General features: G+C 70.9%; 52 protein-coding genes and 1 pseudogene (1 of these 53 only partly in view). 29 read left to right on the forward strand and 24 right to left on the reverse strand.

Annotated elements, in window-relative coordinates; translation table 11 throughout:
- Window positions 1-612: 612 nt before the first annotated feature.
- Complete coding sequence (locus ACIOD2_RS21545; RefSeq protein WP_247061315.1) at window positions 613-834, forward strand: hypothetical protein; 222 nt, start codon at window positions 613-615, stop codon at window positions 832-834.
- 7 nt (window positions 835-841) lie between these two features.
- Here ACIOD2_RS21545 and ACIOD2_RS21550 read toward each other — a convergent pair whose 3' ends face one another.
- The 3 genes from ACIOD2_RS21550 to ACIOD2_RS21560 form a co-directional block, all read right to left on the reverse strand.
- Complete coding sequence (locus ACIOD2_RS21550; protein WP_400540547.1) at window positions 842-2095, reverse strand: diguanylate cyclase; 1254 nt, start codon at window positions 2093-2095, stop codon at window positions 842-844.
- 79 nt (window positions 2096-2174) lie between these two features.
- Window positions 2175-3401 carry an MFS transporter gene (locus ACIOD2_RS21555; RefSeq protein ID WP_400540550.1) on the reverse strand — a complete coding sequence of 409 codons (1227 nt, stop codon included), beginning with the start codon at window positions 3399-3401 and terminating at the stop codon, window positions 2175-2177.
- A gap of 162 nt (window positions 3402-3563) precedes the next feature.
- Complete coding sequence (locus tag ACIOD2_RS21560) at window positions 3564-4346, reverse strand: IclR family transcriptional regulator (RefSeq protein WP_400540553.1); 783 nt, start codon at window positions 4344-4346, stop codon at window positions 3564-3566.
- 84 nt (window positions 4347-4430) lie between these two features.
- On the opposite strand from ACIOD2_RS21560, the gene hutH reads away from it, so the two are divergent.
- The 6 genes from hutH (at window position 4431) to ACIOD2_RS21590 (ending at window position 12496) form a co-directional block, all read left to right on the forward strand.
- Window positions 4431-5957: a histidine ammonia-lyase gene (gene hutH, locus ACIOD2_RS21565; protein ID WP_400540556.1), complete on the forward strand. Its 1527-nt coding sequence runs from the start codon at window positions 4431-4433 to the stop codon at window positions 5955-5957.
- Window positions 5958-5959: 2 nt separating this feature from the next.
- Complete coding sequence (hutU, locus tag ACIOD2_RS21570) at window positions 5960-7612, forward strand: urocanate hydratase (RefSeq protein ID WP_400540559.1); 1653 nt, start codon at window positions 5960-5962, stop codon at window positions 7610-7612.
- On the forward strand, window positions 7609-8805 hold the full coding sequence (locus ACIOD2_RS21575; RefSeq protein WP_400540561.1) for an allantoate amidohydrolase: 1197 nt from the start codon (window positions 7609-7611) through the stop codon (window positions 8803-8805). The genes hutU and ACIOD2_RS21575 overlap by 4 nt, the downstream gene beginning before the upstream one ends.
- Window positions 8802-10091, forward strand: a complete 1290-nt coding sequence (locus tag ACIOD2_RS21580; protein WP_400540563.1) for a formimidoylglutamate deiminase — start codon at window positions 8802-8804, stop codon at window positions 10089-10091. Before ACIOD2_RS21575 ends, ACIOD2_RS21580 begins: the two co-directional genes overlap by 4 nt.
- Window positions 10079-11224, forward strand: coding sequence for an imidazolonepropionase (gene hutI / locus ACIOD2_RS21585; RefSeq protein WP_400540565.1), 1146 nt, complete (start codon window positions 10079-10081; stop codon window positions 11222-11224). Before ACIOD2_RS21580 ends, hutI begins: the two co-directional genes overlap by 13 nt.
- A gap of 108 nt (window positions 11225-11332) precedes the next feature.
- A complete protein-coding gene (locus tag ACIOD2_RS21590; protein ID WP_400540568.1) occupies window positions 11333-12496 on the forward strand; it encodes an FAD-dependent oxidoreductase in 1164 nt (387 codons plus the stop codon).
- Between the two features lie 64 nt (window positions 12497-12560).
- Here ACIOD2_RS21590 and ACIOD2_RS21595 read toward each other — a convergent pair whose 3' ends face one another.
- The 3 genes from ACIOD2_RS21595 to ACIOD2_RS21605 all read right to left on the reverse strand — a co-directional run bounded on the left by ACIOD2_RS21595 (window position 12561) and on the right by ACIOD2_RS21605 (window position 15936).
- Window positions 12561-14168, reverse strand: coding sequence for an exo-alpha-sialidase (locus ACIOD2_RS21595; protein WP_400540571.1), 1608 nt, complete (start codon window positions 14166-14168; stop codon window positions 12561-12563).
- On the reverse strand, window positions 14165-15607 hold the full coding sequence (locus ACIOD2_RS21600) for a nitrilase-related carbon-nitrogen hydrolase (protein ID WP_400540574.1): 1443 nt from the start codon (window positions 15605-15607) through the stop codon (window positions 14165-14167). Before ACIOD2_RS21600 ends, ACIOD2_RS21595 begins: the two co-directional genes overlap by 4 nt.
- Before the next feature lie 185 nt (window positions 15608-15792).
- Window positions 15793-15936, reverse strand: a complete 144-nt coding sequence (locus tag ACIOD2_RS21605; RefSeq protein WP_400543280.1) for a hypothetical protein — start codon at window positions 15934-15936, stop codon at window positions 15793-15795.
- Between ACIOD2_RS21605 and ACIOD2_RS21610 the strand changes: the two are divergent.
- Window positions 15872-16952: pseudogene (locus ACIOD2_RS21610) on the forward strand (anion permease). The gene ACIOD2_RS21605 and the pseudogene ACIOD2_RS21610 sit on opposite strands and share 65 nt — an antisense overlap.
- A gap of 8 nt (window positions 16953-16960) precedes the next feature.
- Window positions 16961-17182 (forward strand): hypothetical protein, encoded by a 222-nt coding sequence (locus tag ACIOD2_RS21615; protein ID WP_323332033.1) that lies wholly within the window; start codon window positions 16961-16963, stop codon window positions 17180-17182.
- Here ACIOD2_RS21615 and ACIOD2_RS21620 read toward each other — a convergent pair.
- Both ACIOD2_RS21620 and ACIOD2_RS21625 read right to left on the reverse strand, forming a co-directional pair.
- Window positions 17164-17922: a hypothetical protein gene (locus tag ACIOD2_RS21620; RefSeq protein WP_400540577.1), complete on the reverse strand. Its 759-nt coding sequence runs from the start codon at window positions 17920-17922 to the stop codon at window positions 17164-17166. The genes ACIOD2_RS21615 and ACIOD2_RS21620 overlap by 19 nt on opposite strands.
- A complete protein-coding gene (locus ACIOD2_RS21625; protein ID WP_400540580.1) occupies window positions 17919-18128 on the reverse strand; it encodes a hypothetical protein in 210 nt (69 codons plus the stop codon). Before ACIOD2_RS21625 ends, ACIOD2_RS21620 begins: the two co-directional genes overlap by 4 nt.
- A 41-nt stretch (window positions 18129-18169) precedes the next feature.
- On the opposite strand from ACIOD2_RS21625, the gene ACIOD2_RS21630 reads away from it, so the two are divergent.
- Genes ACIOD2_RS21630 through ACIOD2_RS21640 form a run of 3 tightly spaced genes read left to right on the forward strand, consistent with a single transcriptional unit; the run spans window position 18170 to window position 21175 of the window.
- Window positions 18170-18877: a dienelactone hydrolase family protein gene (locus ACIOD2_RS21630; protein ID WP_400540583.1), complete on the forward strand. Its 708-nt coding sequence runs from the start codon at window positions 18170-18172 to the stop codon at window positions 18875-18877.
- Window positions 18878-18923: 46 nt separating this feature from the next.
- Window positions 18924-20504 (forward strand): sensor histidine kinase, encoded by a 1581-nt coding sequence (locus tag ACIOD2_RS21635; RefSeq protein WP_400540586.1) that lies wholly within the window; start codon window positions 18924-18926, stop codon window positions 20502-20504.
- Window positions 20501-21175 carry a response regulator gene (locus ACIOD2_RS21640; protein ID WP_400540589.1) on the forward strand — a complete coding sequence of 225 codons (675 nt, stop codon included), beginning with the start codon at window positions 20501-20503 and terminating at the stop codon, window positions 21173-21175. Before ACIOD2_RS21635 ends, ACIOD2_RS21640 begins: the two co-directional genes overlap by 4 nt.
- Here ACIOD2_RS21640 and ACIOD2_RS21645 read toward each other — a convergent pair.
- On the reverse strand, window positions 21120-22250 hold the full coding sequence (locus tag ACIOD2_RS21645) for an FAD-dependent monooxygenase (RefSeq protein WP_400540592.1): 1131 nt from the start codon (window positions 22248-22250) through the stop codon (window positions 21120-21122). The two genes, ACIOD2_RS21640 and ACIOD2_RS21645, sit on opposite strands and share 56 nt — an antisense overlap.
- 52 nt (window positions 22251-22302) lie before the next feature.
- Between ACIOD2_RS21645 and ACIOD2_RS21650 the strand changes: the two genes are divergently transcribed.
- Window positions 22303-22857 (forward strand): TetR/AcrR family transcriptional regulator, encoded by a 555-nt coding sequence (locus ACIOD2_RS21650; RefSeq protein WP_400540595.1) that lies wholly within the window; start codon window positions 22303-22305, stop codon window positions 22855-22857.
- 48 nt (window positions 22858-22905) lie between these two features.
- On the opposite strand, the gene ACIOD2_RS21655 is transcribed toward ACIOD2_RS21650, so the two are convergent.
- The 4 genes from ACIOD2_RS21655 to ACIOD2_RS21670 form a co-directional block, all read right to left on the reverse strand.
- Window positions 22906-23661 (reverse strand): ABC transporter permease, encoded by a 756-nt coding sequence (locus ACIOD2_RS21655; protein WP_400540598.1) that lies wholly within the window; start codon window positions 23659-23661, stop codon window positions 22906-22908.
- Window positions 23658-24572 (reverse strand): ATP-binding cassette domain-containing protein, encoded by a 915-nt coding sequence (locus ACIOD2_RS21660; protein WP_400540601.1) that lies wholly within the window; start codon window positions 24570-24572, stop codon window positions 23658-23660. The genes ACIOD2_RS21655 and ACIOD2_RS21660 overlap by 4 nt, the downstream gene beginning before the upstream one ends.
- Window positions 24573-24640: 68 nt before the next feature.
- On the reverse strand, window positions 24641-27019 hold the full coding sequence (gene hrpB, locus ACIOD2_RS21665) for an ATP-dependent helicase HrpB (protein WP_400540604.1): 2379 nt from the start codon (window positions 27017-27019) through the stop codon (window positions 24641-24643).
- Window positions 27016-27846 carry a glutamate ABC transporter substrate-binding protein gene (locus ACIOD2_RS21670; RefSeq protein ID WP_400540607.1) on the reverse strand — a complete coding sequence of 277 codons (831 nt, stop codon included), beginning with the start codon at window positions 27844-27846 and terminating at the stop codon, window positions 27016-27018. The genes hrpB and ACIOD2_RS21670 overlap by 4 nt, the downstream gene beginning before the upstream one ends.
- Window positions 27847-27934: 88 nt before the next feature.
- On the opposite strand from ACIOD2_RS21670, the gene ACIOD2_RS21675 reads away from it, so the two are divergent.
- From ACIOD2_RS21675 to ACIOD2_RS21700, 6 genes are all read left to right on the forward strand, one after another.
- The gene (locus ACIOD2_RS21675) at window positions 27935-28441 is read left to right on the forward strand and encodes a MauE/DoxX family redox-associated membrane protein (protein ID WP_400543156.1); all 507 of its coding nucleotides are present in this window, start codon (window positions 27935-27937) and stop codon (window positions 28439-28441) included.
- Between the two features lie 72 nt (window positions 28442-28513).
- Window positions 28514-29257: a DsbA family protein gene (locus tag ACIOD2_RS21680; RefSeq protein WP_400540610.1), complete on the forward strand. Its 744-nt coding sequence runs from the start codon at window positions 28514-28516 to the stop codon at window positions 29255-29257.
- Between the two features lie 111 nt (window positions 29258-29368).
- Window positions 29369-29698 carry a hypothetical protein gene (locus ACIOD2_RS21685; RefSeq protein WP_400540613.1) on the forward strand — a complete coding sequence of 110 codons (330 nt, stop codon included), beginning with the start codon at window positions 29369-29371 and terminating at the stop codon, window positions 29696-29698.
- Entirely contained in the window at window positions 29695-30810 is a 1116-nt protein-coding gene (locus ACIOD2_RS21690; protein ID WP_400540616.1) for an NlpC/P60 family protein, read from the forward strand. Before ACIOD2_RS21685 ends, ACIOD2_RS21690 begins: the two co-directional genes overlap by 4 nt.
- 9 nt (window positions 30811-30819) lie before the next feature.
- A complete protein-coding gene (locus tag ACIOD2_RS21695) occupies window positions 30820-31194 on the forward strand; it encodes a YbaB/EbfC family DNA-binding protein (RefSeq protein ID WP_400540619.1) in 375 nt (124 codons plus the stop codon).
- Window positions 31195-31199: 5 nt separating this feature from the next.
- Window positions 31200-31691: a YbaB/EbfC family nucleoid-associated protein gene (locus ACIOD2_RS21700; RefSeq protein ID WP_400540622.1), complete on the forward strand. Its 492-nt coding sequence runs from the start codon at window positions 31200-31202 to the stop codon at window positions 31689-31691.
- A 1-nt stretch (window position 31692) separates the two neighbouring features.
- Here ACIOD2_RS21700 and ACIOD2_RS21705 read toward each other — a convergent pair whose 3' ends face one another.
- Both ACIOD2_RS21705 and ACIOD2_RS21710 read right to left on the reverse strand, forming a co-directional pair.
- Window positions 31693-32532, reverse strand: a complete 840-nt coding sequence (locus tag ACIOD2_RS21705) for an alpha/beta fold hydrolase (RefSeq protein ID WP_400540625.1) — start codon at window positions 32530-32532, stop codon at window positions 31693-31695.
- A 14-nt stretch (window positions 32533-32546) separates the two neighbouring features.
- Window positions 32547-33038, reverse strand: a complete 492-nt coding sequence (locus ACIOD2_RS21710; protein WP_400540628.1) for a DUF664 domain-containing protein — start codon at window positions 33036-33038, stop codon at window positions 32547-32549.
- A gap of 154 nt (window positions 33039-33192) precedes the next feature.
- On the opposite strand from ACIOD2_RS21710, the gene ACIOD2_RS21715 reads away from it, so the two are divergent.
- Window positions 33193-35019, forward strand: coding sequence for a glycoside hydrolase family 3 protein (locus ACIOD2_RS21715; RefSeq protein WP_400540631.1), 1827 nt, complete (start codon window positions 33193-33195; stop codon window positions 35017-35019).
- 26 nt (window positions 35020-35045) lie between these two features.
- Window positions 35046-36335 (forward strand): ThuA domain-containing protein, encoded by a 1290-nt coding sequence (locus tag ACIOD2_RS21720; RefSeq protein ID WP_400540634.1) that lies wholly within the window; start codon window positions 35046-35048, stop codon window positions 36333-36335.
- A gap of 64 nt (window positions 36336-36399) precedes the next feature.
- Here the strand turns inward: ACIOD2_RS21720 and ACIOD2_RS21725 are convergent, their stop codons facing one another.
- On the reverse strand, window positions 36400-36744 hold the full coding sequence (locus tag ACIOD2_RS21725; RefSeq protein ID WP_400540637.1) for a hypothetical protein: 345 nt from the start codon (window positions 36742-36744) through the stop codon (window positions 36400-36402).
- Window positions 36741-38006 (reverse strand): PepSY-associated TM helix domain-containing protein, encoded by a 1266-nt coding sequence (locus ACIOD2_RS21730; RefSeq protein WP_400540640.1) that lies wholly within the window; start codon window positions 38004-38006, stop codon window positions 36741-36743. The genes ACIOD2_RS21725 and ACIOD2_RS21730 overlap by 4 nt, the downstream gene beginning before the upstream one ends.
- 131 nt (window positions 38007-38137) lie before the next feature.
- On the opposite strand from ACIOD2_RS21730, the gene ACIOD2_RS21735 reads away from it, so the two are divergent.
- The 8 genes from ACIOD2_RS21735 to ACIOD2_RS21770 all read left to right on the forward strand — a co-directional run bounded on the left by ACIOD2_RS21735 (window position 38138) and on the right by ACIOD2_RS21770 (window position 45903).
- Window positions 38138-39445, forward strand: coding sequence for a family 1 glycosylhydrolase (locus tag ACIOD2_RS21735; RefSeq protein ID WP_400540643.1), 1308 nt, complete (start codon window positions 38138-38140; stop codon window positions 39443-39445).
- Between the two features lie 71 nt (window positions 39446-39516).
- Window positions 39517-40701 (forward strand): lipid-transfer protein, encoded by a 1185-nt coding sequence (locus ACIOD2_RS21740; protein WP_400540646.1) that lies wholly within the window; start codon window positions 39517-39519, stop codon window positions 40699-40701.
- Between the two features lie 7 nt (window positions 40702-40708).
- Window positions 40709-41140 (forward strand): SRPBCC family protein, encoded by a 432-nt coding sequence (locus ACIOD2_RS21745; protein ID WP_400540649.1) that lies wholly within the window; start codon window positions 40709-40711, stop codon window positions 41138-41140.
- Complete coding sequence (locus ACIOD2_RS21750; protein ID WP_400540652.1) at window positions 41137-41976, forward strand: MaoC/PaaZ C-terminal domain-containing protein; 840 nt, start codon at window positions 41137-41139, stop codon at window positions 41974-41976. Before ACIOD2_RS21745 ends, ACIOD2_RS21750 begins: the two co-directional genes overlap by 4 nt.
- Entirely contained in the window at window positions 41976-42845 is an 870-nt protein-coding gene (locus ACIOD2_RS21755; protein ID WP_400540655.1) for an SDR family oxidoreductase, read from the forward strand. Before ACIOD2_RS21750 ends, ACIOD2_RS21755 begins: the two co-directional genes overlap by 1 nt.
- The gene (locus ACIOD2_RS21760) at window positions 42842-44017 is read left to right on the forward strand and encodes an acyl-CoA dehydrogenase family protein (protein WP_400540658.1); all 1176 of its coding nucleotides are present in this window, start codon (window positions 42842-42844) and stop codon (window positions 44015-44017) included. The genes ACIOD2_RS21755 and ACIOD2_RS21760 overlap by 4 nt, the downstream gene beginning before the upstream one ends.
- Window positions 44018-44080: 63 nt before the next feature.
- Window positions 44081-44773, forward strand: coding sequence for a hypothetical protein (locus tag ACIOD2_RS21765; RefSeq protein ID WP_400540661.1), 693 nt, complete (start codon window positions 44081-44083; stop codon window positions 44771-44773).
- Window positions 44773-45903 carry a hypothetical protein gene (locus tag ACIOD2_RS21770; RefSeq protein ID WP_400540664.1) on the forward strand — a complete coding sequence of 377 codons (1131 nt, stop codon included), beginning with the start codon at window positions 44773-44775 and terminating at the stop codon, window positions 45901-45903. Before ACIOD2_RS21765 ends, ACIOD2_RS21770 begins: the two co-directional genes overlap by 1 nt.
- A 5-nt stretch (window positions 45904-45908) precedes the next feature.
- Here ACIOD2_RS21770 and ACIOD2_RS21775 read toward each other — a convergent pair whose 3' ends face one another.
- The 7 genes from ACIOD2_RS21775 to ACIOD2_RS21805 form a co-directional block, all read right to left on the reverse strand.
- On the reverse strand, window positions 45909-47162 hold the full coding sequence (locus ACIOD2_RS21775; protein WP_400540667.1) for a CHAT domain-containing protein: 1254 nt from the start codon (window positions 47160-47162) through the stop codon (window positions 45909-45911).
- Window positions 47159-47407, reverse strand: a complete 249-nt coding sequence (locus ACIOD2_RS21780; protein WP_400540669.1) for a hypothetical protein — start codon at window positions 47405-47407, stop codon at window positions 47159-47161. Before ACIOD2_RS21780 ends, ACIOD2_RS21775 begins: the two co-directional genes overlap by 4 nt.
- A gap of 1 nt (window position 47408) precedes the next feature.
- The gene (locus ACIOD2_RS21785; protein ID WP_400540672.1) at window positions 47409-49322 is read right to left on the reverse strand and encodes a hypothetical protein; all 1914 of its coding nucleotides are present in this window, start codon (window positions 49320-49322) and stop codon (window positions 47409-47411) included.
- A gap of 21 nt (window positions 49323-49343) precedes the next feature.
- Window positions 49344-50822, reverse strand: a complete 1479-nt coding sequence (locus ACIOD2_RS21790; protein ID WP_400540675.1) for a hypothetical protein — start codon at window positions 50820-50822, stop codon at window positions 49344-49346.
- Window positions 50823-50992: 170 nt separating this feature from the next.
- Window positions 50993-51688 (reverse strand): Crp/Fnr family transcriptional regulator, encoded by a 696-nt coding sequence (locus ACIOD2_RS21795; protein WP_400540678.1) that lies wholly within the window; start codon window positions 51686-51688, stop codon window positions 50993-50995.
- A 60-nt stretch (window positions 51689-51748) separates the two neighbouring features.
- On the reverse strand, window positions 51749-52441 hold the full coding sequence (locus ACIOD2_RS21800) for a Crp/Fnr family transcriptional regulator (RefSeq protein WP_400540681.1): 693 nt from the start codon (window positions 52439-52441) through the stop codon (window positions 51749-51751).
- A 98-nt stretch (window positions 52442-52539) separates the two neighbouring features.
- A protein-coding gene (locus ACIOD2_RS21805) for a hypothetical protein (protein WP_400540684.1) crosses the window boundary here: on the reverse strand, window positions 52540-56737 show its 3' portion. Its footprint extends 155 nt past the window's final position; the window shows 4198 of its 4353 coding nt (coding positions 156-4353); the start codon falls outside the window, past its right edge; its stop codon occupies window positions 52540-52542.

Raw genomic sequence — 56737 nt, forward strand, 5'->3', positions numbered from 1 at the left:
TGCGTGGGCTCCGGCTTGCTTGGGCTCCGGCTTGCTTGGGCTCCGGCTTGCTTGGGCTCCGGCTTGCTTGGGCTCCGGCTTGCTTGGGCTCCGGCTTGCTTGGGCTCCGGCTTGCTTGGGCTCCGGCTTGCCTGGACTCCGCCTGCCCGGACTTCCGTCGCTTGCTCGAGAGAACTTTCCCCTCGCCTGGCTTCGCCCTCGGTCCGGTGCTCTTAGCCTTCGCCCCTTCGCCCCTTCGCCCCTTCGCCCCTTCGCCCCTTCGCCCCTTCGCCCTCGCCCCTTCGTCTCTCATGCCCGGGCTCCGCCCTCGCCTCCCCTCCGCCCCGTATGCCCGCGCTCCGCCTTTGCGCCGTTTCGCCCCCGTTCCAGGGGCTCCGCCCCTGCCCTCTGTCCTCACACCTCGCCTTGGTGGGAGGGATCGGGGGTTTGGTGTCGATCTTTGGTTGTGCTTTGTCGGGCCCACAACGGTTGTGGCCGGGTGGTTACGGGGGGTGTTGTAGGGGGCCTCCTTGTGGGTGATTTCACTCGGGGTGTCATGCTGTGGGTCGACGAATGGTTGTGGGTTTCCGGTCGGTCTCGGCCGGGGATGCCCGTGCCGGAAGTAGGTGCCAGATGACCTGGGCCCGATCCAATGGCAGCTCCACCGCCAACGACGAAGACAGCCGGATGGGTGTTATCCGGGCTGAAGAGGCTGAGCGGCTTGCCGAGCAGAACGACAAGGCCGTCATCACTGTTGCCGGGCATTCCTCGGATGTCACCGAGTGTGCTGAGCTGCTCGCTATGTTGGGGCTTGATGCCTCTTCCGGGCGGCGCCGGTTCGTTCGGGCCTCATAATCATCGGCTAGACCAGGTCCGCTACGTGGACCACCTTGTTCCTCCCGGTGGCTTTTGCGTGGTAGAGGGCGGTGTCCGCGGCGTCCAGCAGTCTCTGCAGGGCCGTTCCCGCTGTGGGGTATGCGGCGATGCCTATCGATACCGATAGGCCCGCGACCTCCAGCTGGCCCACTGGGACGGACAGGGCGCTGATGGCCCTGCGGATCCGCTCGGCCACCGGGGCGATGTCCTGGTGGGCGATACCTGGTAGCAGGACCACGAACTCTTCGCCGCCGAAGCGGCCGACCGCGTCGCCGCGGCCTCGGACGGCCGCGATGATCGCTTCGGCCACCGCGCGGAGGACCGCGTCGCCCGCCAGGTGGCCGTACGTGTCGTTCACCTGCTTGAAGTGGTCCAGGTCCAGCATCAGGAGGCCGAACGTGCCGCGCTGGCGGGCCGCGCCCGCCAAGGTGCGTTCGGCCAGGGCGTGCCAGCCGCTCGTGTTGTACAGGCCCGTCTTGTCGTCGCGGTGGGCCGCCACCTCCAGCTGCCTGACCAGCACCGTCCGGTGCAGCAACAGCAGCGACGGCAGGACCAGGACCACCAGGCCCGGCAACGTCGCCACCGCCAGCGCGTTCAACGCGCCCAGGCAGAGCGTCGCCACCTCCAGGCCGTTGTCCGACCACGTGCCGAACAGCGCTTCCGGGGTCCGGCCGATCTCGCGGCGGGCCGGGAGCACCAGCAGGGCGTTCACCACGAAGAACGTCACGCCGGCCGCGGCCACCGCGAACGTGCCCGTCCAGCCGTGCGTCATCGCCGACCGGACGTCGTCGAGACCGGCCAGGCGCAGCACTCCTTGAGCCGCGTAGCAGGAGAGCAGGATGATCGCCGCGTTGCTGACCGTCCGCGACGCCGGGACGCGCTGCAGCCGGTACCAGCTGCGCATCGCCAGGTGCAGGTACAGGCCCGTGACCAGCACCGCGAGCAGCGGCGGCGAGAGCAGCAGCACGCCGGCGAACGTCCACACCGACGTCATGTTGATGTGCGGTGTGCTCGCCACGCGGCGGCGGATCCGCTCCACCCGGCGGCCCGTCTCCGACTGCAGCACGCCGAGCGCCAGCAGCACCCCGAGGATCGCGACGGTCCGGCGGTCGACCTCGATCGGCGACGGCCGGAGCGTCAGCACCACCGCCAGCGTCTCGCTGACCAGGTAATACGCGATCACGCGCGGACCTTGCCGCCACAGCGCCCACCGCGACGGCCCGCTGCCGCGCATACTCATGGTGTCCGCCCGGTGACGGAGCCGGTCCGGATCGAAGACGCGAAAGGAGGCGCGCCATGTGCGGTCGCGACAACTGATGTCATCGCTCTTCCTCCGAGCCGAGCAGCCGGACCCGGCGCCACGCCCTCGCGATCGGCACGGCCACGGCGGCCCCCGCCGCCCCGGCCACCGCGATGGTGTGCGCCGGGCTCAGCACGTCGGCCAGCACACCCGCGGCCGCGGCGCCGACACCCTGCACGGTGATCAGCCCGGCCGAGTTCACGCCGGCGCACTGCGCGCGGTGCTCGTCCGGCACCCGCCGCATGAACGAGACCGTGCCCTGGATGTTGTAGCCGGTCGCCAATAACCCGGACGCGGCCAGCAGCACCACCGCCGGGACCAGCCCCGGCCGCACGACGAACACGATCAGCGGCAGCCCGGCGGCGATCCCCAGCCAGCCGAGCAGCCGGACCTGCGTCGCTTCCGGGATCCACTTGCCGAAGACGAACCCGCCGAGCACGCTGCCCGCCGGGTCCGCGGCCATGATCAGCCCGACCAGCGTCGCACCCGCGCCGATGCCCGCCGCGTACGGCGCGGCCAGCGCCTCCGGGACGATGTAGAAGCCGGCCAGCCAGTTCAGCGCCACCAGCGTCCGCAGCGCCGGGTCCCGCCAGATCAGCCGGGCGCCGGCCGTCGTCGACGTCAGCCAGGCGCGGCCGCCGGTCGTCGTCGCGGCGGCCACGGCCGGACGCCGTCGTACACCGGACGCCAGCAGCGCGGCCGACAGCAGGAAGGTCACGGCGTCGAGGGCCAGGGCCGCGGTCGGGGCGAGGGCGGTGATCAGCAGGCCGCCGCCGGCGAACCCGGCCAGCTGCGCGCCCTGGATCGTCACGTTCCGCAGGGCCATCCCGACCAGGTAGCGCTCGCCTTCGAGGACCGACGGCAGCAGTGCCTGCTGCGCCGCCTTGAACGGCCCGCCCAGCATCGTCATCACCGCGACCAGCACGCACAGCACCCACAGCGGGACGCCGGGGATCGCGATGACGGCGACCAGCGCGGCCCGGGCCAGGTCGGACACGATCATCACGTCGCGGCGTGGCCACCGGTCGCCCGCGCCGGCCAGCAGGACCCCGCCGAGCAGCGACGGGACGTAGGTGAGGGCGTAGGTCAGGCCGGTCAGCGCGGCCGAGTCGGTCCGCTGGAACACCAGGACGGCGAGCGCGACGCGGGCGAGCTGGTCACCGCAGATCGACAGCAGCTCGGCGGCCCACATCGCGCGGAATTCGGCGACGGCCAAGACCGCGCCGAAACCCACCCGGGTCACCATCGGTGCCCCGGCTGCCGGGATGCCACCACGTCGTCCATCCGCCGGTTCCCCTCGCGCCCCCGAAACCGTTGTTGAGTCACGGTAATCACCGAGCGGAGTGGAATCGAGGCGTTCGGTGACAGTTGCCCCGATCGCACCAGCACCGGCGCCGCCGGGTGGAGGTCAGCCGGGGTGGCCGCCGATGCGGGTGGTCAGCTCCGACGCCGTCGTCGCGACTTCGGCAGCCAGCTCCGGCCACGTCTCTGCGCACGGCTCCGACGTGCAGTGGTGGCGCAAGGTCACGCTGATCGCGGCCAGCGGGCGGGCGCCGTGGTCGAAGACCGGGCAGGCGACGGACGCGAAGCCGTCCGTGACGTGGCCGTCTTCGATCGACCAGCCGAGGCGGCGTTCCGCGGTGAGCGTGCGGCGGAGTTCGGCCAGCGTGCGCGGGCCGCGGCCGGTGCGGAGCACGAACGCCGAGGCCGACGGGAACAGCGCGCGGACGTGCGGTGCGGGCAGGTGCCGCAGGATCGCGCGGCCGGACGCCGTCAGCTGGGCCGGCAGTCGGACGCCGACCTCCGTCACCAGCGTCTCCGGGCGGGCCGGGCGTTCCTTGATCAGGTACAGCGACTCGTTGCCGTGCAGCACACCGAGGTGCGCGGTGTGCCCGGCGCGGTCGACGAGCTTGCGCAGCAACGGCCCGGCCAGCCGCTCCAGCGGGTCGTGGCGCAGGTATGCCGAGCCCAGCTCGAAGGCCGCGATGCCCAGGCCGTACCGGCGTTCCGCGGGCAGGTGCACGACAAAACCGGCGGACTCCAGCTCGTTGAGCAGGTGGTACGTCGTCGAGCGGGGGAGTCCGGCCTCGCGGGCGATCGCCGACGCGGTCACCGGGCCCGGGCGCGTCGCCAGCAGCCGCAGCACCGCCAGCCCGCGGCGCAGCGCCGGGACCTCACTGCTCTCGCCCATGGCCCGAGCCTAATGTCTGGGATACCGGACGGAACCACTCCGTGGGGCATCCCACCAGCGCTAAGTGCCGTGTCCAATGGGCCCATGCCGGAAAAAGTGCTCCTGGGCCCGGAACCCATGACCGCCGCCCAGGTCGTCGACGTCGTCCGCGGCCACGCGCCCGTCGGGCTCACGGACGCGGCCGAGAAGAACCTCGCCGCGACCCGCCAGCACATCGAGAACCTCGCGCACGCCGTCTCGCCGACGTACGGCGTCTCGACCGGGTTCGGCGCGCTGGCCACCCGCCACATCCCGGTGGAGAGCCGGACCGCGCTGCAGCGCAGCCTGATCCGCTCGCACGCCGCGGGCGCCGGGCCGGCCGTCGAGACGGAGGTCGTCCGCGGGCTCATGCTGCTGCGGCTGCGGACCCTCGCCAGCGGGTACACCGGCGTCCGCCCGGGCACCGCGCAAACGCTTGCGGCCCTGCTCAACGCCGGGATCACGCCGATCGTCCACGAGTACGGTTCCCTCGGCTGCTCCGGCGACCTCGCACCCCTGGCCGCCGTCGCGCTCGCGCTGATGGGGGAGGGCGACGTCGACTACCGCGGGGAAATCATGAGCGCGGGAGAAGCGCTCAAGCACGCCGGGATCGAGCCGGTCGTGCTCGCCGAGAAGGAGGGCCTCGCCCTCACCAACGGCACCGACGGCATGCTCGGCATGCTCCTGCTCGCCGCCGCCGACCTGCACCGGCTCTTCGACATCGCCGACCTCACCGCCGCGATGAGCGTCGAGGCGCTGCTGGGTACCGACCGCGTGTTCGCCGCCGACCTGCAGTCGCTGCGCCCGCACCCCGGTCAAGCGCTGAGTGCGGCGCGGATGTGGGGAGCCTTGCAGGGCTCCAAGATCGTCGAGAGCCACCGCGGCCCGGACTGCAACCGCGTCCAGGACGCCTATTCGCTGCGCTGCGCCCCGCAGGTCCACGGCGCCGCGCGTGACAGCCTCACGCACGCCGAACTCGTCGCCGAGCGCGAGCTGGCGTCCGCTGTGGACAATCCCGTCGTGCTGGCCGACGGCCGGGTCGAGTCCAACGGCAACTTCCACGGCGCGCCCGTCGCGTACGTGCTGGACTTCCTGGCCATCCCGATCGCCGACCTGGCCAGCATCGCCGAGCGCCGCACCGACCGGATGCTCGACAAGGCCCGTTCGCACGGCCTTCCGCCGTTCCTCGCGTACGACCCGGGCGTCGACTCCGGGCACATGATCGCCCAGTACACGCAGGCCGCGATCGTCAGCGAGCTCAAGCGGCTCGCGGTACCCGCGTCCGTCGACTCCATTCCGAGCAGCGCCATGCAGGAGGACCACGTCTCCATGGGCTGGTCGGCCGCGCGGAAGCTGCGCAAGGCCGTCGACGGCCTGACGACCGTGCTCGCCATCGAGCTGCTGACGGCGGCCCGGGCGCTCGACTTCCGGGCACCGCTCGAGCCGTCGCCGGTCACCGGCCGCGTCCGGGACCTGCTTCGCACCAAGGTCGAGGGCCCCGGCCCCGACCGGCACCTGGCGCCCGAGATCGCGGCCGCCGAAGAACTCGTCCGCTCCGGCGCCGTCCTCGACGCCGCCCGTCTGGAGGTCTGAGCATGTCCCGTGTCGTCCGTGCCGCCCGCGGCACCCAGCTGACCGCGAAGTCGTGGCAGACCGAAGCCGCGCTGCGGATGTTCCACAACAACCTCGACCCCGACGTCGCCGAGCGGCCCGAGGACCTGGTCGTCTACGGCGGCACCGGCAAGGCCGCCCGCAACTGGGCCAGCTTCGACGCGATCACCCGCGAACTGACCACTTTGGACACCGACGAGACGCTGCTCGTCCAGTCGGGCAAGCCGGTCGGCGTGTTCCGCACGCACGAGTGGGCGCCGCGCGTGCTCATCGCGAACTCGAACCTGGTCGGCGACTGGGCCACCTGGCCCGAGTTCCGCCGGCTCGAGCAGCAGGGCCTGACGATGTACGGCCAGATGACGGCCGGGTCGTGGATCTACATCGGCACCCAGGGCATTCTCCAGGGCACCTACGAGACGTTCGCCGCCGTCGCCAAGAAGAAGTTCGGCGGCTCGCTGCGCGGGACCTTGACCGTGACCGCCGGCCTCGGCGGGATGGGCGGCGCGCAGCCGCTCGCCGTGACCATGAACGACGGTGTCGCGCTGGTCATCGAGGTCGACCCGCAGCGTGCGCACCGCCGCGTCGAGACGCGCTACCTGGACGAGGTCGCCGACGACCTCGACGACGCGATTTCCCGTGTCACCAAAGCGAAGCAGGAGAAGCGGCCGCTGTCGGTCGGTGTGGTCGGCAACGCCGCCGAGGTGCTGCCGGAGCTGTTGCGCCGCGGTGTCGAGGTGGACATCGTCACCGACCAGACGTCCGCGCACGACCCGCTGTCGTACCTGCCCAAGGGTGTCGACGTCGCCGACTGGCACGACTACGCGGCCAAGAAGCCCGACGAGTTCACCGACCGCGCGCGCGAGTCGATGGCCGAGCACGTCGAGGCCATGCTCGGCTTCCTCGACAAGGGCGCGGAGGTCTTCGACTACGGGAACTCCCTGCGCGGCGAGGCGAAGCTCGGCGGCTGCGAGCGCGCGTTCGACTTCCCCGGGTTTGTGCCCGCCTACATCCGCCCGCTGTTCTGCGAGGGCAACGGCCCGTTCCGCTGGGCCGCCCTCTCCGGTGACCCGGAGGACATCGCGGCGACCGACCGCGCGATGCTGGAACTGTTCCCGGAGAACGAATCCCTCGCCCGCTGGATCAAGCTGGCCGGCGAGCGCGTCGCGTTCCAGGGCCTGCCGGCGCGGATCTGCTGGCTCGGGTACGGCGAGCGGCACCTGGCCGGTCTGCGGTTCAACGAGATGGTGGCCAGCGGCGAGCTGAAGGCCCCGGTCGTCATCGGCCGCGACCACCTGGACTCCGGCAGCGTCGCTTCGCCGTACCGCGAGACCGAGGGCATGGCCGACGGCTCCGACGCGATCGCCGACTGGCCGCTGCTGAACGCGCTGGTCAACACGTCGTCCGGCGCCAGCTGGGTGTCGATCCACCACGGCGGCGGGGTGGGCATGGGCCGCTCGATCCACGCCGGGCAGGTCAGCGTGGCCGACGGGACGGCGCTGGCCGCGCAGAAGCTCGAGCGCGTGCTCACCAACGACCCGGGCATGGGCGTCATTCGGCACGTCGACGCCGGTTACGATCGCGCGGCCGACGTCGCCGACGAGCGGGGCGTGCGGGTGCCGATGCAGGGGGATGCGTGACCGCTTCTGGCTTCCTGGGAGAGATCGACGACGTCGGACGCGACCCTAAGCGCGGCGGTTACTCCCGTCACGCCTTCGACGCGCCCGAGCACGACCTGCGTGAGTGGTTCGTCGACCGGGCGCTGGGGCTCGGGCTGGACGTCGAGACCGACCGCAACGGCAACATCTGGGCCTGGTGGGGGCCGCCGGGGCGCAACGCCGTCGTCACCGGCAGCCACCTCGACTCGGTGCCCGGCGGTGGCGCGTTCGACGGCCCGCTCGGCGTCGCGAGCGCGCTGGCCGCCGTGGAAGCCTTGCAGGTCAAGGGGTTCCGGGCGCGCAAGCCGATCGCCGTCGTGGTGTTCGCCGAGGAGGAGGGCGGCCGGTTCGGCGTCCCGTGCCTCGGTTCGCGGCTGCTCACCGGCACCATCAACCCCGACAAGGCGCGCGGCCTGCGTGACGCCGACGGCGTCACGTTCGCCGAGGCGGCCAAGAAGGCCGGCGTCGACCCGGCGCGGATGGGGCCGGACGCCGAGCGGCTCGACAAGATCGGCCAGTTCCTGGAACTGCACGTCGAACAGGGCCGCGGGCTGATCGACCTCGGCGCGCCGGTGGCCGTCGGCAGCACCGTGATCGCGCACGGCCGGTGGCGGTTCTCCTTCTCCGGCCAGGGAAACCACGCCGGCGCGACGCTCCTGGGCGACCGGGCCGACCCGATGCTGCCGGCCGCGGCGACTGTCACCGCGGTCCGGCGGCTGGCTTCGGGCGTGCCGGACGCGCGGGCGACCGTCGGCCGGCTCGTGCCGACCCCCGGTGGAACCAACGTCATCGCGTCCACAGTGGACCTCTGGCTCGACGCGCGCGTGCCCGGTGAGGGCACGCCGAACCTGGTCGCCGAGATCAGCCAAGCGGCGTCGGCCGCGGCGCGGGAGGAGGGCTGTCAGCTCCAGGTGACCCGCGAGTCGTACTCCGGCGACGTCGTGTTCGACGAAGGGCTGCGCCGCGCCCTCGGCGGCTGGCTCGGCGGCGTGCCGGAACTGCCGACCGGCGCCGGTCACGACGCGGCGATCCTCGCCGGGTTCGTCCCGGCCGGGATGCTGTACGTGCGCAACCCGACCGGCATCAGCCACTCGCCGGAGGAGTTCGCCGAGGCGGCGGACGTCGAGGCGGGCGCGGAGGCGCTGGCCACCGCGCTGGAGCAGCTGGCGCGATGACGTACTGGTGCGAGCAGGCCTGGCTGCCCGGCGGGATCGCGCGCGGCGTGCGGATCGAGGTTTCGGGTCAGGAGATCACCTCGGTGACGCCGGACTCGCCGCGCGCCGGAACCGTCCTGAGTGGACTGACGCTGCCCGGGTTCGCGAACGGGCACTCGCACGCGTTCCACCGGGCGTTGCGCGGCCGGACGCACCACGAGCGGGGCACGTTCTGGACGTGGCGCGAGCGGATGTACGCGCTCGCGTCCCGGCTCGATCCCGACACGTACTACCGGCTGGCCCGCGGTGCCTACGCCGAGATGGTCCTGGGTGGGTACACGAGCGTCGGCGAGTTCCACTACCTGCACCACGCGCCGGGCGGCAAGCCGTACGCCGACCCGAACGCCATGGGGGAGGCCCTGCGCCAGGCCGCGGCCGACGCCGGGATCCGGCTGACCCTGCTCGACACCTGCTACCTGGCGGGCGGCATCGGCGTCGAGCCCGACGAGATGCAACAGAGGTTTTCCGACGGCTCGGCTTCGAAGTGGGCTGCGCGGGTCGCCTCGCTGAAAGAGGACGAGCTGTTCCGCGTCGGCGCCGCGATCCATTCGGTGCGCGCGGTCCCGGCCGACCAGCTGTCGCTTGTGGACAGTGCTCGCGTGGTGCACATCCACCTCTCCGAGCAGCGCGCCGAGAACGAGCAGTGCCTGGCCGCCTACGGCCGCACGCCGACCGAACTCCTGGACGACCACGGCGTGCTGACCGACTGCCTGGTCGCCGTGCACGCCACGCACCTGACGACGTCGGACATCACCCGGCTCGGCGCCGCCCGCGCCGGGGCGTGCTTCTGCCCGACGACCGAACGCGACCTCGGTGACGGCATCGGGCCGGCCCGCGCGCTGCGGGACGCGGGTGTGCGGCTCAGCGTCGGCAGCGACAGCAACGTCGTCGTCGATGCCTTCGAGGAGACCCGCGCGCTCGAACTCGACGACCGGCTGGCCAGCGAAGAACGCGGCCGGTTCACCGCCGAGGAACTCCTGGCCGCGGGCACCGACCACGCGACCGTCGGGTGGCCGGAGGTCGGGCGTATCGAAGCGGGCGCGGGCGCGGACTTCGTGACGGTCGCGCTGGACTCCGTGCGGACGGCCGGGATCGAGCCGTCCGGGGTGGTGTTCGCCGCGTCCGGCGCCGACGTCCGGCACGTCGTCGTTGCGGGCCGGGACGTCGTCCGCGACGGGACGCACCAGCTGATCGAGCGACCGGAAACCGTTCTGTCGAAGGAGATCGAGGCACTGTGGCAGTCGTGATCACGGGGATCGGCGAGCTGACGACCAACGACGCCGAGCTGGGCCGGCTGACCGACGCGGCTCTGGTGCTCGACGGCACCGAGGTGGCCTGGGTGGGCCCGACGTCCCAGGCGCCGGACGCCGACGAACACGTCGACGTCGAGGGCCGCGCGGTCCTGCCGGGCTGGGTCGACAGCCACACCCACCTCGTCTTCGCCGGGGACCGGACCGCCGAGTTCGAAGCCCGGATGGCCGGGAAGCCTTACACCGCGGGCGGAATCGCGACGACCGTCGGTGCGACGCGGGAGGCGTCCGACGAGCAGCTGGCCGCGAACCTGCGCCGGCACGTCGACGAAGCGGCCCGGCAGGGGACGACCTGCCTGGAGACCAAGACGGGCTACGGGCTGACGGTCGCGGACGAAGCGCGCAGCGCCCGGATCGCCGGGGAGGTCGCCGACGAGGTGACGTTCCTCGGCGCGCACCTGGTACCGCCGGGCGCCGACGCCGAGTCCTATGTGGATCTCGTGTGCGGCGAGATGCTCGATGCCGTAGCGGAAAGCGTGCGCTGGGCCGACGTCTTCTGCGAGACGGGCGCCTTCGACGAGGCTCAGTCGGCACGAGTCCTGAAGGCCGCCGCGGAGCGCGGGCTGGGCCTGCGGGTGCACGGCAACCAGCTCGGTGAAGGCCCCGGCGTCCGGCTGGCGGTCGAGCTGGACGCGGCGAGCGTCGACCACTGCACCTACCTGAGCGACGCCGACGTCGAGGCGCTGGCCGCGTCCGAAACCGTGGCGACGCTGCTGCCCGCGTGCGACCTGTCGACCCGGCAGCAGCTCGCCCCGGCGCGGCGGCTGCTCGACGCGGGCGCGACGGTCGCGCTGGCCAGCAACGCCAACCCCGGCAGCTCGTACACGACGTCGATGGCCTTCTGCGTCGCGACGGCCGTGCTGCAGATGCGCATGACGATCGAGGAGGCCGTCTGGTCCGCGACGGCGGGCGGTGCGCAAGCGTTGCGCCGCAACGACGTCGGCGTCCTGCGCCCCGGCGCGCGGGCGGACGTCCACGTGCTCGACGCGCCGTCCGTCACGCACCTGGCCTACCGCCCCGGAGTCCCGCTCACGAAAGCCGTGTGGCGCGCCGGCGCGCTGGTGCGCTAACGTCGGGACCGAGGACGCGCGAAGACACAGTCCGGTATGGGTTAGTCCGGGCGGCGCAGCACCGGCTCACCTGTGCGTCCCTTCATCGGAAGCGACGAAGGGACAAGTGTGCCTGTTGTCATCATCGGGGCCGGCCTGGGTGGCCTGAGCCTCGCCCAAGGGTTGAGCCGCGCCGGAATCCCGTGCCAGGTCTACGAACGCGACGCGGCCCCGGACGCCCGGCTGCAGGGCTACCGGCTGCACATCGACGGCGCCGGGGACACCGCGTTGCACGAGGTGCTGCGCCCCGAACTGCACGAACTCTTCCGCGCCACGGCGGGCCGGGCGCTGCCGCGCACGAACGTCTACGACGAACAGCTGAGTCTGGCCACGACCCTCGTCGACGAGGGCACCCACCTCAACGTCAACCGCTTCACGCTGCGGCAGATCCTGCTGCACGGCCAGGAAGTCCACTACGGCAAGCGGTTCACGGGTTACGAACTCGACGGAGACGGCGTGACCGCGCACTTCGCCGACGGGACCTCCGCGCGCGGAACGGTGCTGGTGGGCGCGGACGGCGTCCATTCCCCGGTGCGGCAGCAGTACCTGCCGCACGCCGAGGTCGTCGACGCCGGGCTGGTGCACCTCTACGGCCGGATCCCGCTCACCGGCCGGACGCGCGCGCTGTTCGACCCCGAGATGTTCGCGGTGTTTTCCATGGCGATCGGGCCGGACCGGACGATGGCCGGGTTCGCGCCGGTCGACTACCCGGAGCCGGTCGCCGAGGCGTGCGCGCGCCTGGTGCCGGAGCTACGGCTGCGCGACCACGAGCCGTACATGACGTGCGCGGTCGGCACGCGCCGTGAGGTGCTCGGCCGGTCCGACGCGGAGCTGGCCGCGATGTCGGCGGCCGGCCTGCAGGAACTCGCGCTCGGCCTGGTCGAGGGCTGGCACCCGCGGGTCCGGGCCATGGTCGAAAGCTGGGACGCCGGGGCGACGTTCCCGCAGCCGATCCGCACGAGCGTGCCGGTTGGGTCGTGGTCACCGTCGCGGGTGACGCTGGTCGGCGACGCGATCCACGCGATGAGCCCGGCCGCCGGCGCGGGCGCCAACACCGCCTTGCGCGACGGCGCGGCGCTGGCGTCCGCGCTGGCCGGGGCCCCGCTGCTCGACGCCGTGGCGGAGTACGAGTCCGCGATGGTGGACTACGGCTTCGCGGCGGTGCGGGAGTCCGCCGAGAACGGGCGCCGGTACATGGGCCAGCACCCGTTGCCCGCTACCGCGGCCGGATGACCGGTGTCACGGCCAGGCCGTGCTTCGTGACGGGGGATGCCCCCGCCACGAAGACCGCCGGTGGCTAGTTGGTGATCACGACCCGGCGGCACTGCGTCACCGAGCCGGACTGCTCGTTGATCTTCACCCCGGCGCTGGTGCCGGTCAGCGCCGAGTTCTCGGCCCCCGTCAGGTCGTAGTGGATCAGGGTCTCGCCGTTGACCGCGGCGATCACCGTGCCGGCCCGGACGGTCGCGGTCAGCGTGTGGAACCCGCCGGCGTTGACCGGCTTCCCGGTCGCCAGGACCAGCTGGGTGATGGTGCCGCCGATGTTCTTGTACAGCCGGATGTTCACCCCGCCGGTCTCCGGGGTGAACAGCAGGTAGTTCGACGCGTCGGTGTACCGCAGGAAGATCCCGAACCCGGCCTGGCCGGTCCACAGGAAGTCGGCCTCGGCCCGGTGGTCCGGGCTGCCCGTCTCGACGACGCCGTTGTCCGCGACGTTGTCGGCGCTGGCGGACCGCAGCAGCCCGTCCGTCACGGTCAGCGCGCCCGCCGCGACCCACCAGGGGATGGGCAGGGCGCCGTTCGGCTGCTGGAACGACGTCGCCAGCACGAGCTGGTCGTAGCCGGCCCGGACGGCCGCCTGCTCGCCGGGCACGAACCCGAGCGGCGTCTGCTGCGCGCCGACACCCAGGTAGGTGAACGCGAGCCGCGACTCCGTGCTCGGGGCGTCTTCGGTGGCCATCACCGTGAAGACCTGGCCCGGGGTGGTTTCCAGCATCGACGCGTAGGTCGTCATGCCGCCCTTCGCCGGGATCTGGACGACGTAGGGCGGCAGCCAGCTGGTGCCGCGGTCGCGCGTCGCCCGGATGACGAACCGGCCCGCGCTGTCGCGCAGGTACACGACGACGGTGTCGTCCGCGAGCCACGCCGACGACGGCCGCCCGGTGCCGGTGAACGCGGCGGCGGGTGTGGACCACGTGGCGCCGTTGTCGGTGGACAGGGCCGCGCCGATGGACGCGTTGTTGCCCCACCGGAACGTCAGGAACAGGGCGCTGCCCCGGTTCACCAGGTACGGCTCCTGGTAGTCGCGGCCCGCGCTCTGGCCGTTGACCACCCGGGTCGAGGTCCAGGTGGCGCCGTTGTCGGTGGAGCGGGCGATCCACGCCGAGTCGAAGGTCTCGCCGCTGCTCTTCGAGTAGTGCGGTGCGAGCAGCGAGTTGTCGGCGAGCTGGACGACGGGCGCGGAGATCGCCGACGACGGCAGGCTCGCGTCGATCCGGACCTCGCTGCCCCACGTCGCGCCGCCGTCGGCGGAGGAGCGGAAGAAGGAGCCGGCCGCGCCGACGGACGTGGTGGCCTTGAAGTACGTCAGGTAGAGCTTGGTGCCGTCGCGGCTGAGCGAGATGGACGGGTCGCGGAAGTCGGTCCCGGCGGAGGCCGCGATCACCGTGGCGGGCGCGCTCCACGTCCGGCCGTCGTCGTGGCTCGCGGTGCTCCGGATGAAGCCGTCACGGTTGGTGTAGTGGTTGCTGCCCTGGCGGTACACGACCAGGAGTGTGTTGTCGGGCAACCGGGTGACGCTCGGGAACGCCGAGTGCTGGGTGTCCTGCCCATAGGCGATGGCGGGCTTGGCGGGCCGGATGGTCCGGAGGACGCCGGCGGGGCTGTCGGGTGGACGCAGGGTCATGCCCCGACCGTAGCGTCCTCGGCCGGGGCGGCAGCGGAGGTTTTCGCGGTTCGCCGGACGGCCGTGACGATCCCGCAGACCGCGAGCAGGCCGCACAGCCACGCGAACCAGCCGCCGAGGCGCGCGTACGGGGTGGTGCCGCTGCCGAGCGGGACGTCCGCGGTCACCACCGAGAACGGCTGTGCTCCCGTGTGGGTGTCGGCGAGCACGCGGCCGTGGGCGTCGGACAGCATCGGCGTGCCGCGGGCCGCGCTCCACGCCACCGAGAACCCGTTCTCGACGCCGCGGATCAGCGCGGTGCGGCTGTGCTCCCAGCCGTCGACGTCCTCATCCGACGCCGGGATCAGCACCAGGCCGGTGCCGGCCTGGCCGTAGTCGCCGCTGGGGTCGGCGAAGTTGACGTCCATGCAGACCAGCAGGCCGATCTTCGCCGGCCCCGCGAGGTACGCGAGGTCCGTCCCGGACACGATGTTCTTCGAATCCCCGTTGTGCCACTTGCGGAACTCGACGGGCGGACCGGACAGCGGGACGTCGAGCGCGGCGTTGAACCGGCCCTGCGGCGTGGTGTCGTAGACGCCGGTGACCACCTCGACGCCGGTGCGGCGCAGCTGCTCGGCGAACCCGGCCCGGGAAGCGTCGTCCACCGCGAAGGCGGCTTCCGGGAGCACGGCGACGCGGACGCCGCCGGGCAGCGCGCCGATCTGGTCCACATAGGACTGCAGGAGTGCGGCGCCCTGCGGCGTCGTGACGTCCGTGGCATAACCCGCCTTCGCCGGGACGACCAGCGCGACCTTCGCCGTGGTTCCCGCGGGACTGCTCAGCCGGGCGGTGCTCCAGAAGAACAGGCCGGTCAGCACGGCGGCGACCGCCACCACCGAGATCAGCCGGGAACCACCCTTGACGCCGGGCGCGCAGATCGCGGCGGCCGCGGCCGGAACGGCCAGCACCAGGAACTCGACCCCCCAGCCGCCGGTGACGGACGCGAGCTGCAGCACGACCGGCCGGTCGGCCTGGGTCGTCATGAACGTCCCCATCAGGCCGGTCGGGTTCAGCAGGGAGACCGCGTAGAGCGCGACCGTCCACAGTCCGGCCGCGGCGAGCACGGCCAGCATCGCGTGGTGCCGTCGGACCAGCAGCCGGAACAGCCCGGCGGCGAGGGCGAACAGCAGCGCGCTGCCGGCGAGGATCGCGATCCCGGCCGGGCGCGGAACTGAGAGTGAGTGCCAGAAGTAGCTCCAGCTCGGGACGCTGCCCGCGGCGTACGCGACGAACGCGCAGAGCAGCGCCGTCAGGCCGGACACCCGCGGCGCGAGCAGCAGGATCGGCAATGGTGCGCACCACGCCAGCTCGGGGACCGGGTCCATGCCCGTGCCGAAGAAGAACAACAGTCCCGATGCCACCGTCGCGGCGATCGGCCAACCCGGCCCCAGTCTGCTCATGACCTCGACGTTCGCAGCGGTGGCGGCCGGAAACACTGGGCTGGACCACCGTCTTCGTGGTCGGGCTGGCCCTACCTGCCGGAAATGCGTGGTTCGTCCCGAGAAGCGCAGGCCGGTTCATGGAGAGTTCAGGGAGCCGTCACACCGCAGGGATCGGGTTCCGGACGGCCGATCCGTAGCGTTGCTCAACGAACAGCCTCCGGCGACGGAAATGAGCCCCGCATGGACTTCTCGCTGATCGTGCTGGTGGTGATCGTCGCGGCGTTGGCCTTCGACTTCACCAACGGCTTCCACGACACGGCCAACGCGATGGCCACGTCCATCGCCACCGGCGCACTCAAGCCGCGGGTCGCGGTGGGGGTGTCCGCGGTGCTGAACCTCGTCGGCGTTCCTCTCGGTGGAGGTCGCGAAGACGATCTCCGGGGGGATCGTCGACGACACCAAGGTGACCCCGGTCATCATCTTCGCCGGACTCGTCGGGGCCATCGTGTGGAACCTGGTGACCTGGCTGATCGGGCTGCCGTCGAGCTCCTCGCACGCGCTGTTCGGCGGGCTGATCGGCGCCACCTGGATCGCCTCCGGCTCGGACGCCGTCCACTTCGGCAAGGTCGTCGAGAAGGTCCTCATCCCGGCCCTCGCCTCGCCGATCGTCGCCGGGCTCGTCGCGACGCTGGGCACCTTCCTCGTCTACCGGATCACCAACCGGGCGAAGCGGGACACCGTGGGCCGCACCTTCAAGGCCGGCCAGATCGCCTCGGCCTCGCTGGTGTCGCTCGCGCACGGCACGAACGACGCGCAGAAGACGATGGGTGTCATCACGCTGACGCTGATCGCGTCCGGCTCGCTCGCGCCGGGCTCGAACCCGCCGATCTGGGTCATCCTGACCGCGGGCACCGCGATCGCGCTCGGCACCTACCTCGGCGGCTGGCGGATCATCCAGACGATGGGCAAGAAGCTCACCGAAATCCAGACGCCGCAGGGCTTCGCGGCCGAGACGTCCGCCGCGGCCGTCATCCTCACCTCGGCGCACCTCGGCTTCGCGCTCTCCACCACGCACGTCTGCTCGGGCGGCATCATCGGCTCCGGCCTCGGCCGCCGGCTCGCCGAGGTGCGCTGGGGCGTCGCGGGCAAGATGGTGGTCGCCTGGGCGCTGACGCTGCCGGCCGCCGCGATCGTCGGCGCGGTCGCCGCCGAGGTGTCGACGCTCGGCACCTGGGGCACGGTCCTCATCGGCCTCGCCGGGGTCGTCGTCGCGGTGGGCATCTACCTCGCGTCGCGGCGGAACCCGATCAGCGCCAACAGCATCAACGAGCCCGAGCCGGCCACGCAGCCGGCCAACGTCTGAGGAGCGCCGTGAACATCGATTGGGGTTCCCTCGGTCTCGTCTTCGTCGTCGCGCTCGCCTCGGTGGTCGTGCTGACGAGCCTCTTCTCCTTCGGAGTAGTGGGGCTCTCCCAGCGCGAGTCGGCCCGTGAGGCGGGCGGCTCGGGCACCGGCCCGCTGGCCGGCGCGATCCTCTGCTTCGTCGTCTGCCTGGCGATCGTCGGTTACGGGATCTACTTGATCGTCGCCTGAGCCCGTTCCCGGAGGCCGTCCGGGAGTGCGCCGAGCATCGGGGCCAGCGTGCCCCGGCGCTCGGCGCTCAGGTGGTTCAGCAGGTCGAGCGCCGGGACCCAGAGGTCCTCGTCGGCGCCGGCCGCGGTGATCACCCGGCCGAGGCGGTGGGCCGGGAGCAGGCCGACGACGTGGTCGACGCGGCTCTTGTCGTCGAGCACGAACGCGATCCGCAGCAGGCCGGGGTCGTCGATCTCCTCGAGGCAGCGCCGGACCGTCGGGTCCGGGAGGTGCCCGACGAACCGGCCGAGGGTGATCCAGTCCTCGCGTCCGGCCAGCTCGCCCGCGACGGCCAGCACCGTCTCCAGGGGGATGCGCGAGATGATCGCGCTCGCGCGGCGCGGGTCGAGGTCGGCGGCGACCTCGGACAGGAATCGCGGGCTCAGCCGCTTGGCGACGTCGACGCCGCGGGAGGCGTCGACCACCCCGGCGATCCGGGCGCACAGCAGCGGGCCGAACACCTTCTCGGCGATCTTCGCCAGCACCGGGCTCGGCACGATCCGCGCGGCGAGCGCCATCCGCTGCAGCACGGCGATGTTCGCGTCGAACAGCGTGTCGGTGACCTGCTCGCGGAACGCCTTCAGGTCGTCGGCGTCGACGCGGGCGAGGTACTCGAGCCCGTCGGACTCGACGCCGAGGACGCGGGCCAGCTTGAGGATCTCGGCTTCGGCCTCGTAGTTCGCGTTCGATGTGCCGGTCACAGCCCGACCGCCTTCCGCACGGCGCCGCGCAGCAGCGCTGGCACGTACCGGAGGCCCTCTTCACCGGCCTCGGCCAACGCCTTCGCCTGGCGACGGCGCGCGTCGTGCAGCGCGTCGGCGAGGTCCTGCCGCTCGTGCTCTTCGAGGGCCTCGATGCCCGCGGGGAGGTAGCCGCCCAACTGATCGGCGAGGGTGCGCTCGGCCATGGTGGATCATGATGCATCACCCGGGGCGCTACCGTGCGGATATGAGCATCGAGACGTCCACCACCCGTGTCGGCGACCTCTCCGCGTACCTGGCCCGCCCGGCAGGCGGCTCCGAGTTCGGGATGCTGCTGCTGCCGATGATCACCGGCATCGGCGAGCAGGTCCGGGCCTGGGCCGACGAGCTCGCCGGCCGCGGCATCACGACGTTGACCTGGGACGTCTTCCACGGCGCGAGCACCGACAACACCTCCCGCGACATCCTCGGTGAGAAGCTCGGCGAACTGCGTGACGACGTCGCGCTCGCCGAGCAGACGGCGTTGCTCGACCACCTGCTCGGGGAGCTCGGCTGCACGTCGGCCGGCGTCATGGGCTGGTGCCTCGGCGGCCGCTTCGCGCTCCTGTTCGCCGCCCGTGACCAGCGGGTTTCCGGCGTTGTCGCCTACCACCCGACGATCCGCGTCCCGGCGCCGCCCAGCCACACCCTCGACGCTGTCGCTTTGTCGACAGAGATCACCGCGCCGGTGCTGGTGTCCTACCCGGAGGCCGACGTCGTCGTCTCGCACGAGACGTTCGGCCGGCTCCAGGCCGCGCTGCAGTCCCGGCCGCGCGGGGCGACGTTCAGCCAGCACTTCCCGGGCGCCGAGCACGGTTTCACCGACTCGTCGCGGCACGAAACGGCGGTCAACGCCGACGCGTTCGCGCTGTCCTGGCCGCAGACCCTGGCGTTCCTGGACACGCTGAAAGGTTGACTTTCGGCAGTGGTCGCCGCCGGTCACGCCTTGTAGCTTCGATCCTGTGCAGGAGGTGACGAAGCGCAGGTGGCGGGTGGCGCTCGACGTCGCCCTCGGCCTGTTCCTGGCGTTCATCGTCGTCTCGGACACCGCGCAGGCCCGGGCGTACGGGGAGATGGCCGGCGGCTTCGCGGTCGTCCTTGCCTCGGTGGCCACGGCCCGGCGCTACCCGGTCGTCTCGCTCGGCATCGCGCTGGCGGGCACGCTGGCCGTGCCGTTCCCGTACGGCAACCGCGTGCCGGTCTGGATGATCTTCGTGCTGGTCGCGATGAGCTACCAGGCCGGCCTGCGGATGCCGCGGGCCCGGCCCGGCCTGCTGGTCGGCGGCGCCGTCGCGGTGCTCGCCCTGCCGATTTCGGTGCTCTTCGGCGACGACGCGCTCGGCGACTGGGCCGAGGTCGTCGCGGTCCTGGTGTTCGCCGGGCTTTCGCCGTGGCTGCTGGGGCGCTACATCCGGCTGCGCGGTGAGCTCGCCCGCACCGGCTGGCGCCGCGCCGAGGAGATGGAGAGCCGCCAGCGCCTGATCGCCGACCAGGCCCGGCTGCGCGAGCGCGCGCGGATCGCCAGCGACATGCACGATTCGCTGGGCCACGAGCTGAGCCTCATCGCCGTCCGCGCGGCGGCCCTGGAGGTCGCCGGCGGGCTCGACGACGGCCAGCGCGGCGCGGCGGCCCAGCTGCGGACCAGCGCCGCGGCCGCCACCGAGCGGCTGCGCGAGATCATCGGCGTGCTGCGTGAGGACGCCGCGCCGGTCGAGCCGGTGCAGGGCGATCTCGGCGAGCTGATCGCGCGGGCCCGGGCGTCCGGCCTGCTCATCGATTCCACAGTGGACAGTGCACAGGCGCCGCCGATGGTCGCTCTCGCGGCCCACCGGGTGGTCCAGGAAGCGCTGACGAACGTGGCCAAGCACGCGCCGGGTGCCGCCGTGACGGTCCGGGTGACCAGCTCCGGCGCGCAGACCGAGGTGAGCGTCGTCAACGCGCCGCCGCCCGCCGGGCCGCTGCCGGGGGCCGCCTCCGGGCACCGCGGGCTGATCGGGCTGCGCGAGCGCGTCCGGCTGGTCGGCGGCACGCTGCGGACCGGGCCGCACGAGGGCGGGTTCGCCGTCACCGCGACACTGCCGCACGACGCCGCGCCGGTCGAGGAGTCCGCCGAGCTGCGGGAGGCCGCCGACGACGCCGTCGGGCAGTCGACGTCGGCCCGTGCGCTGGAGCTGGCGCGCCGCGACGTCCGGCGCAGCCTGGTGCAGGCGGTCGCCGTCCCGCTGGGCCTGTTCGCGGTGGTCGTCGGCGTCGCCGGGATCGTGTTCCTCTACCAGTGGACGTCGTCGGAGCTGCCGCCGCAGGTGTACGACGGGCTGCGGGTGGGGCAGGCGCGCACGGAGGTCGCGCCGCGGCTGCCGGGCAACCAGCGTGTCGCGCGCCCGGTGCGTGGTGAGCCGCCGCTCCCGCCGGTGCCCGGGGCCGCGTGCGAGTACTACGGCACCGGAAGATCGTTGTTCGACAACGACTACGCGGCGTTCCGGCTGTGTTTCGCCGGTGGGAAGCTGGTTTCGAAGGACAGGTTCGCCGAGGGGGTTGCGTGATCAGGGTGCTGCTGGCCGACGACGAGGCGCTGATGCGGGCGGGGGTGGCGGCGATCCTGGGCGCGGACGGCGGCATCGAGGTCGTCGCCGAGGCCGCCGACGGCCGGGCGGCGGTCGACCAGGCGCTCGCCACGCACCCGGACGTCGTGCTGCTCGACATCCGGATGCCCGTCCTGGACGGGCTGGGCGCGGCGGCCGAGATCCGGCGGCTACTGCCCGCGACCGGCGTCATCATGCTGACGACGTTCGGCGAGGACGACTACATCGAACGCGCGCTCGGCCTCGGCGCGGGCGGGTTCCTGCTCAAGTCGGGCGACCCGCGCGAGCTGCTGGCGGGCATCCACGCCGTCGCCGACGGGGCCGCGTTCCTCTCGCCGAAGGTGGCGCAGCGGGTCATCGCGCGGCTCTCCGGCGGTCAGCTCGCGCGTGCGTCGGCAGCCCGCTCGAGAATCGCCTTGCTGACCAACCGTGAGCGGGAAGTGCTGACGTTGCTGGGTTCCGGACTGTCCAATGCGGACATCGCGGCGAAGATGTTCGTCGTCGAAGGCACGGTGAAGGCACACGTGAGCACGATCCTGACCCGGCTCGGCGCGAAGAACCGGGTGCAGGCGGCGATCACGGCGTACGAGGCGGGACTGGTCGGGGGAGATCCGGCGGCCGCCAGCCACTGACCCCGGCGCCGATCCTGGCCGTCGCCTTGGCCGGGGTCATTCTCAGGAGTGCGTTTCGTATCGTCGTGGCGACGGGGTTGGTCAGCTGCGGGCCGACCTTTCCGGCTTGGACGGAGTCCCTTGCGACCTTCTGACTGCGCTGGCGTCTCTCTTGGTCGTACTTGTGGAGTGCTTTTTGGACGGTGTCCTCTGTGGACATGGCGTGAGCGAGCACAACGGCGTCTTCGAGGGCCTGGCAACCGCCCTGGCCGAGGAACGGCGGCATCGCGTGGGCCGCATCGCCGAGCAGCGCGATCTTTCCCCGGACGTAGCTGGTCAGCGGCGTGCCGAGGTAATAAAGGTCGTGATGGAGGATGTGCTCGGCGGGTGTCGCGTCGAGGAGCGCCGGGATCGGGTCGTGCCAGTCGCCGAAGTGCTGCTTGAGGTAGGCCTTGACGTCGGCCGGCCGCTCGCCGGCGCGGACGACGTAGGAGATCCACCAGTAGACGTCGTCACCGGCCAGCGGCAGCACGCCGATCTCGGCGCCGCGATCCCAGCTGGTGCTCAGCGGCGTCCCGGGTCGATGGGCGACGCCGCGGAAGGCGGTGCTGCCGCTGTAGACCGTTTTTTGGCTGCTGTTGCGGAACCGGCTGTTGATCCCATCGGCGGCCACGATGAGATCGGCTTGGAGTTCTCCGCCGGTGTAGCGCACGAAGCCGTCTTCGCGGACTTCGGTGACTTCGGCGCCGGTCTTCCTCGTCTCTTCGGGCAGTGCTCGCGCGAGCGTGTCGACGAGGTCCCGGCGGTGGATCGCGGTGAGGGGCAGGCCGTGGTGACGTTCGAAGGCGGCCGCGTCCCAGCCGGTGATCCGGCGGCCTTTCTTGTCCCTGAGGCCGCCGTCGAGCTGCTTCTTGAGGGGAGCCTGGACGCCGAGGACGTCCAGGCAGCGCTGGGCGTTCGGCCAGAGGGAGATCCCGGCGCCGGCGCCGGTGATCTCGGGTGCTTTCTCCAGGACGGTCACGTCCCAGCCGGCCCGGCGCAACCCGACCGCCGCCGCGAGCCCGCCGATCCCGCCGCCGACCACCACCGCGTCCATTGACTCCTCCTCTACATCTGTAGAGGACTCTACACCTGTAGAGTCGCTGGTTGTGGAGCGTCTCGAGGCCATCGGCGACGCGGCGATCGAGGTGATCGCCGCGGAGGGCATGCGCGGCCTGACCCACCGCGCGGTGGACCGGGCGGCGGGGTTGTCATCGGGCTCGACGTCGTACTACGCGCGAACCCGGGCGGCGCTGCTGGAGCTGACGATCACGCGGATGGTCGCGCTGGACAACGTCGACCTGGAGCCGCCACCGGGCCGGCTGCCGGAGTTCCTGGCGGGCTTCGTCCACGCGGCGATCACGTCCGGCCGGACGCGGATGCTGGCGCGGTACGAGTTCGCGTTGGAGGCGACCCGCCGTCCGGAGCTGCGGGAGGCGTACGACAAGGGCGGCTTGCTGATCCGCCGCCGCTGCGCCTCGGTCCTGGCAGCGGCAGGTTCTCCTGACCCGGAACGGCATGCATCGGTGCTGGTGGCCTGGCTGGACGGCGCGATCTTCGACGCCATCGCGGGGACGGGATCTCTCGCCCCGCCCTCTCTTGCTGCCTTGACCCGCGGTGCCCGGGAAGTGCTGGCCGGCCTGGGCATCTCCGCAAGTCCGTGAAGGCCACATCGAGGGACTCAGAGTCCCTCAATGTGGCCTTCACGGACTTCAGGCGTCTCGGCGGCGCAGCACCGCATTGCCTGCCAGCAAGGCGACTCCGGTCCACGCCGCGCAGATCAGGAGTCCCACCCAGGGCGCGTAAGGGGCGGCTTCCATGGTGATCGGGTTCGGGTGGCCTGCCTCGACCATCGCGTTCACCCCGGCGATGCCCGGGAAGTACGGCACCAGTCCCGGCAATCCGATCGACGCCACGATCAGCGGCAGCGGTACCAGCAGCACGATCACCGTCACCAGCGTTCCCGCCGCACTTCGCAGCGCCCAGCCCACTCCCGTGCAGAGCAGCCCCAGCAAGGCGAAGTAGCCGCCCATGCCGGTCGCCGTCGTGAAGGCGCCCGCGAAAGACGTCGGCAGGCCGTGGCCGTCCTTCAGCAAGCCCGCCACGGCCATTCCCGCGCACGACAGCGCCACGCCGTACACGAACAGCACCGGCAGCAGCACCGCCGCCTTCGCCAGCACCACTCGCGAGCGCACCGGGGTCCACAGCAGCGTCGAACGGATGCCGCCGCCGGCGTACTCGCTCGTCACGAACAGCGTCGCCAGCGCGATCACCGCGAACTGCGTCAGGTAGAAGCCGCCGCCGAGGGCGATGGTGTTCGCGCCCAGGGGGTCGTCGCTGTCGAAGCGCTGGGAGATCGCCGACACCACGCTGTAGAACGCCATCAGCGCGGCCCCGGCGATCACGGTCCACCACGTCGCGCGGACCGACCAGAACTTCGTCCACTCGGAAGACACTGCGGCCGTCATGCCGACACCCCGTACTCCACCGAAGAAGCGGTCAGTTCCATGTATGCCTGCTCGAGCGAGGCCGTCCGCTCGGCGAGCCCGTGCACGCGGATCCCGAGTTCGTGCGCGAGATCGCCGACGCGGGTGACGTCGACGCCGTCGACCACCAGCTCGCCCGGTTCGCCGGGGTGCGTGCGCCCGCCTTCGGCCCGCAGCCGCCGGTCCAGCGTGTCGCGTTCGGCGTCGTCCGGGACGCGCACCGAAACCGTGCTGCGGGAGTTGCCCGCGATGAACTCGGCTACCGGCGCGTCCGCGAGGAGCTTTCCCTTGCCGATCACGACGAGGTGGTCGGCGGTCAGCTGCATTTCGCTCATCAGGTGGCTGGAGACGAACACCGTCCGCCCCTCGGCGGCCAGCGAGCGCATCAGCTGCCGCACCCAGCGGACGCCGTCCGGGTCGAGGCCGTTGACCGGCTCGTCGAACAGCAGCACACCGGGGTCGCCGAGCAGCGCGCCTGCGATGCCCAGCCGCTGCCCCATGCCGAGCGAGAACTGCCCGGCCCGCTTGCCCGCGACGTCCGAAAGGCCGACCGTCGCGAGAACCTCTTCGACCCGCGAAGCCGCGATTCCGTTGCTGCGCGCCATCGCGAGGAGGTGTTTCCCGGCGCTGCGGCCGGGGTGCAGTGCCTTGGCGTCGAGCAGCGCACCGACCTCGCGCAGCGGGTGCTCCAGCTCGGCGTAGCGCCGCCCGCCGACCAGCACTTCGCCTGCCTGCGGGTGGTCGAGCCCGACGGTCATCCGCATGGTCGTCGACTTCCCGGCGCCGTTGGGGCCGAGGAACCCGGTGACCTGCCCCGACGCGACGTCGCAGGTGAGCGCGTCGACGACGGTCTTCTCCCCGTACCGTTTCGTGAGTCCTCTGAGCGTGATCATGGACCCAGTCTGGGTTTCCCGGGACGCCGGGACATCGGCCGAGCGTCGCGGGCCGACCCCGACTTTCGTCAGGCCCGGCGGCGCGTGTGGCGGGTCGGGACGGCGGTGGCCGGGTCCTCGGGCCACGGGTGTTTCGGGTAGCGGCCGCGCAGGTCGGCGCGCACGGCCGGGTAGCCGCCGGTCCAGAACGACGCCAGGTCCGCGGTGATCGCGGCCGGGCGGCCGGCGGGGGAGAGCAGGTGCAGCACGACCGGGACGCCGGACAGTGACGGCGTTTCCGTCCAGCCGAACGTCTCCTGCAGCTTCACGGCCAGCACGGGCTGGTCGCCGCTGTAGTCGACCCGGATGTGCGACCCGGAGGGCACTTCGAGCCGGTCCGGAGCGAGTTCGTCCATTTTGGACGCCGCGGGCCAGGGCAGGAGCGCCTTCAGTGCGGTGCCGGCGTTGAGGTTCGCGAGGTCGGCGCGGCGGCGGATCCCGGAGAGGTCGAGCCAGGTGTCCACATCGGACAGCAGGCTCTTGTCGTCCACCGCGGGCCAGGGCGCGCCGAGGGTGCGGTGGAGGAACGCCATCCGCTCGCGCAGCCGGGTCCCGTCGGCGGTCCACTTGAGGAGGCCGAGGCCTTCGGCTTTCAGGCCAGCCACCAGGGCGTCGTGGACGTTCGGATTCTTGAGCGGGCGCGAGGAAAGCGTGATGGCGCCGAGCTTCTTGACGTGCCGGGCGACGACATCGCCGTCGGCCCAGGTGATCTCGTCGGTTTCGGCGGTGGGGGCGGCGCGGGTGGCGAGCTGCTCGTCGGCGGCCGCGGCGAGCCGGATGGTGCCGTGCACCCGCCCGGGATCCCGGGTCGCCTCGGCGACGGCCAGCCACTCGGAGTCCAGCCCGCTGCCCGGCGGCAGCTCGGCGGCGGTGCCCCCGGCCATGAGGTAGACGGGCTCCCCGCCGGGACGCCGACGCGCGAGCCGCTCGGGATGAGCGAGGGCGACGATGAGGGCGGGGTCAGGTCGCCCCGAGCCGGTCACGAGCTTTGCGAGGCGTTGGACTTCCCGCTTCCACCTTCGCGCCGCGTCATCGTTCGCCCCGCGTAGGCGGCGCAGCTCCGCGTCCACGTCCGTCAGCTTGCCGCCCGTGTCCAGGAGTGCCACCACCTCGGCCGCGTTGCGCGCGCCGACCGCCTCCGCGCCGTCCAGCAACGCGCGCGCCAGCCGTGGGTGCAGTCCGAGGTCGGCCATCCGGCGGCCGCGTGCGGTCACCGTTCCGTCCGCGGCCGTCGCGCCCAGCGTCGCCAGCAATGCCCGGCCCGCGGCCAACGCTCCCTCGCCAGGCGGGTCCCACCAGGCCAGGCCACTGCCGTCCGGGGTCGACCAGCAGGCCAGCTCCAGGGCCAGCCGGGCCAGCTCCGCCGTCCTGATCTCCGGCTCGGGGTACGCCGGCAGCGTGCCCTGCTCGTGCTCCGCCCAGCAGCGGTACACCCGGCCTGGCGCCTCGCGGCCCGCGCGGCCCGCTCGTTGCGCGGCCACCGCCGCCGACACGCGGACCGTCGCCAGGCCCGGCAGGCCGCGCCGGTGGTCGACACGAGGCACTCGCGCCAGTCCCGAGTCGACGACCGCGCGCACGCCCGGCACGGTCAGGCTCGACTCCGCTACGGCCGTCGCGAGCACGACGCGCCGTCGCGAACGCGGCCGCAGCGCGTCGTCCTGCTGTGCCGCCGTGAGACGGCCGTGCAGGGGAAGAACGTCCACATCGGACAACCGCAAAAGACCCGAGGTGCGGGCGATCTCGCCCGCTCCGGGGAGAAACGCCAGGACGTCACCGTCCCCTTCGGACAGTGCCGTCCGCACCGCGCGGGCCACCGCGGCCTCGGCGCGCTCACCCCGTGCGGGTGGCAGGTACGCCGTCAAAACCGGGTACGTCCGCGCGGACGCCTCGATCACCGGTGCATCGCCCAGCAAGGAAGCCAACCGACCCGAGGCCACCGTCGCCGACGTCGCCAGCAGCCGGAGGTCCTCACGCAGTCCGGCGCGGACGTCCAGGAGCAGCGCCAGCAGCAGGTCTGCGTCCAGGTGCCGCTCGTGGCACTCGTCCAGCAGGATCGTCGACACCCCGGGCAGCTCCGGGTCGCCCTGCACCCGCCGGACCAGCAGGCCCGACGTCACGACCTCGACGCGCGTGCGTGACGACACCTTCCGGTCGCCGCGCACGGAGTACCCGACGGTCTCGCCCACCGGCTCACCCAGGATCGCCGCCATCCGGCCCGCCGCGGCGCGCGCGGCCAGGCGCCGTGGTTCGGCGACGACCACCCGGCCGCTGCCGGACATCAGCGCCAGCGGCACCAGCGTCGTCTTGCCGGTGCCGGGCGGCGCGACGAGCACGGCGGTGCCGTGCGCGTCCAACGCCGAAAGCACGTCGGGGAGCACGGACCGGACCGGCAGGTCGGGCAGTTTCACTTCTCGGTGACCTCGGGTGGCGGGGGCAGCTGGTAACCGGACGGGCCGATGTTCGTGTTGAGCGAGCGCAGCCACTCACCCGTGGAGATCATCTTGCGGATCGCGTCGTCGACCGCGGTCACCCCCTGGGTGTCGCCCCGGCGCAGGCCGACGCCGTAGTTCTCCTTCGAGAACGGCTTCCCGACGACCTTCAGCAGCTCCGGGTCGCGCGCGACGTACCCGGCCAGGATGACGCCGTCGGTCGTCACGGCGTCGATCTGCCCGGCGAGCAGCGCCGTCACGCAGTCCGGGTACCGCGGGTACTCGACCAGCTCGACGGCTTGGGCGAACTTGTCCTTGACCTGCTGGGCGGGGGTCGAGCCGGTGACCGAGCACAGCTTGCGCGTGTTGAGCGCCTCCGGCCCGGTGATGTCGGCCGACGTGCGCCGGACCAGCAGGTCCTGGCCGGTGGTGAAGTACGGCCCGGCGAACGACACCACCTCCTTGCGCTTGTCGGTGATCGAATAGGTCGCGACGACCAGGTCGACCGCGCCCGAGGTGAGGTCCGTCTCGCGGGTCGACGGCGTTGTCTCGCGCCACGTGATGTCCTTCGGGGCGACGCCGAGCTCACCGGCGACAAAAGTCGCGACGTCGACGTCGAAACCGACGAATCTCCCGTCCACGGTGTGCTCGGAAAGGCCGGGGGCGTCGAACCGGATGCCGATGGTCAGGTGATCCGCCGCACTGGCCCTGGCCACCACCGAGTCGGTCGGCGAGACCTTGCCCGGCCCGCACGCGGTGGCCGTGACCAGCAGCAACGCGGCAGCGACGAGCGTGCGCCAGCGCATCCGGCCGCTCCCTCCACCGCCGTCGAGCCCTCACGAAGTTCTCAGGTCCTCCCGTTAGCCTAAGTGCGTGGTGCGACTGTCCCAACCCGTGCTGGACGCCGTCGGCACGCTCGCCCGGCTCGGGCTGGCTGCCGTCTGGCTCGTTTCGGGTGCCGTGAAGCTGGCGGATCCGGGGCAGACGTTGATCGCCGTCCAGGCGTACGACGTGCTGCCCGGCGGCCTCGTGAACGTGGTGGCCGTCGCGCTGCCGCTCGTCGAACTGGTGCTCGGGCTGTTCCTGCTCGCGGGCCTGCTGACCCGCTGGGTCGCCGGTGCCGCGCTGGTGCTGCTGCTCGTGCTCATCGCCGGGATCGCCCAGTCGTGGGCGCGCGGGCTGAGCATCGACTGCGGGTGCTTCGGCGGCGGTGGCCAGGTGGCGGCGGGGCAGACCGCGTACCCGCAGGAAATCCTCCGAGACTCCGGTTTCGCGCTGCTGGCCGTCTGGCTGCTGGCGCGGCCGCGCACCTGGCTGTCGGTGGACGGCTGGCTGGCGCGAGGTCGCGGGAACTCTGTCGAGCCCGAGCCCGACTACTCGGGTATCGCGGAAGGGAACTGATACACAGTGGGTGGAGCTGAGCGGACGGCTCGGAAGCGTCGTCAGGCCGCGCAGGCCGGGGGAGCGCGGGCGGTGGCCCAGGCCAGGGGCGCGTCCGGGGACAAGCGGAAGTGGATCATCGGGATCGCCGCCGTGGTCGTCGTGGCCGCGCTCGTGATCGGCGGCGTGATCTGGACGATCTCCGACAAGAACAAGACCGAGGGCCAGGTCATCAACCCGGGCCAGACCACCAGTTCGCTGGCCGCCGACGTCACGCAGAAGCGCGACGGTGTCGTCGTCACCGTCGGCAAGACCGGCGCGAAGTCCACGATCGACGTCTACGCCGACTTCCTGTGCCCGATCTGCGGCACGTTCGAGAAGACGTACAAGACGCAGATCGAGCAGGCGGTCAACGACGGCAAGCTGGCGGTGCGCTACCACATGGTGCCGCTGCTCAACGACCGTTCGAGCCCACCCGGGTACTCGCTCGACTCGGCGAACGCGGCGCTCGCCGCGGCCGACGCCGGCAAGTTCCTCCAGTTCCACGACGCGCTGTACGCGAACCAGCCCGAAGAGGGCAAGCGCGGTTACGACAAGACGCAGCTGATCGAGCTGGGCAAGAACGTCGGCATCACCGACCCGAAGTTCGCCCAGACGGTCAACGCCGGTACCTACAACGACCAGATCAACGCCGCGTTCCAGCAGATCTCGACCGACCCGAAGCTGGCGCAGGACTTCGGCGGCGGCCAGAGCGGTTTCGGCACGCCGACGGTCGTTTCGAACGGCGCGATCGTCAACTGGCAGGACCAGGGCTGGCTCACCGGGGTGCTCGGCTGAGTCCGGGCAATTCGCCCACCCGGGTACGGAACGTGGTCTAGGCTCAACTCCGCAGGGTGGGGAACCGGGGATGGCGCGAGCACGTCGCATCCCTGGTGACAGGGAGGGCCAGTGGACGGTTCGCATTCGGGGTTTCACGTCGACGACGGCGCGTACTCGCGGTACGCGCGTGAGGTCGACCCGCTCGGTGAAGACGTCAAGGGCGCCGCGGACAAGCACGTCGGCCCGCACGTCGGCGTCGGCTTTTCCGACATGGGCGCGGAGTCCGGCCTGACCGGCGCCTACACCGGCCGGATGCGGGCGCTGCAGGAGAAGCTGCACCGCGTCGGCGGCGGCTGGAGCCAGATGGGTGACGCCGCCCGGCAGACCGACCGCAACTACGCCGGCGTCGAGGCCGAGCACGGCGACGTCGTCCGGCGGCTCGGGACGGACCTCACGTGACCGAACACGCCGACCTGCTCGTCCGGCACGGCCTGGACACCACGAACCAGTTCGCCGACAAGCTGCGCCACGACCCGGCCGCGATCAGCGGCGCGCGCGACGGCCACGTCGCGCTGCAGACGTCGATGGGCAAGACCCACGACACCGCTTCGGCGCAGCGCGTCAACCTGACCTCGGCCACCTCCGGCTCGACGACCGACCGCGCGACAGCGACGTCGAAGAGCCTGGAGCAGGAGGTCCAGGACCTGCTCGACGAGAGCGCCGAGATCGAGAAGGCCGTCGCCGAGGCCGCCGAGACGCTCAACCTGGGCCAGATCAAGAACGACCAGGTCCGCGACCAGATCATCAAGGAGATCTCGGCGTCGATGAAGGCGCTGGCGGCGGTCAAGAACATCCAGCCGCCGGAGAGCCGCGGGGCCGCGTCCCGCGACATCCTGATGAAGCTGCAGACCAGGATCAGCCAGCTGACCGGCCAGGCCGCGACGTTCAGCGAGCAGACGATCAACCAGCTCACCGACATCGGCACCAAGCTCGGCGGCGGCGAGCAGACGACGTCCGCGAGCAGCGCTTCGCCGACGAAAGTGGCTTCGTCCTTCAACAGCAACAGCGGCTACTCCGGCGGGGGCGGCGGTGGCGGTGGGGGAGGCGGCGGTGGTGGTGGCGGCGCCGTGCACAAGCCGCGGCTGCCGGTCGCGGTCCCGCCGCAGCCCGGCACCGGCGTCGGCATCAACCTGCCCGGCGGCAAGCAGGTCATGGCCCCGAACGAGACCGCGGCGAAGGCCGTGCGCGCGGCGCTGTCGCAGCTCGGCGTGCCGTACGTCTGGGGCGGCACCGCGCGCGGCCAGGGCCTCGACTGCAGCGGGCTGACCATGACGTCGTACCAGGACGCCGGCCTGCAGCTGCCTCGGACGGCGAAGATGCAGACGGTCGGGGCCGAGGTGCCCTCGATCGACCAGCTGCTGCCGGGCGACCTGGTCGTCTGGTCCGGGCACGTCGCCATGGTGATCGGCGACGGCCAGATGGTCGAGGCCGGCGACCCGGTCCAGATCAGCAAGATCCGCACCACGAACGCGGGACAGACGTTCATCGGGTTCTACCGGCCGACGGGGTAACTTCGCATCGTGGCTGAATTCGACATGGACCTGGCCGCCGCCCGGGTCGCCGAGCAGGCGGACCGGGCGGGCGCGGAGGCGTCCGCGCGCTTCGAGCGCTCGGGTCCGGTGGTGGGCAAGGCGGCAACCGACTCCATCGAAGTCCAGGTCGCGCCCGGGGGGCTGCTGACCGGCCTGACGATCCACCGGTCCGCGCTGCGGCACGGGTCGTCGGTCATCGCCGACCAGATCCTCGAGCTGGCCCAGCGCGCGACCCGCCGCGCGGGCGACCGGATGTACCACGCGCTCGCGCCGGTCGTGGACGCTGCGCAGCTGGAGACGCTGGGCTACGAGCCGATCCCGGACGACGACCCGGACGCCGAGTCCGTCTCCTACGGAAGGTGAGCGCGATGCCCACGACGCGTGAGCTGATTTCCCAGGCCCGGGCCCGCGAAGAGGCGATGGCTCGTGTGGAAGAGCTGCTCGCTTCGGCTTCCGGCACGGCCCACGACCTCGACGGCCAGGTGGAGGCCACGGTCGACGCCCGCGGCAAGCTGCTGCGGCTGTGGCTGGCGCCGTCGGCGGTCAACCTGGGTGAGCGCCTGGGCCCGCTCGTGGTGGAGATCGCCCAGGCGGCCATGCGCGAGGCGACGCAGGACGGCTACAACAAGGTCGCGCTGCTGCTCGGCGAGGACATGACGTTCATGATCGAGCAGATGACGGGGATGCCGGCCCCGGCCCGCGCGGAGGACGACGACCCGGGCATGACGGTCGAGGAGTTCCAGCGGCTGCGGGAAGAACGCCTCGGTTCCGCGCCTCCCTCCCCGGCTCCTCCGAGTGCCGAGGACGACGACGAGTACTGGGACACGTTCGACCCGGCTTCGCTACGCTCGGACCGGTAGCTCAGGCGACCTCGGCGACCAGGCCCACGACGTCGTCGAGGCGTGTGGTCAGGTGGCCCGTGCCGGGGAAGACGCGGACGTCGAGGCCCATGGTCCGGCGCGCGGCCGGCACCAGCCGGCGCGGCGGCAGGAACCGGTCGTGCTCGCCGACCCCGATGACACACGGCCGTCCGGTGCGCTGAGCCAGGAGCGCGGGCGGCAGCGGCTGCGGGGCGAGCGTCGTGTGGCAGCAGGCGGCCATGAGCGTCATCCACTCCACTTCCGTTGCCGGGGGTTCTTCACCGGGCCCGACGAACAACCGGAGCATGTCGCGCGTATGCGCCGGAGTCGGCCGCAGCAGCCAGACCGTCGACGCCAGGGCCAGACGCGGATCCACGCTCAGCCGCATGATCCCGGCGGGGGAGACCAGCGCCCGCGCTGCGACGCGGGGCGAGCCCGCGGCCAGGGCGACGGCGGCGCCCAGGGAGTTGCCGGCCAGCACGACGTCGTCGGCGTCCATCGCGGTCAGGATCTCGTCCAGCACCCGGCCGTACCAGGCGAGCCGGGAACGCCGCGGCCGCCGGGGATCGCTGAGGCCGGGCTGGCCCGGCAGGTCGACCACGGTCGTCGGCCAGCGAGCCGAGAGCGCCCGCAGCCACGGCAGGGCCACGGCCGCGTTGAACCCCGTCCCGGGCACCAGGACGACCCGCGCCGGCCCGGTCCCGGCGGAGGTCAGCTCGACCCGCCCGGCGCTGGTGGTCAGCGTCCGGCTGGTGATCGAAAAGTCCGCGCGTGCCAACGCGTTCGTGCACCACTGCCGCACCGCGCGCTGCCCGCGCGGGCTCTTGTAGACGGCCGGCATCGGGCCAGTGTGGCTCAGTTCAGCTGGGCCGTCGAGTTCGCGCCGTCCAGGGATTCGCGGATGACGTCCGCGTGGCCGGCGTGCTGGGCCGTCTCGTGGATCAGGTGCAGCACGATCCGGCGCGCCGACCAGAACCGGGGCTCCGGGGGTGACCACGGCGTCGTCGGCAGTTGCACGGAAACGTCCAGTGAGGGCAGCGAAGCGACGTACTCGTCGGTCTCGGCGGCCGCGGAAGTGTAGGCCGAAAGCCAGCCGGAAAGCGTTCCGCTCATCGTGTACTGCGCCGTGTCCAGCATGCCCTCGGGCAGTGAACCGTCGGCGGAGCGCAGGACCTGCAGCCACATCCGTTCGCCGGTAGCGAGGTGACGGATCAAGCCCCCCAGGGTCAGTTCGCTGACCGTCGTGCGCTGGGCCGCCTCGGCGTCCGAGATGCCCCGGACCGGGATCAGCAAGCGCTTCCGGACTTCCGCCAGGAGGCCGAGGAGGTCGTCGTGTTCGCGTGTCATGCCGGGACCGTAGGACCGAATTAGGCCAGAAGATGTCCGGAGAGCGCAATCCCGCTCAGTGGCAACCGAGTTCCCGCAGAGGTCTGGACCAACGTCGAAAGCCTGTGTCTTAATTCAAGGCGTGAATTTCGGTCTCTCGACGAGGAGGACCCGGATGGGTCTCGGACGCAGACTGGGTATCGGCGCACTGGCCCTCGGGCTCCTGGTGACGTCGGAAACCCCGGCCCTCGCCGGGAACGGCCCGGCCTACAAGGACTCCTGGCGCCCCGTCAAGGTCCGGGTGGCCGATCTGCTCGGCCGCATGTCGCTCGACGACAAGCTCGGCCAGATGATGCAGGCCGAACGCCTCGGCGTGAAGTCGCCGGCCGACGTCACCACCGGGCGCCTCGGCTCGCTGCTCTCCGGCGGCAGCTCACAGCCGACACCGAACACGCCCGTCACCTGGGCCGACATGTACGACGGCTTCCAGAAGGCCGCTCTCGCCACCCCGCTCGGCATCCCGCTGATCTACGGTGTCGACGCCGTCCACGGCCACAACGGCGTCTACGGCGCCACCGTCTTCCCGCACAACATCGGCCTCGGTGCGTCCCGCGACCCGAAGCTGGTGCAGAAGATCGGCCGCGCCACCGCGGAAGAGGTCTCCGGCACCGGCATCGACTGGGACTTCGCGCCCTGCCTGTGCGTCGCCCGCAACGACCGCTGGGGCCGCACCTACGAGTCCTTCGGCGAGGTCCCGCAGCTGGCCACCGAGATGTCGACGGTCATCACCGGCCTGCAGGGCCGCTCGCTGGACCAGCCCGGTTCGGTCATGGCCACCGCCAAGCACTACGTCGGCGACGGCGGCACGACCGGCGGTGTCAACGAAGGCAACACCGAGATCAGCGAGCAGGAGCTGCGCGCGATCCACCTGCCGCCGTTCAAGGCCGCCGTCGACCGCGGGGTCGGCTCGGTGATGATCTCCTACAGCAGCTGGAACGGCGTCAAGATGCACGCCGGCTCGTACCTGATCAACGACGTCCTCAAGAAGGAACTGGGCTTCAAGGGGATCGTCGTCTCGGACTACAACGGCGTCGACAAGATCGACGGCAAGACCGGCTTCACCCCGGAAGAGGTCGAGGCCTCGATCAACGCCGGCATCGACATGGTGATGGTGCCCTACGACTGGCAGAAGTTCATCGACACGCTCCGCACGCTGGTGCAGCAGGGCCGCGTGCCGCTGTCGCGCATCGACGACGCGAACCGCCGCATCCTCACCAAGAAGTTCGAGCTCGGCCTGTTCGAGCACCCGCTGACCGACCGGCGGTACCTGAAGACCATCGGCAGCAAGGACCACCGAGACCTGGCGCGCCAGGCCGTCCGGGAATCCCAGGTGCTGCTGAAGAACGACCACCACGTGCTGCCGCTTTCGAAGCACGAGAAGGTCTTCGTGGCGGGCAAGAACGCGGACGACATGGGCAACCAGTCCGGCGGCTGGACGGTCGGCTGGCAGGGCACCAGCGGCCCGGTCATCCCCGGCACCACGATCCTGCAGGGCATCCAGCACAGTTCCCCGAAGGTGACCTACGCCAAGGACGGCACCGGGATCGACAAGAGCTACGACGTCGCCGTCGCCGTCGTGGGGGAAACACCTTACGCCGAAACGAAGGGCGACCGTCCACAAGGGATGGGCCTGGACGAGGCGGACCTCGCGACGCTGCAGAAGCTGAAGGACTCCGGCGTGCCGACGGTCGTGGTCCTGGTGTCCGGGCGGCCGCTCGACATCGCGGCGCAGGTGGGGGACTGGGCCGGGCTCGTCGAGTCGTGGCTGCCGGGCAGCGAGGGCCAGGGTGTCGCCGACGTCCTCTTCGGTGACTACAACCCGACCGGGAAGCTGCCGGTGACCTGGATGCGCAGCGCCGACCAGCAGTCGATCAACGTCGGTGACGGCAAACCCGCGCTGTTCCCCTTCGGCTACGGCCTCCACTACCCGCGTCATCGGTGACCCGCCCCCACCCGGAAGGAACACGTATGCCGTCCAGAACCCGCCGCCCGTTGATCCGGATATTGGCGTTCTTCGCCGCGCTGCTGGGGCTCAGCCTCGGCAGCCCGGCGGCCCCCATCGCGCACGCCGCGACGCCGTTCAAGGTGCTCGCCTTCTACAGCGGCACCTACGACGCCGCGCACATCTCCTTCGAGAAGGAGGCCAACGTCTGGTTCCCGCAGCAGGCGGCGGCCAACGGCTTCACCTACACCTCGACGACCAACTGGAACCAGCTGACGTCCATCACCCCGGACCAGTACCAGGTCGTGCTGTTCCTCGACGACCAGCCGCAGTCGCAGGCGCAGTTCCAGGGCTTCCAGCGGTACATGCAGGCCGGCGGCGGGTTCTACGGCTTCCACGTCACCGCCTACAACGACGACACGACGCCGTCGTACGCCAACTGGTTCCACAACGACTTCCTCGGCACCGGCCGGTTCACCTCGAACTCGTGGGGGCCGACGCCGGAGACGCTGAAGATCGAGAACCGCACCCACCCGTCGACGGTGAACCTGCCGGCGACGATCAAGTCCTCGACGTCCGAGTGGTACGCCTGGCAGAACGACCTGCGCCAGAACAGCAACATCACCATCCTGGCGTCGATGGACCAGTCCACGTTCCCGATCGGCACCGACCCGAGCCAGACCTGGTACAGCGGGTACTACCCGATCTCGTGGACCAACAAGAACTACAAGATGATCTACTCGAACTTCGGCCACAACGCGATGAACTACGACACGAACACCGCGCTGTCGTCGACGTTCGAGAGCGCCGACCAGAACCGCTTCCTGCTTGACGGCCTCAAGTGGCTCGGTGGCGGCGGCACGACCACCCCGCCGCCGGACGGCTCGATCGACCCGTCGGCCTGGTACGCCGTGTCGAACAAGGCGAACGGCAAGTGCGTCGACGCGCGGGCCGCGGCCAGCGCGAACGGCACCGTGATCCAGCAGTACGCCTGCAACGGCACCACGGCGCAGCAGTTCCAGTTCGCCCCGACCAGCGGCGGGTACGACCGGATCAACAACCGGAACAACCCGGCGCAGGTCATCGACGTCGCGAACGTGGCGACGACCGACAACGCCGGCCTGCAGCTGTGGGCCTACGGCGGCGGTAACAACCAGCAGTGGCAGCCGGTGTCGGAAGGCAGCGGGTACTACCACTTCGCCGTCCGTCACACGGGCAAGTGCCTGACCGTACCGGCATCGTCCACAGCGGACAGTGTCCAGCTGGTCCAGTCGGCGTGCAACGGCAGCGCGGCCCAGTCGTTCAAGGTCGGCTAGCGAGGAAGGTCCGTGAATGGCCCATTGAGGGACTCTAAGTCCCTCAATGGGCCATTCACGGCTTTCAGCGCCAGGTGGTCTGGAGGCGGATCATCAGGACGGCCAGGGTGAGCAGGGCGACGGCGAGGAGGGCGCCCGCCGAGCGGGTGGTGTCTCGGGCACCCCAGGCCAGGGCGGCCGGGAGGACGGCCAGGGAAATGAGCAGGTAGGCGACGTGCGTGCCGGGTTCCGCCGGGTGGTGAGTGGAGAGCAGGCCTGCAATCGCCTGGGTGAGCAGGGCCAGTTCGATCAGGACGGCCAGCGGGCGCCAGGGTGGCCAGCGGTAACGGCCGAGCGCCGCGGTGACCAGGGCGAAGAGGCCGGAGAGCAGGCAGAGCACCGTCGTGGCGAAGGCCAGGGGCTCGATCACGCCCGGCGCGCTTTGCGGCGACGGCGTTTCGTGCCCAGCCGGAAGAGCCACGTCGAGATGCCGGTGAGCATCAGCGCGAGCGGCGCCAGGCCGAGGACGACCCAGACGAGCCGCCACCAGCCGTCGACCAGCCAGCCGAAGTGCGCGGCCTCGAAGACCTTGCTGTAGAAGCGGTTCGCCGCCGGTTCCGGTGCGGCGTCCACAGAGGACACGTGGGTGACGTCGTGGCTGTCGACGTACACCGTGCGGTCGCCGCCGAAGAACGCACGGGCGCCGTACGGCTGGTAACCGTCGTCTGCGATCGACACGGAGTAGTAGTCCGTGCCCTCGGCGGGTGGGACGAGGTAGCGGACGGTGCCGGGGGACGCGGCCAGCGCGGCCGACGACGCCTGGTCGATGCTGATCACCGGCGTGCCGGGTGCGGCCGGGTTCGCCGTGAAGCTGTACTTCGCCTCGTCCGGCGTCGAACCGCCGGTGATCGCGAGCCACGCGTTCTCCACCGGCGGCAGGTAGAACGCGGCGCCGGTGACACCCCACATCAGCACGAACGGCACCGACACGATGCCGATCACGTTGTGCAGGTCGTAGTCGCGCGCGAAGCGGCCCTTGCCGAGCCGGACGCGGAAGCCGTGCGAGAACTTCTTGAACCCGGGCCACCAGACGACGATCCCGGTGATCGCGAGCAGGATCATCAGCAGGCCCAGGACGACCAGGATCAACAGGCCCCAGTTCGTTCCCGCCGGCCAGTCGAAGCCGATGGACGGCACCGGCGCGGCCAGCCACGACACGTACCCCGGGTCGTCCTTGCAGGTGAACGCGCAGTCGTGCAGGTTCGTCAGCCAGCCCATGACGCCGTCGGTGAGCTTCTGCGGCCCGGTGACGTGCCCGCTGCCGGGGTCGACGGCGTAGGCGGTGGTGTAGTCGGTGTCGCCGACGGCGATGATCCCGCCGTCGTTGCTCACCCAGGCCGCGGGGAACTCCGGGTGCGCCTGCCTGACGAGGTCGCGCGCCTGCTGCAGGCCGAGCGGGTGCGCGCTCTCGGTGTGCGTGTAGAAGTCGGCGTGCGTGGCCCGGAAGTACTCGGCGCGGTAGAGCAGGATGACGCCGGCGGTGGTCTCGAGGACCAGCAGCAGCCCGAGCACGAGCGACGTCCACCGGTGCGTGACGACCAGCGCGCGCCGTACGGGCTTGCGCCGGTACCAGCGCCGGTTCGCCCGCTTCGGCGGAACGGTCCTGGTCAGCGTGGGTGCTTCGGCGGTCATGACATCCCTCTACTCGGTGAAGATCGAAGTGAGGTTAGCCTTGCTTAACCTTCGTTGTCTTCCGTCCTTCGGTGGATGTGCGGCGAGTCACCGCGGCACTAACATGAAGTTCCTTCATGAATGGGGGAGCGATGCGGCGCAGCTCAGTCCTCGTGGTCCTGACGGTGCTCGCGGGTCTCCTTGCGGGGATCTCGCCGGCGGTGGCCGTCACCCAGCCGTTCTTCTGGGGTGTCGCGACCTCGGGTTACCAAGCGGAAGGCTCGGCGCCCGACAGCAACTGGCGCCGCTACGAGCAGGCGAAGACGTCGTCGATCAAGGAGCCCTACCGCGAGTCGGTCGACTTCCGGCACAACTACGTCGCGGACATCGACCGCGCGAAGCAGCTCGGCGTGAACGTGTTCCGCTTCAGTGTCGAGTGGGCCCGGATCGAACCGCGGCCCGGCCAGGTCGACGAGACCGAGCTGGCGTACTACGACGACGTCGTCCGGCACGTCCTCGACGCCGGCATGCGGCCGATGATCACGCTCGACCACTGGGTCTACCCCGGCTGGGTCGCCGACCAGGGCGGCTGGGACAGCGACCGCACGGTCGACGCCTGGCTGGCCAACGCCCGCCGCGTCGTCGACCGCTACAAGGGCCTCGGCACGCTGTGGATCACGATCAACGAACCGACCGTCTACCTGCAGAACGAGACCGCCAACGGCGGGCTCGCCGGGTGGAAGCTGCCGTGGGCGCAGGCCCGGCTGGTGCGCGTCCACCGTGCCGCCTACGACCTCATCCACCAGCTGGATCCGGGTGCGCTCGTCTCCAGCAACACCGCGTACGTCCCGGCGGTGCAGGGTGTGCTGGACGCGTCGTTCCTCGACCAGGTGCGCGACAAGCTCGACTTCGCCGGCCTCGACTACTACTACGGCGCGAGCCTCGACAACCTCAGCGCGATCCACGCGGCGAGCGGCGAGTTCTGGAAGGTGACACCGCAGCCGGACGGGATCTACTACGCGCTGCGGTACTACGCGCGGAAGTTCCCGGGGCTGCCGCTGTACGTCGTCGAAAACGGCATGCCGACCGACAACGGCAACGCGCGGCCGGACGGCTACACGCGCTCGGACCACCTGCGTGACCACATCTACTGGGTGCAGCGCGCGAAGGCCGACGGCATGAACGTGATCGGCTACAACTACTGGAGCCTCACGGACAACTACGAGTGGGGCAGCTACCAGCCCCGCTTCGGTCTGTACACAGTGGACGCTCGCTCGGATGCCGCTTTGGTGCGTCATCCGACGGACGCGGTCACGACATACCGGCAGCTGATCGACGGGCACGGGGTCCCGGCGGGCTACACCCCGGTGCGTCCGCCGGGCTTCTGCTCGGTCGTCGACGGCCTCGGCAGCTGCCTCGATCCGGCCCGCTACCCGGGTCCGCTGGCTCCGCTGGGCTGAATTTTGTCCCGCTGACCTGCGGGTTCAGGTCTTGCTCTTGATAAATACATGCCGGTCTGTATGTTTGTTGCATGGCGAACAAGGTGTACGTCGTCGGTGTCGGGATGACGAAGTTCGAAAAGCCCGGGCGGCGCGAGAACTGGGACTACCCGCAGATGGCGAAGGAGTCCGGGACCAACGCCCTGGCGGACGCCGGGCTCGGGTACGACACCGTCGAGCAGGCGTACGTCGGGTACGTCTACGGCGAGTCGACGTCCGGGCAGCGTGCCGTCTACGAGCTGGGCATGACCGGGATCCCGGTCGTGAACGTCAACAACAACTGCTCCACCGGCTCGACCGCGCTGTACCTGGCCGCGGAGGCGATCCGCGGCGGCCGCGCGGACTGCGTGCTGGCGCTGGGCTTCGAGAAGATGAAACCCGGCTCGCTCGGCTCGACGTTCGACGACCGTGAGCAGCCCATGGGCCATCACATGCAGGCGCTCGCCGAGATCTCCGAGGTGCTGTTCCCGCCCGCGCCGTGGATGTTCGGCGCCGCCGGCCGGGAGCACATGAAGGCGTACGGCACGACCGCGGAGCACTTCGCCAAAGTCGGCGAAAAGAACCACCGGCACTCGGTGAACAACCCGTACGCGCAGTTCCAGGACGTCTACTCCCTCGACGACATCCTCGCGTCGCGGATGATCTACGACCCGCTGACCAAGCTCCAGTGCTCACCGACGTCGGACGGCTCCGGTGCGGCGATCCTGGCCAGCGAGGCCTTCGTCGAGACGAACGGGCTGGCCGAGCGGGCCGTCGAGATCGTCGGGCAGGCCATGACCACCGACTTCCGCAGCACCTTCGACGGCAGCGCGAAGAACATCGTCGGCTACGACATGACGCGCCAGGCCGCGGTGAAGGTGTACGACCAGGCCGGGCTCGGACCCGCGGACTTCCAGGTCGTCGAGCTGCACGACTGCTTCTCCGCCAACGAACTCCTGACGTACGAAGCGCTCGGGCTTTGCGAGGAGGGCGAAGGCGGGACGCTCGTCGACAACAACGACACGACGTACGGCGGCAAGTGGGTCGTCAACCCGTCCGGCGGGCTCATCTCCAAGGGGCACCCGCTCGGCGCGACCGGCCTCGCCCAGTGCGCCGAACTGACCTGGCAGCTGCGCGGCGACGCGGACAAGCGGCAGGTCCCGGACGTGCGAGCCGCGCTGCAGCACAACATCGGACTCGGCGGCGCCGCCGTCGTCACCGCCTACCAGCGAGCCTAGGAGAGAAATGGGCCAGATCACCGCGTCCGTCGAACTGCCCGCCACACCGGACAAGGTGTGGGCGGAGTTCTCGAACCCCAACAACTTCGAGAAGTGGCTGACCATCCACACCAAGTGGAAGGGTGACGTCCCCGCCGAGTTCGCGCAGGGCGCCCAGGTCTCCGAGGTCGTCACGATGCTCGGCATGGCGAACACGATCACCTGGACCGTCGACGCGTATGAGGCGCCGCACCGGCTGGTCATCTCCGGGACCGGGATGGCCGGGGTGAAGATCAAGTTCTCGCTGTCGGTGGCGGCGGCCGGCGCCGGTTCGGCGGCTTCGATCGATGCCGAGTTCACCGGGCAGATGATCGTCGGGGCGCTCGGCAAGGCCGTCGAGAAGGACGGCAAGAAGAACCTCGACGAGTCCCTCGACAAGTTCAAGGCCCTGGTCGCATGAAGTTCGACGCCACCGGCCTGGACAAGTGGACGTCGCCTGTTCCGTTCGACGTCACGCGCGAGCGGCTCGCCGAGTACGCGGCTGCGACCAACGACCCGATCCCGGCGCACCGCGCGGGCGACGTCGCGAGCCCGGTGTTCGCGATCGTGCCGGTGTTCCAGTCGCTGCTGGAACCGGCCCTCGAGGTCGTGCCGACGTCGTTGTTCGGCAAGGTGCTGCACGGCGAGCAGGACTTCCGGTTCCACCGCCCTATCCGGCCCGGCGACTCGCTGGTGTCGCGGGCGAAGATGACCGGGTACGAGGGCCTGCCGAAGGGGACCCGCGCGACCGTCTACCTCGAGTGCCGTTCCGTTTCCGGCGAACTGGTGAACGAGCAGTACGTGACGTTCTTCGTCCGCGGTTTCGACGCGGACGAGAAGCAGGGGGTGCTCGGCCCGGGTCACCGCTTCGACGACGCGCTGCGTTCTTCGGCCCCGGTCGCCAAGGTCAGCCAGCACGTCGACGACGATCAGACGTTCCGCTACGGCCCGGCCGCCGGCGACCCGATGCCGATCCACCTCGACGAAGACGTCGCTCGGGCCGCCGGACTGCCCGGGATCATCGCGCACGGGCTCTGCACGATGGCGTTCACGTCGTGGGCGCTGCTGACCGAGATCGGTGAGTCCTCAGTGGACAGACTGCGGCGGCTGGCCGTGCGGTTCGCGTCGCCGGTGCTGCCGGGCCAGGACCTCTCGACGTCGATCTGGTCGGCGGGTCCTGGTGTCTACGCCTTCGAAACCACTGTGGGAGACAAGGTCGTCGTCAAGGACGGCCTCGCCGAGATCGGAGACAGCTGATGGGTGCACTCGACGGGCGCGTCGCGCTCATCACCGGCGCGGGTCGCGGGATCGGGCGGGAGCACGCGCTGCTGTTCGCCCGCGAGGGAGCGCGGGTGGTCGTCAACGACCTCGGCGGGGACAACGACGGGAGCGGCTCGTCCGCTGGGCCCGCTTCCGATGTCGTCGCGGAGATCCGCGCGCTGGGCGGGGAAGCGGTGGCCAACACGTCGAGCGTGACGTCGTGGGCGGGCGCGTCGGAGCTGGTCGACCAGGCCGTCGCGGAGTTCGGGCGGCTCGACGTCGTGGTGAACAACGCGGGCATCCTGCGCGACGCGTTTGTCGCCGGGATCACCGAGCAGCAGTGGGACGACGTCATCGCGGTGCACCTCAAGGGACACGCGGCGGTGCTGCACCACGCGGCGGCGTACTGGAAGGCCCAGTCGAAGGCGGGTACGCCGGTCGCGGCGGCGGTGGTCAACACGGCGTCGGCGTCCGGGGTGACGCTGCCGAACGCGGGCCAGGTCAACTACGGCGCGGCGAAGGCGGGCATCGCGGCGATGACGCTGGTCGCGGCGGCCGAGCTGGAGCGGTACGGCGTGCGCGTCAACGCCATCGCCCCGATCGCGCGGACCAGGCTCACGCTGGCGACCCCGGGCATGGGCGCGATCTTCGCGGCTCCGGTTTCCGAAGGGGAGTTCGACGCGTTCTCGCCGGCGAACATCTCGCCGTTGGTGGCCTATCTGGCTACCGAAAAGTGCGTTTTGACGGGGAAGGTGTTCGCGGTGCAGGGCGGCGCGATCTCGGAACTGGCCGGCTGGCACGACGTCAAGGTCATCGAGACCGAAGGTCCGTGGGCGATCGACGACATCGCGGCGAGGCTGCCGTGATCGAGTGGTCCGAGACGGACCTGCTGGTCCGCGACTCGATCCGCGAGTTCATCACGAAGGAGATCCGCCCTCATCTGGATGCGCTGGAGAGTGGGGCGCTGCCACCGTACGACATCATCCGGAAGCTCTTCGCCGCCTTCGGGCTGGATGTAATGGCTTCGGAGGCGGTCTCGCGGCTCTTGTCACCGTCGTCTTCTGGCTCTTCTTCTTTGGGCGGCCAGGAGACATTGGCGCTGATCGCGATCAGCGAGCTGGCCGGCGTGAGCCTGGGAATCGTGGCTTCTCTCGGTGTTTCGCTGGGCCTGACCGCGGCGACGATCCTGTCGAAGGGTTCTCAGGAGCAGAAGGAGCGTTGGCTGCCGGGTCTGGCGACGTTCGAGAAGATCGGCGCGTGGGCGATCACCGAGCCGGATTCGGGTTCGGACGCGTTCGGCGGCATGCAGACCACGGTCCGTCGTTCCGGTGACGAATACGTGCTGAACGGCCAGAAGACGTTCATCACGAACGGCCCTTTTGCGGACGTCGTGGTGGTCTACGCGAAGCTGGACGACGGTTCTGCGCCGCGAGACCGGCCGGTGCTGGCGTTCGTGCTGGATCGCGGGATGCCGGGGTTCGTGCAGGGCAAGGCGTTCAAGAAGATGGGCATGATGTCGTCCCCCACGGGCGAGCTGTTCTTCTCCGACGTCCGTCTTTCTTCGGACCGGCTCTTGTCGTCGTCGGGTTCGTCGGACGCGCGGGAGAGTTTCGCGGCGGAGCGCGTGGGCGTGGCGGCGCTGTCGCTGGGCATCATCAACGAGTGCCAGCGGCTGTGCATCTCGTACGCCAAGTCGCGGACGCTGTGGGGCCAGGAGATCGGCCGGTTCCAGCTGATCCAGCTGAAGCTGGCGAAGATGGAGGTGGCGCGGATCAACGTCCAGAACATGGTGTTCCAGACGGTGGCCAAGCTGCGCGCGGGGAAGCGCCCATCGCTGGCGGAGGCATCGGCGATGAAGCTGTACTCGTCGGAGGCCGCGACCGAGGTGGCCATGGAAGCGGTCCAGCTGTTCGGCGGGAACGGGTACATGGCGGAGTACCGGGTGGAGCAGCTCGCGCGGGACGCGAAGTCGCTGATGATCTACGCGGGGAGTAACGAGATCCAGGTGACCCACATCGCCAAGGCGCTGCTGGCCTGACTGATCTCCCCTCACGGCCGCGGCTGTGTAATCGTGGAAGGGACGGTGAGGGAGGGACGGGCCGTGACCTTCTCGGCGGGGTTCAGAACCACGAAGCGGCGGCACCCGGTGCGGGTGTCCTACAGCGCACTGCTCCGGGTGACCGACGACGATCGGTACGTGCTGTTCGACTCGCCCAAACGACCGGGCGCCTACGGCCCGCCGGGCGGCGTCTTCAAGATCCACCCGCCCGCCCTCCGCCTGCTCGAATCCTGGGGTTTCCAGCCCGACCGCACGACCGACGGCGCCGAGCGGATGCGCGGCGACCTGCGGGGGATCCTGCCGGTCGGCGCGCTGCGCTCGTTCCAGGCGTGGTTCGCCACCGGCACCTACCGCGAGACCGCCGCCGAATGCCTGCTTCGCGAACTGCGGGAAGAACTGGTCGAAGTCGGCCTCGACGCGGCCGGCCCCCTCACCGGGTCGCTCGTCTTCACCTCGGTCAGGACGGTGCTCGAGGGGCCCACCGCGGTGCCCGGGAAGGACTACCTGCAGGTACGCCGCTTCGACGTGCACGAGCTGGCCTTGCTCGACCCGGCGGCGGTGCGGTTGCGGCGGGAGCTCGTCGAGGCCGGTCGTGACGACAGTTGTGCGGGCGTCATCTGCGCCAACTACGGCGACCTGGCCCACGGCCGCCTCGGCCGGGCCCTCATCGCGCCGCAGAGCGCGTTCCTCGCCGGCCCGGCGCGGCTGGGCCCCGACCTCCCGCCGGTCCGGTGATGGGCGGCGAACCCGTCGCGGCGGCCCTCACCAGCGGCGGGCGGCGGCTCGGCGTGGTCCGGCTCGACCCGCCGCGCACCGGGACGGCCGCCGTCGACCACACGGCCGGACCACCGGCCGGGACGGCGCTCTTCGAGCTGCGTGCACGATTCGCGCTGGAGCCGGTCCAGGGCGGCGCTTTTGCCGCGGCGCACCTGGTCGTGGGGTTCGACGACGAGCGCGTCCGGGTGTGGGAGGCGACCGGCGAGGCCGGCTCCCCGGACACGCTGATGGCGATCTCCGAACTCCCCGACGGCTGTGGCTGGCTGCTCGGAGATCCGCTGGGACACCTGCCGATCCCGTCGGCGGGCGAGGCCCGGGCGGTCGTCTGCGCACCCGTGGAACTCACCGAGGTGGCCGGATTCCTGCGGCTGGACGCGACGGTGCTCGCCGGCCGCGGACGGCCTCGCCGTTTCCACGGCGGCTGCCCGCCCACCCGGTTCACGCTGTCCCCGCCGGAGGGCTGGGCCGAAGCGGTCCGCCCGGCCGTGAACCCCGCCGGCTCCGTGAGTGCCCGGCCGCCCGCCGTGCGGCTGTGCCTCGCGGTGGACACCGAGTCCTACAGCAGGTTCAGCTCCGTCGAAGCGGCCCGCTCCCAGCAGCGGCTCGTGACCGTGCTCGAACAGGCGCGCCGGCACGCCGGCCTGCTCGAGGCGGACGTCGACCTGCAGCAGTCCGGGGACGGGCAGTTCTCCATCCTGCCGCCGGGGGTCGACGAGTCGGTGGTGATTCCGCGGCTCGTCTCCGGGATCCGGGCCGCGCTCGCCTCGGCCAACGCCGACCTCAACGCGCACGCCCGGCTGCGGTTGCGGGTCGCCCTGCACCGCGGCCACGTCGCCGCCGGCGTGAACGGGTGGATCGGCGGGGTCACCATCGCCGTGCACCGGTTGCTGGACAGCGCGCCGGTTCGCGCCGCCCTCACCCGCCGGCGCGAAGCGGACTTCGCGTTGATCGTGTCCGATGTGCTCTTCACCGACGTCATCGCCGACGGGTACGGGTCGCTCGACCCGGCGGACTTCGCGCCGGTCGAGGCCCGGCTGCCGGAGAAGAACTTCGCCGAACGGGCCTGGGTCTACGTGCCGGGCGGCTGACCGCGTCAGGGTCTGCGGAACAGCACCGGCACGTCACCGCCCCGGCCGTTGCGCTCTCCGGTCACCATCTGCGCCTTGCCGATCCGGTACGCGGGCTCAATCGCCCGCCCGGCGACCAGGGCCATGTAGAAAGCCACGCTGAAGTCCATGGCCGACTGGTCACCGATCCAGCTGCGCATGCCGATCACATAGCTGATGTGCTCGGACAGCGCCTGTGCCAGCGTCTCGCTGTAGCAGGCGTTGACGATGACGCACTCGACGGTGTCGGACACCTCCGCGAACAGAAGGGCGACCCCGGCCGTGGACAGCACGCTCTGCCCGCCGTCGTCGGTTTCGGCGACGAACCGGCCGTCTTCGGCCCCGTGCCCGGACAGGTGGACGATCCTGGGGGAGAAGTCGAGCAGCGCCTGGGTCAGGTCCCTGGACCGCAGGGCCCCGTGCTCGGCCAGTTCGAAGCGGTCGCGCTGAGCGCCGTGGCGCAGCGCCTGCTTGATGTCCCGCACCTCCGCGGCCAGCCTGAGGTGATCGGCGGACGTCGGATTCGCCGACAGGTAGAGGATGCGCACCTTCCCCGAGTCCGCCTTCGCGGTGTGCCCGACCTGCACCGTGAGGTTCCGCGCGGTCTCCACGCGCTGCGCGAACTCGTCGACGCACAGCGCGGCGACGTGCACCGGCACCTCGCGGCCGGCTTCCCGCGCCAGCACGTGGAACGCGAAGGCCTCCTGCTCACCCGGCCGCAGGCAGCCGAGGTCGGCGACGACGCCGTTGGGGTCCACGTCGAACGGCCCCTGCAGGCTCAACCGGCCCCAGCTGATCGGGGTGCGCCCGGTGTTGCTCACGTGGCCGCGCAAGGTGTCCCATTCACCGTGGGCCAGCACCGGCGTCGACAAGGCGATCTCGAACTTCGGTGGTGGCGCCTTGACCTCCGCTTCCGCCGCGGCCACCGTCAGCGGCGCGTTGAAGTCCGAAACGCGGAACGCCGCGCCGCGGTGGTCGCGGAAGGAGAAATTGGCGCTGGTGGCCGCCCAGTGGCCGACCTTCAGCGGGCGGACGCGCACGAGCGTGTGGAAACCTTCACCCGGCTCCAGCCGCGCCACTTCCACCGCCCGGTTGCCCCGCACGGCCGTGATCTGGGGTGGCAGCCGGAGCGTGAAGACGATGTTCGTGCAGAGCCGGTCACCGTTGTTGGTCAGCCGGAGGGTGAGGTCCGCGGGCTTGCCGACGGTCAGCTCCCCGGCGAGCAGCTGGGCCGTGATCACGTCGGCAGTCCTTCGAGCAGGGTCGCCCGCGAGTGGTGGGTCCGGCGGCAGCTCTCGCAGTGCACGGCGGAGCGGTCCCGCAGCGCCGGCTCCTCGGGCGCGGCCGGGGCGAACGCCTCGTCCTGCCCCACGATCACCTGGTGGTCGCGGCAGAGCGGCTTGCCGCAGTGGTGGCAGACCGCGTCGACGACCACCTTTTCCTTCTCGTCCTCACGGGCGTTGCAGTCACTGCACTCCCAAGCCATTTCAGTCCTCCCCGTTCCGCCGGTCCAGCTCGGCCATTTCCCGTTCCACCTGGCCGTCGAGCTCCCGGAAGAGCTGTTCCGAGATCCGTCCCCCCAGCACGGCGGACTGGAGTTCCTTCCGGCGGCGGCGCAGATCCTGGAGCGCGGCCGCGTGTTCGTCGGACTGCGGGCCGGCGTGCTTCGGCCGGTGCGCGCCCTGGTGGTTCCGGCCGTTCGGGCCAGGCTTCGTCCGCGCCTTGAGCGTTTCGCCCACGATGTCGTTCAGCCCGTGCCAGACGGACTCGATGCGGTCCTCCATCTCCTTGCTCGCGAAGGCGCCCTTGACCGACAGCCGCACCTTGCTGTCGCCCGCCTCGGCGTGGATGTCCCCGCCGTAGACCTCTTCGCCGGTCAGCCCGACGTAGAAGTCGACCGGGAAGACACCCTCGTACAGCCGCCCGCCGACGTCCCACGCGCGGTTGAGCGCGTTTTCCCGGTCACCGCTGCGCGGTGAGTGCCCGATGACCCACTTGACGTAGTAACCGCTTTCGCTCATCGCGTCCGTCAGCGCGATCAACGTCTCGTGGTCCGGGATGACGCCGGGGAACTCGTGGCTCTCCGGGCACTCCAGGGGGTTGTCCTTCTTGTGGTCGGGCACGACGCGCACGTCCTGGTACCGCACGCCGTTCAGGTTCAGCGAGAGATCGGCGGTGACCTCCGTCTTCACCTCGCTCTCGTAACGGCTCGTCCGGGGGCCGCCCATCGGGTGGTGGAACTGCACGCCTTCAAGACCGGAAAGCGCTCCTTTGAACGAGACCACGAGAGAACCGGTGATCACGTCGGTCAGCTGGATCCGGTCCTCGAACCGGACCGACAGGGTCAATCGGTGGTCGGTCAGCGCGCCCAGCGGCAGCTGCTTCCACTCGATCAGCCGCCCGCCGGTCTCGGGATCGGCCATACTGCCGACCGTCGGGCTGTCGGAGACGAACTCGATGTTCCCCCAGGAAACCGGCACGTGCAGGGTCAGCCGCTCGACCTTGTCGGCCTCGAGGCTCGCGTCCTCCGACGGCCAGTTGCCCAGCCACTGCAGGTCCAGCTGGAGGGCCCGCTGGTCGGACTCGGGCACCAGAGACGGGGTCAACCAGAGCGGGATCGCGTCGACCTCGGGCGCGCTGGTGAGCCGATGCGCCAGGTCGAGCTGCCACTTGGCGCCGGCACGGCTCTCGGGCGCGGCCAGGAACGGGTGTTCGTGGACCAGGCCGTGCAACGGCAGTACCGGGGGCGTGACGGTCCGGTCCGTGAACTCGAGGCCTGCCCGCCCGGACAGCACCGCGTACCCCGCCGAGAACTCGACGTCCTGTTCCGGGCCGAGCCGGTACTTCGCGCGGTAGTCCCGGAGCCGGTCCTGATCCGGACGTCCGAAGGTCATGCCCAGGGTGATGGCACCCTCGACCGGCGTCACGGAGCTGTGGTACGTCCCGTGTTCGTCGAGCACGAGCCTGCCCTGCACGACTTCGCGCACCTTGACGGAGTCGATGCTCGGCACGACCGGCACCTTGGGCCGGTTCTCGAACGCCGCGACGGTCCGCCGGTGGTCCTCGAACCACGCCAGCGCTCCGCCGGCGAGGCCGATCAGGAGCAGGATCAGCCCGGTCACCACGGAGGCGAACATCAGCAGGACGCCCAGGCCGGCCACCGCCGCCGCGGCGTAGACGAACTTGCGGATCGAGGGTTTCACGACGTGTTCGTGGGTTTCGCAGTGCTGCGGTTCGGCCTTCTGGAACCCCAGGCCGTCGAACTCACTGGTGACGATCGGCCCCGACCGGTGCTCTTGGCACAGCGGAACGCCGCAGTGGTGGCACAGCGCTGCGATCTTCGACGACCCGCAACGATGGCACCGGGCTTGCGGGGCGCGGGCCCGGATCTTGACAGGCATTTCAGTCCCTCTCGTGATGAGTCAGTGCGAGGAGCGGATACGGGCGAAGCGGTCCCGGAGGACGGCGTGCAGCGCGTTCATCTCACGGGTGATCGTCCCGCTCGTCCGAGGCAGGGCGCCGTACATGAACAACCTGAGCTCGCCGCTCGGGAACGTCGTCGTGAAGGTCTGCCCACCGCGCTGGATCTGCCGCTCGGTTTCGTGCCGGGTGCCTTCGACGTACAGCGTGAGCACCAGCTTCTCCGGCCCTTCCGAGCGCTCCGCCGTGCGCACCCACTGACGTTTCGCCCCGCTGTCCGAGGAACTCTTGAAGTGGATGGTGAAACCCCTGGTGCGCAAGGCGTTCTCGATGTCGGCGATGCGGGCGTCCTCCGGGATGATCTCGTCGAAGTACAGGTGCTGGTGCGGCCGGAGGGTGCGCTTCGCGAACGCGTCGTCGAGGATGAGGTGGATGCGCGAGCTGACCCAGCTGACCTCTTCGCGCCCGGCCCGCTCGGTCTTGCGCCCGGTGCCGTCGAACAGCCGGGTGCGCATGCCCGAGAGCAGGTAGTCCGGGATCTTCACCTCGACGCGGCCGTCCAGGCTTACCTGCTGGTAGAGCTCGCCGGGCTGCTCGATGACCAGCACCATCGGCGCGCTGACGTACTCGAGCTCGTCTTCCCGTCCCTTGGCCGATGGCTTGGCGCGCAACGGGACGTTCCGCCATTCGATGCTGCGCTCGACCGGGTTGTAGGTGATCGGCACCTCTTTCCCTTCGCTGTGCAGGGTGAGCGCGCGCAGGGAGGTGATGGACGGCCAGTCGAGCGCGACCCGGTCGATCACCGGGTTCGGCGGTTCCCGGTCTTCTTTCCACGGCAGGACCAGCCTGACCTGGAGCACCAGGCAGAGGAACGACTCGAAGTTGGGCTGCTGGCTCAGTTTCGAAAAGTCCATCTCACCTTGACGGCCCCGCGGCAGCTCGTCGACGTCGCCGACGGTGTCCGGGTCCAGCAGCCCGACTTCGACGTCGATCGGAACCACTTCGAGCAGCCCGGGCTTCGGCGCGTAGTCGTGACTGATCACGCAGGCGAGCCGGTCGCCGCTCAGGTCGTCGAGCCCGCTCGGGCCGCCCTCGCCGGTGATCGGGACGCGGATCGGGAGCGCGCCGTAGGTGTCGTCGAGGCCGAGCTGTTCACCCAGATCACTTTGCTGGTGGCCGGCGAACAGCAGGTGCCCGATCAGCGCGGTGGTCGGCTCGTCCGGGGACCGGAGCCGCACCGCGGCCGCGACGTCGTCGCGCGCCTGGCGGGTGAAGTGGTCCGCGCCGTCGAACGGCACGACGATCTCGATCTCGCCGGTGGGTGCCTCGCTGCGCCGGGTGGAGGAGTTGCGCGAGATCTCCTGCTCGTAGTGGTAGTGCTCGGTCACCCGCGTGGTTTCGGGGTAGGCGCGGGCGAAGACGTCTTCGCCCGGCGCCGGCCCGGCCCGGCGCTTGCCGAGTCCGCCGACGGCCTTGCGCACTTGCTGGACCCTGTCTCGGGGAGTCGGCATCGAGAAACCCTTTCAGCGCGGTCGTGCGCAACGGCTTCGCCTGGAAGGCCCGCACCCAGATGCGGAGAAGTCCTTCGAACGGCGGTGGCGGGAGGATGACGGCCCCAACTCTGTGACAGAAAGCGATCGCCGACCCCGTACTAGTACGGGATCTCGTCAGGAAGTTCGCCGAACCGGCGCAGACAGCTCAGGTCGGTGATGAATACCTGCCGGTAACGGCGATCGAGCGCGCCCGCCTCTTCGAGAAGCTTGAACGCCTTCTCCACCGAGCTCAGCCCCGTTCCGGCCAGGGACGCGATGTCCTTCTGCGACAGGGGGATGCCGATCCGGCCGGTCGTGCCGGTTTCACCCCACCGGCGCGTGACCTCCAGCAGCGTCCGGGCGACCCGGACCGGTGCCGGGCACACCATGGCGTCGATGCCCCGGCGGTCGGAGCCGCGCAGCCGTTCACTCAGCACCCTGGCCATGGCCAGGCACGCTTCCGTGTTGTGCTCGAGGAAGTCGTTCAGGTCCGGGCTGTGGATGACGCGGCCCTCGACCGGGACACACGCGATCACGTGCGCCGACCGCGGCCGCCGCTCGAGGGTCGCCATCTCACCGAGGAGGTCACCCGGGCCGCGGACCGCGAGCACGACGTCGCGTCCCCGCTCCGTGTCGACCACGATCTTGACCAGGCCCTTGAGGACGAGCAGGGTGTGCCGGGCGGAGTCGCCCTGCCGGATGATGCGCTGGTGCGCCTCGTAGCCGACGGGGGTGCCGAGACCGAGCAACGTCTCCTGAGTCCGCCGGCCGAGCCTGCCGAGCAGGGAGTAACGCGGCCATTTCTCGCCCTTCACCGACCGCACTGTGCCGTGCCGAACGCCACTGAACCCCGTGCTGGCACGGGATTCGGTGATTCAGGGAGTCAGCCCGGCGGCGATGCGCAATGCCGGCAGGTCGACGATCGTCATGCGCCGGTACCCGGTGTCCAGCACCTTCCGGTGGCGCAGTTCGGTGAGCGACTTGTGCACCGTCGGTTCGGCGGCGCCGATCAGCTCGGCGAGTTCGGGCTGGGTGAGGGGGAAGCCGATCTCCCAGCCGCGCGAGGTGAGCCTGCCGTAGGACGAGACGAGTTCGACGAGGACACGTGCCAGGCGTACGGCCACGTCGTAGCCGCTGAAGTCGATGCGGCGCTGGGTCGACCACCGCAGTTTGGCGGCCACCATCCGGTTGACGGCCATCGCCGCGTCCGGGTGCCGGAGGAGGAAGTGCTCGAACTCCGCTCGGCCGGCCACCCGGGTGGTCAGCTCCCCGACCGCGGTCACGGTGGCCGACCGGGGCTGCCCGTCCAGCCCGGCGAGCTCCCCGACCAGTTCTCCGCTGCCGCGGACCGCCAGCAGGGCCCGGCCGCCGTCGACGGTCGTCGCGGTGACCTTGGCGCAGCCGGTCAGCAGGAGAACGACGTACGTCGTCGACTCTCCCTCGCGAACCAGTACGTCACCGGCGTGGAACACGCGCCCGGCGCCGATCCGGAGGAGGCCGGAAACGGTCGAGGGGGACAGCGCGGTGAACAGTCCCCGGTCCGGCAGTATCCGATCGCTGGCGACCACAGGCGATCCACCTCTCCCCGCGCCGAACTTGCTCGTTTCACCACACCAAGCTCGCGGGAAAAGGCGCCAGCGTTACAACCCGTTCGGCCCAGTTGCCGTCAGCGGGCCAAAAGCTTTCCGTGTGATTGTTCCAGTTTGTTGATCAGTTCCTCGAGCAGGGAACGGCGGCCCGGTGTCATTCCGGGCTCGCTCAGCACTTCCAGCAGCCGCGCCGCGACGTCCCCGTGGCCGCGGAACCCGTCAGGGCTGCACGGACCGGGTAGCCATCGGCGGATCGCCTGGTGGGAAGCCATGTCCAGGGGACCGCCGTCACCTGGGGCGGCGCGGAGCAGCGGCTCGCAGTCGCCGAGGAACGCCAGCCCGGCCAGTCGTCCGGCTTCGACGCTCGAATGCATACCGGCGGTGTCGAATTCTTCGAGCAGGCGATGGGCTTCGGTGACTTCACCGGTTTCGCGGGCCAATCCGCCCAGAGCGGCGAGAACATGGCCGTGCGGCGCCATTTCAACGATCCCGTAACGGCCGGTGGAAATCGTCTCCGCAACGGTAGCGAGTTCGCGATTCCCGGCGATCTCCAGTACGGCGGAAACCGCTTCCGCGAGTCCGGCCGCCGCGGCGGCGAGTGCCCATCGGACGTCGTTGTCCCGGTGGCTCCCGAGCACGAAAGCGCGTGCGGCGGCGCTGAGCCGGACGCGCTGGTACTGGCCGTCCCCGGTCGGCGCGTACCGGGCCAGTTCCTCGACGGCGTCGTCGATCCCCTCGGCCAGGAAGTCGTCCAGGAGATCGGGATGAGGACTGGTGTGAGCCATCATCGTGATCCAGGGCCAGTTCCGGCGCGCCGCGAGACCGCGGTCGTGAAGCACCCGCGCCGCGTGCCGTGTCACGGTGAACCCTCGCCGGCGGTCGTAGTTCGTGACGGCGTGGCCCAGCGCGGCCAGGCCCTCGATCCGGTCCGCAGTCACGACCTCGGCGAGTTCTGTGACCAGGCTCGCCGCGTGCTCCACGGCGGCGGGCGAGGAGACCGCTTCGGCCGCGATCAGCAGGAGGTGCAGCGGGGAGTCCACCCGGGCGGACAGGACCAGCGCTTCCCTTGTCCCGGGAGCCTTGGGAGCCTCGGAGATGATCCAGTGGGCGGCGGCCCTCGCCTCGTCCGCGGGGAGATCCGCCAGCCGGGACGCGTCGACCGGGAACGGCTGTTCGCGCGGGATCGCGGCGAGGGCGTCCGCGACAGCGGCGTTGATGCCGTAGGAGAACCTCCGGCGTAGCAGTTCCGTCCCGGACTTCGTCTGTTCGAGCAGCTGGAGCCGCTCTTCGCCGGCGGCCCGGATCGCGGCGCCGCCGGACAACGCCGGGAGCTGTGCTTCGACCTGCTTGAGCCGCGTCAAGACCAGCTCGGCCCGGATCGTCTCCAGGCTCCGTGGCACCACCACCTCGGACGAGCGCAGGACCCGGTCGGCAGCGGCGGCGACCAGCGGCTCTCCGGACCGGAGCTGATCGGCCAGGAGTACCTCGAGCCCCCGGACCCCACCGCGATCGATCACCGAGATGGCGGCAACCAGGATCTCGGCCGGGTGGTCACCGGTCAGTACCGCGCCGAGGACGTGGCGGAGCCACTGCTGGTGTCCCGGGCCGTCCGGCTCCGAGAAGAGACCCGGCTCGAGCGCGTGGAGGATCTCGACCTTGGTCGAGACGGGTGTCGCCTGCTTGAGGAGAATTTCGCCGAGGGCCCGGCGAGCGGGAGGAATGCCGGTCATCCTCAGGGCCTCCGCTGCCGACCGGTGCGTGTAGGGGCCGGCGGCCGGGTCCGTGAGCAGCGCTGTCCAGATCGGCATGCGGGCGGCCGCCATGGTCGGCCGGAACGACAGCAGCCGCGCCGTGAAGTGGAGGTCGGCGACGCCCACGCTGTCCACGATCAGGTCCACCACCGCGTCGGGTGTGCTCGGCAGCTTCGCCGCGAGCAGGCAGACGTCCCGCCAGGCGAAGGCGCGGGCGCGCTCCCGGACGAAATCGCCGCCGGCCAGCAAGGCCTGTGCGGCGAAGAAGTCTCGCTCCGCGAGCCTGGCGAAGCGCACACCGTCCTCGTCGCCGTCGAGGATCCCGCGGTCCAGGAAGGCGCTGACATCGACATCGGGCCGCACGGACGCCGATGTGTCGACGGCGGCCGTCGCGAGCGAAGCCAGCGTCGCCACGTCGTCTTCGGTGAGGTCACCGGCGAAGTACTTCTCGTACGAGTCACCGATCGGCAGTGGCCACCTCTCCTTCGCCGTGGTTTCGGCGACCATGGTGACGAATCCCGGCGGCGCTCCGCCATCGGAATGGTGCACGTCGTGGATGTCCGACTCCAGGGAATGCCGCACCCCGTCCGGGAAGGCGAAGCCTCTGAGGAACCAGCTGACCTCCCCCTCGTTCCACGGAAAGAGCCGGATCACCGGGAGCGCGAACGCGCCGGCCGCCCAGGCGCCGTTGCGCACCGCCACCGTCAGCCGGACTCGCGGGAAGCGGGCGAGCAGGTCACGAGACCAGGTGGCGATCCGGTCCCGGTCCTCGGCGGACACCTCGTCGAGGCCGTCGAGCAGGATGTGGGCCGCGCCGAGGACGAGCGCTTCGTGCGGCAACGGCAAGGCGTTCGGCAGAAGACCCGCGGCGGTCACGAAAAGCGGCACCCGCAGCGGGCTCAGCCCCCACCCGGGGCCGGCGATGTCGATCGCACCCTGGTAGGCCAGTTCGCGAAGCAGCCGCGACTTCCCGGCGCCGGGTCCGCCGACCACGACCGCCGAGCCGGTGTTGCCGGCTTCGCCCGTGTCCAGGTAGTTACCGTGCTCGCGGGACAGCTCGACGACCAGCTCACGCGCTTGCTCGACGTACCGCGCACGAACGAACCGGTTCCGCAGTACGTCGACCCCGGGTGCTTCGGCGCCTGGGTGCCGCGCGTCCACGGCGGTCAGCAGGCCGGTCACCACCGTCACCGCGTCGGGGTGGGTGAGGTCCATGATCGGCGACAGCCGCCGCAGCAGGTCCGGCAGCTCCTCCCAGTGCGCAAGGGGATCTTGGCCGGTGAGCCACTCCGTCGCGACCGCGGCGGCCGCGTGCACCGCGCGTAGCTTGAGGCCGGCCTGGCCGTGCCACTTGACCGTGCGGTAGGCCGACAAGTGCACCTGGGCCAGGTAGTCGAGCCAGGCGTCGGCGACGGGAAATGCCTGCTGGGCTCGCGCCCGCAGTTCGTGGAGAATCCGGAAGGCCGCGAGGGCAGGCCCTTCGAAGAGGTCGTCGAACGTCACTTCGAGCTTCGTGACGTCGTTCACCAGCGGCCTGATCCGGGTGGCCAGGGCGAGAAGGCGTTGCAGCCGAACGAGTTCCCCGTAGGGCAGCTCGGCGAAGACGTCACGGAGAAGGCTGATCTCCAGCCACGCGGCGTCCGAGAGGACCGGCCGGTTCTCGGCTGTCTGGGCGAAGTCGATCACCATCGGCCGGCTGTCGACGCACATCACGTTGCGCGCGTTGAGATCCCCGTGCACCACCCCGCGCACCCGGCCGAAGCGCGGGTCCGTCAGCGCGGGCCGGAGCCCGCCGGCCGGATCGGCGGTCCGCACCCCGTCCGCGACCACCGCGCTGCCGTCCCGCTCGACCGTCGTGAAAGCGCCGTCCAGCTTGGCGCGCTGTTCGGGAAAGCGGCTCCGCAGCACCCGGCCGGCCGGCTCGGTGCCGGGTGACCCGCCGTGCGTTTCGACCCGGATCTCGCGACTGCCGGAAGCCGCGACGCGCAGTTCCTGACCGGGACGGAATTCGCGGGAACCGAGAGATCCGTCGAGGACGTCTTCCGCATAGATCGCCGTCGTTTCAACCGCCGCTGCTTCAAGCACGAGGTCGGGCCCCAGCGACGGATTCAGATCCCGCAGGGACAGCGTCTGCCACACCTTTCGCCGATTGTGGAACGGGATCGACATCATGGTGAACAACTGCGCGATCACCTGCTGGACCTCCGGCACGGCGGCCAGGTCGCGGAATGCCCGGTGGACGAGGTCCTCGAGTGTGGGCGCGGGGGTTCGCGGACGGCCCGCGTAGTCGGTGACGTGCGTGTACACCACCGCTTCGACTTCGCCGTCCCGCTGCTCGGCGGGGTCCGCGGCGCCGGGGGTCGCTTCCAGGATCGGGGCGCAGACGGTGGCCGGGTACTGCGCCAGAAAACGGCTGAAATTTGCGTACTCGGCCGCCATTTCGGTTGCCGGGCCGATTTTGACAACGCGTTGGCGGTATTCGTCACCGGCTCGCAACGCGACTTCGATGACGACGGCCTCGCTC

Origin of the sequence: Amycolatopsis sp. NPDC088138 (assembly GCF_044741685.1) — a bacterium.
In the GTDB taxonomy this organism is placed as follows: Bacteria; Actinomycetota; Actinomycetes; order Mycobacteriales; family Pseudonocardiaceae; genus Amycolatopsis.

Excerpts from the sequence above, each read along its gene's own strand:
- ACIOD2_RS21545 (WP_247061315.1), top strand. The coding sequence starts at position 613 with ATGACCTGGGCCCGATCCAATGGCAGCTCCACCGCCAACGACGAAGAC.
- ACIOD2_RS21550 (WP_400540547.1), bottom strand. The coding sequence starts at position 2,095 with ATGAGTATGCGCGGCAGCGGGCCGTCGCGGTGGGCGCTGTGGCGGCAA.
- ACIOD2_RS21555 (WP_400540550.1), bottom strand. The coding sequence starts at position 3,401 with ATGGTGACCCGGGTGGGTTTCGGCGCGGTCTTGGCCGTCGCCGAATTC.
- ACIOD2_RS21560 (WP_400540553.1), bottom strand. The coding sequence starts at position 4,346 with ATGGGCGAGAGCAGTGAGGTCCCGGCGCTGCGCCGCGGGCTGGCGGTG.
- hutH (WP_400540556.1), top strand. The coding sequence starts at position 4,431 with ATGCCGGAAAAAGTGCTCCTGGGCCCGGAACCCATGACCGCCGCCCAG.
- hutU (WP_400540559.1), top strand. The coding sequence starts at position 5,960 with ATGTCCCGTGTCGTCCGTGCCGCCCGCGGCACCCAGCTGACCGCGAAG.
- ACIOD2_RS21580 (WP_400540563.1), top strand. The coding sequence starts at position 8,802 with ATGACGTACTGGTGCGAGCAGGCCTGGCTGCCCGGCGGGATCGCGCGC.
- ACIOD2_RS21595 (WP_400540571.1), bottom strand. The coding sequence starts at position 14,168 with ATGACCCTGCGTCCACCCGACAGCCCCGCCGGCGTCCTCCGGACCATC.
- ACIOD2_RS21600 (WP_400540574.1), bottom strand. The coding sequence starts at position 15,607 with ATGAGCAGACTGGGGCCGGGTTGGCCGATCGCCGCGACGGTGGCATCG.
- ACIOD2_RS21625 (WP_400540580.1), bottom strand. The coding sequence starts at position 18,128 with ATGGCCGAGCGCACCCTCGCCGATCAGTTGGGCGGCTACCTCCCCGCG.
- ACIOD2_RS21630 (WP_400540583.1), top strand. The coding sequence starts at position 18,170 with ATGAGCATCGAGACGTCCACCACCCGTGTCGGCGACCTCTCCGCGTAC.
- ACIOD2_RS21645 (WP_400540592.1), bottom strand. The coding sequence starts at position 22,250 with ATGGACGCGGTGGTGGTCGGCGGCGGGATCGGCGGGCTCGCGGCGGCG.
- ACIOD2_RS21655 (WP_400540598.1), bottom strand. The coding sequence starts at position 23,661 with ATGACGGCCGCAGTGTCTTCCGAGTGGACGAAGTTCTGGTCGGTCCGC.
- ACIOD2_RS21660 (WP_400540601.1), bottom strand. The coding sequence starts at position 24,572 with ATGATCACGCTCAGAGGACTCACGAAACGGTACGGGGAGAAGACCGTC.
- ACIOD2_RS21670 (WP_400540607.1), bottom strand. The coding sequence starts at position 27,846 with ATGCGCTGGCGCACGCTCGTCGCTGCCGCGTTGCTGCTGGTCACGGCC.
- ACIOD2_RS21700 (WP_400540622.1), top strand. The coding sequence starts at position 31,200 with ATGCCCACGACGCGTGAGCTGATTTCCCAGGCCCGGGCCCGCGAAGAG.
- ACIOD2_RS21705 (WP_400540625.1), bottom strand. The coding sequence starts at position 32,532 with ATGCCGGCCGTCTACAAGAGCCCGCGCGGGCAGCGCGCGGTGCGGCAG.
- ACIOD2_RS21710 (WP_400540628.1), bottom strand. The coding sequence starts at position 33,038 with ATGACACGCGAACACGACGACCTCCTCGGCCTCCTGGCGGAAGTCCGG.
- ACIOD2_RS21715 (WP_400540631.1), top strand. The coding sequence starts at position 33,193 with ATGGGTCTCGGACGCAGACTGGGTATCGGCGCACTGGCCCTCGGGCTC.
- ACIOD2_RS21720 (WP_400540634.1), top strand. The coding sequence starts at position 35,046 with ATGCCGTCCAGAACCCGCCGCCCGTTGATCCGGATATTGGCGTTCTTC.
- ACIOD2_RS21730 (WP_400540640.1), bottom strand. The coding sequence starts at position 38,006 with ATGACCGCCGAAGCACCCACGCTGACCAGGACCGTTCCGCCGAAGCGG.
- ACIOD2_RS21735 (WP_400540643.1), top strand. The coding sequence starts at position 38,138 with ATGCGGCGCAGCTCAGTCCTCGTGGTCCTGACGGTGCTCGCGGGTCTC.
- ACIOD2_RS21740 (WP_400540646.1), top strand. The coding sequence starts at position 39,517 with ATGGCGAACAAGGTGTACGTCGTCGGTGTCGGGATGACGAAGTTCGAA.
- ACIOD2_RS21745 (WP_400540649.1), top strand. The coding sequence starts at position 40,709 with ATGGGCCAGATCACCGCGTCCGTCGAACTGCCCGCCACACCGGACAAG.
- ACIOD2_RS21750 (WP_400540652.1), top strand. The coding sequence starts at position 41,137 with ATGAAGTTCGACGCCACCGGCCTGGACAAGTGGACGTCGCCTGTTCCG.
- ACIOD2_RS21755 (WP_400540655.1), top strand. The coding sequence starts at position 41,976 with ATGGGTGCACTCGACGGGCGCGTCGCGCTCATCACCGGCGCGGGTCGC.
- ACIOD2_RS21770 (WP_400540664.1), top strand. The coding sequence starts at position 44,773 with ATGGGCGGCGAACCCGTCGCGGCGGCCCTCACCAGCGGCGGGCGGCGG.
- ACIOD2_RS21780 (WP_400540669.1), bottom strand. The coding sequence starts at position 47,407 with ATGGCTTGGGAGTGCAGTGACTGCAACGCCCGTGAGGACGAGAAGGAA.
- ACIOD2_RS21785 (WP_400540672.1), bottom strand. The coding sequence starts at position 49,322 with ATGCCTGTCAAGATCCGGGCCCGCGCCCCGCAAGCCCGGTGCCATCGT.